Consider the following 45,479-nt stretch of genomic DNA (forward strand, 5'->3'; position numbering starts at 1 on the left):
TGACCTATTCGGCAACGGCCGCCGACGGCACGGCGCTGCCCGGCTGGCTGAGCTTCAATGCCACGACGCGGACCTTCTCCGGCACGCCGACGACATCAGGCACTTACGGCGTCAAGGTGACGGCGACCGACCTTGGCGGCCTCGCCGCCAACGAAACCTTCAACATCGCTGCGTCGGCGGCGGCAACGACCTACAGCCTGTTCTCCGCCTCCAGCACGCCGACCGCTACCAACCTCAACGATGGTCAGCAGCTCGAGCTTGGCGTCAAGTTCCAGTCGAACGTTGCCGGTGACGTTACCGGCATCAAGTTCTACCGCAGCGCCAACGACAACGGCCAGAACGTCGTCGACCTGTGGACCACGACGGGCACCAAGCTCGCCACCGCCACTTTCGCCGGCACCACCGGGAGCGGCTGGCAGACGGTGAACTTTACAACCCCCGTCACCATTGCCGCCAATACCAACTATATCGCCTCTTATCACACCACCGGCGGCTACGTGGCAACTGACGCCTTCTTCGCCAGTGCCGTCACCAACGGTCCGTTAACGGCCCAATCAAGCGCGGTCGCCGGTGGCAACGGTGTCTATGCGTATGGCGGCTCCGCTACCGCAGGGCTCTTCCCGACCAACTCCTACGATTCATCGAATTACTATGCCGACGTGGTCTTCCGGCCGCAGCTCGCCGGATGAAGTAAAGGTTATGGACCAGTTTTCGAATGAGGCTGATACCACCCAAATGCTGGTCGCGGCGAGGGGCGCTCCGACCGCCCACATTCAAGGAATGCCGATGAGCAGGATCGAGCGGCTCCCGGTAACCGTGTTGGCCGGCTTCCTCGGCGCGGGTAAAACCACGCTCCTCAGCCACGTCCTGAATAACCGTCAGGGCCTGCGGGTCGCCGTCATCGTCAACGATATGAGCGAAGTGAACATAGACGCCAGTCTCATTCGAGACGGCGGCTGCAATCTGTCGCATACGACGGAGACACTGATCGAACTCAGCAATGGCTGCATATGCTGCACCCTGCGCAACGACCTGCTGACGGAAGTACGACGGCTGGCCGAAGAGCAACGATACGACTATCTGTTGATAGAAGGGACCGGCATTGCCGAGCCACTCCCGATTGCGGCAACCTTTTCCTTCCGCGATGAGAACGGCGTCTCGCTCGCCGATTTTGCCAGGCTCGATACGATGGTCACCGTGGTCGACGCTGCAAACCTGTTAGCCGACTACAGCAGTGCCGATCTGCTTTCCGACCGCGGCCTGCAGCGGGACGGTGAGGACCGGCGCACACTCATCGATCTTCTCGTGGATCAGATCGAGTTTGCCGATGTCGTCGTGATCAACAAGATCTCGGAGGCGACCGAAGAGATCCGCGCGGAAGTTCGCAAGATCATCTCTGCCCTCAACCCGGACGCGCGCCAGGTGGAGACGGATTTCGGTGAGGTTTTGCTCGCAACCCTCCTCGATACGGGTCTCTTTGATGAAGCAAAGGCGGCAGCACACCCCTTGTGGCACAAGGAACTGTACAGCCCTGACGCGCATGTTCCGGAGACGGAGGAATACGGCGTCTCGAGCTTTGTCTACCGCACGAGGCGTCCCTTCGACCCCAAGCGGTTTCGAGCATTCCTGGACGAGCCATGGCCGGGGGTGATCCGCGCCAAAGGCCATTTCTGGCTTGCCACGCGCCCGCGTCACGTGGGCCTGATGTCGGCCGCCGGCGTGCAGCGGCGCTGCGAGCCCATGGGGCTTTGGTGGGCAGCCGTGCCCCGGCAGGACTGGCCGGGCCATCAGCAGTTTCGTCAGCATCTTGAGAGCCGGTGGGACAGCGCTTGGGGCGACCGCCGGCAGGAATTGGTCTTTATCGGCGTTGATATGGACGAGACAGGTGTACGCACCGCGCTGGACGGATGCCTCGCCAGCGCCGATCCGCGCGACTGGGCCACCCTCGAAGATCCGTTTCCGGCCTGGTAGCACGAGGCGGCGCAGGACAACGCTCGAGTTGATCCCTTCGACCAGCCGGACCGGCAAAATGATACGGAATCAGAATTCCTTTTCAACCAGCGTCGGCCACTTGGCAGAGCCGTAGGCAGCTTTAGGGCCTTCGGCCGGTATGCGGTGAGGGTCATCCTATGGGCGTAGGGGATACCTCCCTCATACCCCGGATTGCTGTCGTACGTTCCCTTAGCAAAGGTGCCAGAATGAACGTCTTGCTATAGCGGTCGAAGGGCCGGCCGCTGCGGAAGGGGATGCCGCTGATGCGGAGAATTCATGTGAGTAATCGTGAGTACCTGAGTACATTTGGTGGAGCGTTGAGTATCTTTCGTGCATCCTCCGCCTGGAGCGCAGTCCTTGCATCCGCGACGGTCGTGTCGTCGAGAAGTACCGATGGTTCTCCAAGCTTTGCCAATCAGGGCAGCGCAACCGTCCAATCCTCCCTCACCGGCACGGTCACATCTTCCCTGATATCATCAGGCGACATGCAATCTTCCCCGGCATCGTCGACGGCGATGCCGCTGCCTGCTGCCGATGGCGGCGTGCAGGATACGTCCACGAAGACGGCGTCGGCTGCGACGGTCTTCCAGACGCCTTCCTCGACATTGCAACGCACTGTGCTTGGCCCGGATCCGGCCGAGGAGGCTGCGACACTGCCTGCCGCCCCCGCGCTGACGGGTGTTACCAGCGATGCCGATACCGGCAGCGCCAAAACGGCGGCGCCGGTCAGTTCTTCCAGCAGTGTCGGCACGGCTTCGTTGCGCCTGCAGGCCTCGATAGCATCCATCTCGGTGGAGCCGAGCCAGGACGTTTCTGCTGAGACGACCGCGGCCCCGACAGCGCTAGTGGCACCGATGCCGGCGGCTTCGGCTGCGGTGACGCCCAACAGGATCGCGCTCGAAAACCTGAAGCAGGGCAACCCGATCAGCGAGTGGGGTCTGGAGGGCGACGGCGGCGGCACCATTCAGGGCTTCGCCACCGAAATCAGCACCAATATCGGCCAGACGGTCGATTTCAAGATCGCCACCGATTCCACCCATTACCGCATCGATATCTACCGCATGGGCTATTATGGCGGCGACGGCGCGCGCAAGGTCGACTCCATCGAGCAATCGCTGACCACGGCGCAGATCCAGCCGCATCCGATCGTCGATATGTCGCTCGGCCTTATCGACTGCGGCAACTGGTCGGTCTCGGCGAGCTGGCAGATTCCGACGGACGCGGTCTCCGGCGTCTATTTCGCCAAGCTGGTGCGCGAGGACGGCACCGCAGATGCCAGCATCATTCCTTTCGTCGTGCGCGACGATGCCTCCACCAGCAATATCGTCTTCCAGACGTCCGACACGACATGGCAGGCCTACAATGCCTGGGGTGGCGCCAGCCTCTATTATGGCGAAGTGCCCGTCGATCCGGCTGCCATGATCGGCTACCTGCCGCCGAACTGCAGCTGCGGCCTGCAGGCCATCGGCCGGGCCTCGGCGGTCAGCTATAACAGGCCGATCATTACCAATACGAGCCCGATCGGCGGCTCGCACGACTACATCTTCGGCGCCGAATCCTCCGCCATCTCGTGGCTGGAGCAGAACGGCTACGACGTATCTTATATTTCGGGCGTCGATGCAGCGCGTAGCGGCAGCCTGCTGCTCAACCACGACGCCTATCTCTCCGTCGGGCATGACGAATACTGGTCTGCCGAACAGCGCGCCAATGTCGAGGCGGCGCGCGATGCCGGCGTCAACCTTGCTTTCTGGAGCGGCAACGAGTGCTACTGGAAGGTCCGTTGGGAAAGCAGCATCGACGGCAGCGGCCAGGCCTACCGCACCATGGTCTGCTACAAGGAAACCTGGGGCACGAGCACGGATCCGAGCAATGTCGGCACCGGCACCTGGCGCGATCCGCGTTATGCCGATGCGGGACAGGAGCCGGAGAATTCGCTGACGGGCACGATGTTCCAGGTGGACAGCTACCGCTCCGATACGATCTCCGTTCCCTACGACTATTCGAACCTGCGCTTCTGGCGCAACACCGATGTCGCGGAGCTGCAGCAGGGCGAGAGCTATAATCTCGTGCAGAACCTGCTCGGCTACGAATGGGATTCCGATGTCGAGAACGGCTTCCGCCCGGATGGGCTGATAAACCTGTCACTCTCTTCGGTCTCGGTGAGCACCTATCTCCGCGACTACGGCACGACGGTCGGCGATGCGGTGGCGACCCACAGCCTGACCATGTACCGGGCGGCAAGCGGCGCGCTGGTCTTCGGCGCCGGCACGGTCTTCTGGTCCTGGGGGCTGAGTGACAACCACCAGGGCGCAGCCACGTCGACCGATCGCAACGTGCAGCAGGCGATGGTCAACATGTTCGCGGATATGGGCATTCAGCCGACGACGCTGGATGCGAGCCTGATCCTTGCGACACAATCGACCGACACGCTGAAGCCCACCTCATCGGTGACGTCACCGATCGTCGGCGCAAGCTTCCTCGAAGGGCAGCATGTGACGATCACGGGCACGGCGCAGGATTTTGGCGGCGGTATCATTGCCGGCGTCGAAGTCTCGACCGATGGCGGCCAGCACTGGTTCAAGGCCACCGGCCGCGAGAGCTGGAGCTATAACTGGGTCGTCCAGGCGAGCGGAACCTACACGATCATGTCGCGGGCGGTCGACGACAGCGTCAATATGGAGGCGGCATCGGCAGGCAAGCAGGTCACCGTCACCCTGCCGGGAACGACAGGCCTCTGGACGCTTGCGGAAAAGCCGGCGGTCGAAGTGGCGATCGATCGCGATTCCGTCGAGCTCGGCCTGCGCTTCCAGACGACGACGGCAGGCTCGGTTGAGGGCATCCGCTTCTACAAGGGCTTCTACAATATCGGCGACCACGTCGTCAGTCTCTGGAGCGCCAACGGAACGCTGCTGGCATCAGGCGTGTCCGTCGACGAACCGCTCTCCGGCTGGCAGACAGTGATGTTCTCCTCGCCGATCCAGATTGCCGCCGGCACGACTTACGTGGCCTCCTATCACAGCGGCGGTTTCTACTCGCTGACAAACAATTATTTCACCGGCGGCACCTATGCCAGCGGCGCGGTGCAGGCCGTCGATGGCGGCGGCGTCTTCGCCTACGGCACCGCTGCCGGCACGTTCCCCGGCCAGAGCCCCGGCACCGGCACCAATTACTGGGTCGACGTAGTCTTCGATGCTGGGCCGAACAGCGCGCCGGTTGCGACCGACGATACGGGGCTGACCATCACCCGCAACGACAGCGTGGTCATCTCGATCGCCTCGCTCATCGGAAACGATACGGATCCGAATGGCGATGCGATGACGATTTCGGCCGTCGGCAATGCCGTCAACGGCACGGTGACGCTCAACAAGCAGAACGGCGCCGTCATCTTCACGCCGACCAACAATTATTCGGGGCCGGCAAGCTTCACCTATACGCTGTCGGACGGGCGCGGCGGCACGGATCAGGGCAACGTCAGCCTCACCGTAAACCAGGGCCCTGCCGGGGAAGCGCTGTTTACCGCAAGCGAAGGGCCGACGGGCGCAAGCTTCAACGACGGTCAGTCGCTGGAACTCGGGATGAGGTTCGTCGCTTCGTCCAGCGGTATGATTTCCGGCATCCGCTACTACAAGGCACCAGGCGATACCGGCGCCCATACCGGCTCCCTCTGGGCAGCCGACGGCACGCTGGTCGCGACCGTCACCTTCGCCGACAGCGGATCGGTGAGCGGCTGGCAGACCGCGACATTCACCAACCCGGTGCATATCGCAGCCGGCACCACCTATGTCGCCTCCTACCACACGACAGGCTCCTATGTGGCGACATCAGACTATTTCACCTCAGCCCATACCAACGGGGCGCTGACGGCGCTCGCCGGCAGTAACGGCGTCTTCGGCATCGGCACGGATTTCCCGACCTCCAGCTACCAGTCGTCGAACTACTGGGTGGATGTCGTCTATAATCAGACAAGCAATGCGGTGCCGGTCGCCGTCAATGACAATGGCTACACGACCTATTCCAATACCGCACTTTCGATTGCCGCAGCCAGCCTGCTTGCCAACGACCATGACGCCGATGGCGATCCGCTCAGCATCACCGGCGCGAATGGTGCGGTCAACGGAACCGTGTCGTTCAACAGCCAGACCAAAACGGTGATCTTCACGCCGAACTCTGGCTATACGGGGTCAGCAAGCTTCTCCTATTCGATCTCGGATGGATATGGCGGCACGTCGTCGGCCACCGTGAGCCTCGCGGTCAATTCGCAGCCTGGCGGCGGCGGCACCGCAAGCCTGTTCACCGGCACCGACACGTCGGCTGTTGCCGCCGCCAATGATGCCAACTCGGTCGAACTCGGCGTCAAGTTCATCGCTTCCGCCAGCGGCCAGATCACCGGGCTCACCTATTACAAGAGCGCCCAGGATACCGGCACGCATGCCGGCTCGCTCTGGACAGCGAGCGGCCAGCTTCTGGCTCAGGCGACCTTCATCAACGAGACGGCGAGCGGCTGGCAGACGGTTTCCTTCACCCAGCCGATCAATGTGACGGCCGGCGCCACCTATGTGTCGAGCTACCATTCGAACGGCTTCTATTCCGCAACGGCAAACTACTTCACGACCGATCATACCAACGGTGCGCTGACGGCGCCGTCGAGTGCGACGAGCGGCGGCAACGGCCTTTATGCCTATGGCTCAGGCAACCTGTTCCCGACCGCTTCCTACAATGCCAGCAATTATTGGGTCGATGTGCTCTATCAGCAGGGCGGCGCGCAGAATGCGGTTCCGGTCGCTGCCAATGACAGCGGCTTTGCGACCAATACCGGCACGCCGATCACTATCCAGGCCTCGGTACTCCTGGCAAACGACACCGATGCCGATGGCGATCCGCTTGTTATCACCGGCGTCAGCGGCGGGGTCAACGGCTCGGTCGCCTACGATGCCCAGGCCCAGACGGTGACCTTCACGCCGACGGCAGGCTATTCGGGACCGGCGAGCTTCAGCTACGCGATTGCAGACGGCAAGGGCGGCACGGCGTCTGCGCAGGTTGCCCTCACCATCAACGGCAGCCAGACGGCAGGGCCGGAGCAGAACCTCTTTGCCGCCGGTGCGACGCCGTCGATCGTCTCCATCAACGACAACCAGCAAATCAATCTCGGCATGAAATTCCAGGCTGATACCTCAGGGTGGATTACCGGCATCCGCTTCTACAAGGGGGCCGACAATACCGGCCCGCATAACGGTTATCTCTGGACCGCCTCGGGCACGCTGCTCGGCAGCGTCACCTTCAACAACGAGACGGCCAGCGGCTGGCAGACTGCGCAGCTTAGCCAGCAGATCGCCATCCAGGCGGATACGAACTACGTCGTTTCCTACTCGAGCAACGGCAATTACTCGGCGACCGGCAACTACTTTGCCAGCGACGTGACGAACGGCGATCTCAAGGCGCCCGGCGGCAGCAACGGCGTCTATGCCTATGGGGCGGGCGGGTTGTTCCCGGCAGCCAGTTATAACAGCACGAACTACTATGTGGATGTGGCGTTCAAACCGCAGCTTGCGGCGTAAAGCCCGCGAGGATGCAAGGCCAAGCATGCTGTAAAGAGTGAGAGTATCGATGATGGGTGCAGACAACAGATTGCCCGTAACTGTTCTCGCCGGGTTTCTCGGCGCCGGCAAGACGACTGTGCTCAATCATGTCCTGAGCAATCGGGAGGGTCGCCGGGTCGCTGTCATCGTCAACGATATGAGTGAGGTCAATATCGATGCGGATCTCGTGCGCGAGGGCGGTGCAGACCTCTCGCGCACCGACGAGACGCTGGTGGAGCTCACCAACGGCTGCATCTGCTGCACCCTGCGCGACGATCTTCTGAGCGAAGTGCGCCGGCTCGCAGCCGCCGGCCGTTTCGACTATCTGCTCATCGAGGGAACCGGCATTGCCGAGCCGCTGCCGGTCGCAGCCACCTTCTCCTTCCGCGACGAGAGCGGGGCGGCCCTTTGCGACGTGGCGCGTCTCGACACGATGGTCTGCGTCGTCGACGCGGTCAATCTTCTCGCCGATTACCAGAGCGCCGATTTCCTTGCCGATCGCGGCGAGAGGCGTGACGGGAACGACGAGCGCAAGCTCGTGGAACTGCTCGTCGAGCAGATCGAATTTTCCGATGTCGTCATCATCAACAAGGCAGGCGACGTGTCGTGCGCCGATCTTGCCGAGGTTCGCCGGGTCGTCGCGGCGCTCAATCCGAGTGCCCAGGTCGTCGAAGCGGTCTTCGGCCAGGTGCCGCTTGGCGCAATCCTGGATACCGGCCTTTTCAGCGAGGCGAAGGCCGCCCGCCATCCGCTCTGGCACAAGGAACTCTTCGGCTGGGGCGATCATGTGCCGGAGACCGAGGAATACGGCATAACAAGCTTCGTCTATCGCAGCCGCCGGCCCTTCCATCCCCTGAGGCTCAAGGATTTCCTCGACCGAAAATGGGCGGGCCTCATCCGTGCAAAGGGCCATTTCTGGCTGGCGACGAGGCCTGATGAGATCGGCCTTCTATCCATTGCCGGCACCCAGTGCCGCATCGAGACCAGGGGCTACTGGTGGGCCTCGGTGCCGCGGGTGCAATGGCCGCGCTTTCCGCAGTTCCGCCAGCTCATCGACCGGCATTGGGACGATGTCTGGGGCGATCGCCGCCAGGAGCTCGTCTTCATCGGTTCTGGCTTCGACGAGGAAGCGATCCGCGCCGCTCTGGCTTATTGCCTGATCGGAGAGGAGACCGGTTTCGATCCGCAGACCGCCGTCGGCATTCGCGATCCGTTTCCAGCCTGGCAGCACGGACATATTCCTGCGCATTCAAATAGTTAGTGTCATAAGGAGCGTAAAGCGCCTTAAATGAAGACGTATTGATTATCAACGGAGGAGAGAACAATGAGCGACGAACTTTATGCAGATGGCATCGGCGAAATCACCATTACCGGAACGATCGTGCGCATCGACCTGATGTCGCTTTCGGCAACCGAACGTGACGCCAACAACAATCCGAAGCCGGTCTTCCGCCAGCGCATCGTCATGCCTGTCGATGCCTTCGCCAATGCGGTCGATCTCATGCAGAAGGCGCTTGGCGGGTTGGTCGAGGCGGGTGCGGTCCGTCGTATCGGCGATATGTCAGCGGCGGCGGCTGCCGATATCCAGTCGGGACAGGCCGGCGCTTCGAACGCTTCGCCGAACTTCAACTGATAAGACAAATAGTGACTGGGTCTCTTATTGTTTCGGGTGGGCCATGAGTGGTTTTCTGCATACCAACCTGCACTGTCTAGCGCTCGTCGCGCGTCATCACGGCGTCGATCTTGCGCCTGAGCGATTGCAGCACGACTATGCCGTCGGCAACGATCCCGTTGCCGTGCGGCAGCTGCTGCGCATGGCCAAGGATGCCGGCCTCAGAGCCCGGCATCTGACGCTCGGCTGGCGATCCCTGTTTCAGCTCGGCGAGGCCTTTCCGGTACTCGCGGAACTGACGAACGGCAACTGGGTGGTCATCGCCGGCGCTGTCGGAAGCGGTGAAGAGGAGAGAATTCGCGTTCTCGACCCGCTGGCGTCACGCGCCGAAGTGATGATGCTCAGCGAAGAGCAATTCGCCAAGGCCTGGCTCGGATCGGTGATCCTGCTGAAGCGCAATTATCGCATGTCCGATGAGGACCGGCCCTTCGGCTTCCGCTGGTTCGTCCCCGAAATCATCAAGCAGCGCAGCTTCTTCCGCGATGTCGCGCTCGCCGCCTTCGTGCTCTACGGGCTGGGGCTGACGACGCCGATCTTCTTTCAGCTCGTCATCGACAAGGTGCTCGTGCATCAGAGCTATGCGACGCTGACGGTTCTGACGGCGGGCATTGCGATCGCGCTGCTCTTCGACGCGACCTTCACCTTCCTGCGGCGCTATCTGCTGCTCTATGCCACCAACAGGATCGATATCCGCGTCGCGACCCGCACCTTCGGCCATCTGCTGAACCTGCCGATCGCGCTCTTCGAGCAGGCTTCTGCCGGCGTTCTCGTCAAGCACATGCAGCAGACGGGGCGCATCCGCGAATTCCTCACCGGCCGGCTGTTCCTCACCCTTCTGGACGGCGTTTCGCTCTTCGTCTTCGTGCCGATCCTGCTTCTCTACAGCGTCAAGCTGACGCTGGTGGTGCTGGGTTTTGCAGCGCTTGTCGGGTTGGTGGTGATGATGCTCGTCGGGCCGTTCCAGCGCCGCCTGCAGGCACTTTACCAAGCCGAAGGCGACCGGCAGGCCTTGCTGGTGGAAACCGTGCACGGCATGCGCACCGTCAAATCGCTGGCGCTGGAGCCGCGCCAGCGCAAGGTCTGGGACGACTATTCGGCCCAATCGATTTCCGTGCGGTTCCGGGTCGACAAGATCTCGACCATCGCCCAGGCGATGACCGGACTGCTGGAGAAGCTGATGAGTGTCGCGATCATCGGCCTCGGTGCGCTCGATGTCTTCAGCGGCTCGATGACCATCGGCGCGCTTGTCGCCTTCAACATGCTCGCCGGCCGGGTCTCCGGACCGCTCGTCCAGATCGTCACCATGGCGCATGAATATCAGGAAGTGGCGCTCTCCGTGCGCATGCTCGGCGAGATCATGAACCAGCGGCCGGAGCAGGCAGGCCGCGGGCGTGGCGTGCGCCCGCATCTGCAGGGCCGCATCGAATTCGATAGGGTCACCTTCCGCTATGCCCCGGATAGCGCACCGGCGCTCGACAATGTCTCCTTCGCCGTTCCGGCGGGCTGCGTCTTCGGCGTGGTCGGCAAGAGCGGCTCCGGCAAGACGACGATCACCAGGCTCATCCAGGGACTTTATCAGAGCCAGGAAGGGCTGGTGCGCATGGACGGCTATGACAGCCGCGAGATCGACCTCGTGCACTTAAGAACCAGCATCGGTGTCGTGCTGCAGGATAATTTCCTGTTTCGCGGCTCGGTTCGCGAGAATATCGCCGCCGCTAAGCCCGATGCCAGCATCGAGGAGATCATGGAAGTCGCCCGCATCGCCGGCGCCGAGGAGTTCATCGAGCGCCTGCCACGCGGCTTCGACACGATGCTGGAGGAAAATGGCTCCAACCTCTCCGGTGGCCAGAAGCAGCGGCTGGCGATTGCCCGCGCGCTGATCACCGATCCGAAGCTGTTGATCTTCGACGAGGCGACGAGTGCGCTCGACCCTGACAGCGAAGCGATCATCCGCGACAACCTCAGCCGCATCGCTGCCGGCCGCACCGTCATCATCGTCTCGCACCGGCTTTCGACGCTCGTCGATGCCGATGCCATTCTCGTCGTCGACCGTGGCAAGGTCGCCGATATCGGCCGGCACGATCAGCTTGTATCGCGCTGCATGACCTATCGCCACCTGTGGGCCCAGCAAATGAGGCAGGTCGCATGAACGCGCACGCCAGAAAATCCAGCGAAAACCTGCCGGTCCCTTCAGACAAAGGCCCCACAGGCCAAGGCCCCTCAGATACGGGAAGGCAACTGACCGCCCGGCCGCCGCTGCCGCCGGCAATTGCGGAATTCCAGTCCGATGCCGTCGAGCTCGAGGAACGCGCGCCGCCGCGGGTGGCGCGCATGACGCTTTATTGCGTGACGGCGCTGCTCGCCTCGGCGATCACCTGGGCCTCGGTCTCCTCCATCGACGAGGTGGTGATTGCGCCCGGCAAGCTCGTCACCACCCAGCCGACCATCGTTGTCCAGCCGCTCGAAACCTCGATCATCCGCACGATCGAGGTGAAGGCCGGCGAGGTGGTGCATGCCGGGCAGACGCTGGCGACCCTCGACGCCACTTTCAGCCAGGCCGATGTCGACCAGCAGCAGGCGAAATTCTCCGCACTCGACGCCCAGGTGAGACGCATCGAGGCCGAGCTTGCCGGCCTCGATTATACGAAGATGGCGGGAAATACGCCCGACCAGATACTGCAGGCGCAGCTCTTCGGCCAGCGACAGGCCTTCTACGCGGCGCAGCTGCAGAATTTCGAGCAGCAGATCGCCGGCCAGTCGGCATCGCTCGCCGCCAGCAAGAACCAGGAAGCGGTGTTGACCCAAAGGCGCGATGGGCTCTCGCAGATCGAGGCAGCGCGGGAGCGGCTCTATAACACACAGAGCGGCTCGCTGATCACGCTGCTCGGTTCCCGCGACGCCCGCCTCGACGTCGAGTCCGACCTGACCGCCGTCCGCGGCCGGGCCGACGAGGCCGCCCACTCCTATGCCAAGCTCCGAGCCGACCGCCAGGCCTTCATTGAGGATTTCCGCCGCGCCGCAATGGAGCAGCTGGTGGAACTGCGCGGGCAGCGCGACATGGCTGACGAGGAACTGAAAAAGATGGAGCTGCGCCGCAACATGGTGGCGCTGACTGCACCTGCCGATGCCGTCGTGCTCGATCTGGCGCAACGGTCGGTCGGCTCCGTCGTGCGCGAGGCCGAACCGGTGGTGACGCTGGTGCCGATCAACGTGCCGCTCGAAGCCGAAGTCTCGATCAACACCCGCGATATCGGCCGCGTCGCCGTCGGCAAGGAAGCGCGTATCAAGCTCGACGCCTATCCCTTCCAGAAATACGGCACCGCCTCGGGCGAGGTGAGAACCATCAGTCAGGATACGTTCCTCACCGGCCAACAGGAACAGAGCGCCAGCCCCGGCCAGCCGGCAGCCCCCTTCTTCAAGGCCCGGATCCTGCTTGCCGATACAAGGCTGAATGCCGCAGATGTGCCGGTGCGGCTGCTTCCCGGCATGACCGTGTCCACGGAAATCAAGGTCGGCAACCGAACGGTGATCTCCTATTTCCTGTATCCGTTGCTGCGTGGCCTCGATAGCGCAATACGCGAACCGTAGGACGCCATGGATCAGTTCGCCCCGAATCAGATCCCGAGCGACTTCAATTTTGGGGGCGTGCGCCGTCCACCGGGGTTGCTGCTTGACGCTCCACACACGCGACCTCACACTCGCGGTGTCGAAGGTGAGTCGGACAGACCGTACCGTTGTTCGCATCCGTTGCTCACCTCAGAAAGAGTCGCCAGCAGGGGCCGATTGGTTCGCGCCGACCGACACGGTCGGTCGCAAACAGGATCGAGGTTGATTGCGTTCGAACCCGCATCCGCTGCCATTTTGCTCGTGAGGTCGCGCCGTGGACAAGGGGTTATCAGCAGTCGATCCGCCTCGCGACATCCCACTTCGGCACCGGAATTTCCTATTGCGGAAAAACCGCCGCTGGCTGCTTTGGCCAGTGCTTTTGATATCCGTTTTGCTTCTTGCAGGCGTTGTTTTTTACCGTGAAATCCACCGCGTCGAAGATCCGGTCGGGCTCTCTGAAAATCGAGCTCTCAATAAGGCTGGCCGATCGGCGCCCATAGCCGCCCGTCCTGATACGGCGGCTCCCTCTGTTCTCCCGCCAATGTCTATATCGCCGCGGCTGATCGAGGTCCCGAAGCCGGAGTTGGCAAGTCAGTTTCTGCGGACGTGGCGCGTCTCCGGGTCAGTTATTTGCGGTGCTCTTCGAGAGGCCGGCATCGAGGTAAGCGAATGGAAAGCTGCATCGATGCGCAATCGCAATTATGAATGTTATTTTCAGCGCATCTACGAACGGGACGAGGTGCGTCCCCTCAGTTCCACCTTCCTCAAGGTTCGTGGCAATGAAATCGGCGATATTCTTGAGATCCGCGCCAGGATCGTTGGACCGACGACAGATGCGAAGGGGCGTCTAGCCCCCGCCGTCCTGCACATTTTCGAAATCATTGTGAAGCAGGCGTGCTGGCGTGATTTCGAGGAAACTCTTGAGGCGATCCAAAACCTTCGAAATGTCGAATACGAACGATTCGGCGCTTATCTCAGCTTCACGCGCGAAGCCGGCAGCGGAAATAATTTTGATTTTGTTCTTGGCCTTAAGGCGACTTCAGCTTCGCAGGTGAGGACCAAGGCGTATTTTTCGACAGACCGCTGGCTGGCCACAAACCCGCGCAACGTTTCTGCGAATTTCATCCTGATGGACCCCTTGGGTACGCCCATATCAGCCAATTGCGCTCAATGACGGCGGGTGGGCCTTTGGATCGGCGCCCTCGATCCTCCTGTCTTCGACCATCCCTGCAGAACGGCTGCGTTCTCGGGCAAGTTGGCATGGCGCCTTCTGCGTCGATCGCCTGCCGTTGCCCCAACCCGCCGACATTCAGATTTTAGGCCGATCCGGCCTAAAATCATCCTGCTGTAGAAGCAGCAACTACCGAGGCTTTAAGAACAAGGGAGACGTCCAAATGCGGGATTGGTCCCGCTGGCGCGCCGTAATGAACAATGGATGTTCGCGTTCCGGATCGAGTTCCAGTTCCTGCAGCGAGATCCCACCCGCAAGATCTCTCGGCAGCAGTTGGTCTGTCACCCTTTCCACGATGAGACGCAGCTCGACGCCCGGCAGATCGAGTGTGATCGAGCCCTTCGCAAGGAGATCCTTCCCATTTAACTCGAGCCTTGCTTCCGGAGCATGCACATGCGGTGGCGGCTGCAGCGGGTCGCCGATCTTGCTGTGGCCGTGGAGTTTGGCGTCGACGGTGATGTGAGCATCGCGCAGATCGGAAAGCTTCAGCTCAATTCCGTCGACATCGCCGTGTGTTGCCGTTCTAAAGCCGAGTTTGCCGAGGCCGGTACGCCATACGCTTTGTTCAGGGTGGTCAAAGCCAACTCCGTGCGCATCAAGAAGCGCCGCGCCGATCACAGCAATCTCGCCGCTCCAATAGGCGGCCCGATAGCGATCCTTGATCCGCGCGCCGCCGAAACGGACCCGCACGCTGCGTTGGCTGAGGCCGGTCTCCGCATGCAGATCGCGGCTCCACACGAGGCGATCGCCGTCATAAAGCTGAACCTCTTCCCAGCCGACCTGGCCGAGCAGACGGTAGGCCAGCGGCTTTTCAGGTTCGGCATCGAACACCTCGCCCATGAAATGCTGTCCTTGCGACAGAACAGCAAAACTGCGTTCACCGGTCGTGGCGAAGGTGCGCCGTGCCCTGAGTGCTTTGCCGACGCCGGCACGGTCGAAGCGGTCGGCGACGACGCCGGTCAGCCCGCCGCGCGACCCGAAGGTTCCGGTTGCCGGTGCGCCGCCGCCGCATCGGCCCTGGTGCTCGTCGCTCGCCGCCGATGCGCCGACCCTGTATCCGCGTGCGAGCGCCTCGGTGTAGAGCCAATGGAATTGTCCCCAGGCGGACCCAATCTCGATCAGCCGCTCCAGTTCCGGATGGTTCCAATCCAGAATGCAGCGCCGACCGCCGACATGTGGGATCAGCAAATGGCCCTCTGGATCGTCCTCATAGGCGGCATGGAGCCGGTCCACAGGCCAGATGCCGGGTCGGATTGTTCCGGCCGTCGTCTCATTCCATTCGAAAGAGCGAAGGGACCGCCCCTCTTCATCGAAGGGAAAGCGGGGTTTGCCATCACGAAGGAAGACGACGTTGCGGTCGCCGCCGGCTGCCGAGTTGCCGCACCATTCGGTGCCCGGATAACAGACGAAGCGGCCGGGCTCGTTGAGGCTATGGATAGTCTCCACGGCTGCGTCCCAGTTGGCTTCGGTGATGTTGAAGTCGTTGACCGTATAGCCCACCACATCAAGGCCTGCGATATCACGTCCATAGGTGAGGTTATAGGTCGCGTCGTTGGTGCCGACGGTGTCGTCGGAATGAACGTGCAGATCCGCATAAAGAGGACGTGAGGTGCCTTCTTCGCTCTGCACATAGGCGACGGCCGGCGCGACCGAGGGCTCGCCGTTCAGCGATGCTTCCAGTTTCCACTCGCCGGCTTCAGCAAAGGAAAGGTCGGAAATCCGCGCGAATGTCCAGTCTTCCGCTGCGAGCGCGATTGGCTCCGTGCGTTGCGTCGCGTCCGGCGCGGAGATCACGAGCGTGCCCTGCAAGCCGCGGTCGCGGCAGGTGTTTCCCCATATGTCGTCGACACGCACGATCGCATCGAAGGTTTCGCCGAGACCAACAAGGCGCGGCGCAATGACCTGAAGAGCGTGCGGCGGGCCAGCTAGGATTTCGAGCCTGCAGTCGCCCGGTACTTCAGCAAATTTCGAACTGCCCAGCGGATCTACGAACAGCCGGAAACGAAAAGCCTTTTCGACGAACGTCTGCACGCGCGTGCCGGCGCCGCCCTGGCGCCGATCGCCGAGGCGGATGACGATCCTGTCGCCGGGATTGATATAGCCATCGACGACATCGACAATGACGGCCTTCTGGAAGGGACGCTCATGTCCCTTCTGGTCGAAACGCACCTTCAGCGCCTGCACCGTTCCGGGGCTTTGGCCGGGGATTAGCTCTCCGGCGTGATATTCGGCGGAAACATAGTTGGCACCGGTTGGATCCGTTGTCTGGAACAGTGCCCAGTCGGAATAGAATTTGAAGGCGAGCTTCAACCATGCGCCGTCGGCAAGGCCGACTGCGCCGACCTCATAGACGAGTTCCAATTCGGTCCACTCGCCCGCCGTCAGCGTCTGTCTCTGACAGGTGAGACGGCCGAGGAAGGGAAGCGTGTCGAAATAGGTGGCAAGGCCCTTTGGCGAATGTGCGGCGGTTTGGGGCGTCTTGTGCGGCAAAGTCTCTGTCATGGGAGGAGATCCATTATTGTCCGCGCCAGCCTTCGTAGCGGCGCTCTATCCGTCGAAATACGAGGCTCTCCGTGAGCCACGCCGTCAGTCCGATCAGCGTGATGCCGAGAAGCACCTGTGCCGAATTGCCGACCTGTCCGCCCATGGCGACCATCCAGCCGATCCCTTGGGAGGCGCCGATCATCTCGGCCGCCACCAGCGCACGCCAGGCCTGGGCAAAGCCGATGCGCAATGCGGCGGTCAGGAAGGGGAGGGAGGCAGGAAGATACACATGGACCAGCAGTTGAAGCCGTTTGGCACCCAGAATGCGGGCTGCGCGTACCTCCCCGGCGCCGATCGAAAGCACGCCTTCCTGGATTGTCACGGCCATCGGAAAGGCCGATGCGATGAATATGACCACGGCGATCGACAGATATCCGAGGCCGAAGAAGATCAGCGAGAGCGGCGCCCAGGCAATCGGGGGGATCGCCATGAACAGGCCGAGCAGAGGCTGGACGAACTCACGGAATGGCCGCCAAAGTCCGGCAGACACGCCGATGAGCGCGGCCGCCAGGATCGCCGCGCCGAAGCCGCCGAATTCACGCAACAAGCTGGCCAGAAACTGGCGGCCGAGCTCGCCGGATTTGATCCAGCGCAGTCCCTCGACGGCCACCTCCCAGGGCTGTGGCAGCACGTAAGATGGGACCCTGCTGGCTGCAAGGCACCATACGGCAAGCAGGAAGGGAAGCGCTGCCCAGCGCCAGGACGGCTGCGGAAAACGCCGCCGCGCTGTCAATTTCTTCATCGATCGGATCTCACCGCTGGGCGGCCGCCTTCGCGGCAAAACTGTCGTCAATGATATCGTCGACATTCAATGGCTTGTTGAGGATGCCGAGATCGACGGAGTAATTGATGAGCCGCTGGATGAAGGCACGGTCGGACGGCTCGATTTCTGCGGACCAGCCGAGGCGTTTCCTGGCCTCGGCGACAATCGCCTCCGGCGGAACGACGCTTCCGTCCGCGGCCTTCACTGGCTCCAGCTTAAAGCTCCGTGCGATGATCCGATTGGCCTCCTCGGGATGCTCCCGCAGAAAGGCGACGGCTTTGGCATTGGCCCGCAGCAGCTTGACGAGATCGTCCGGCCGCTCCTTCAGCGTCTTTGAAGGTGCTGCCACGACATACCATGGATAGCCCGGAAGGGCGCCGTTCACGTCGAATACGACACGGCCTGTGCCGCGGAGCACCGACTGGCTGATGAAGGGCTCCCATGAAAAGGCTGCATCGACCACGCCTGTATCAAGCGCGGCATTCATGTTGCCCACCGGCATCTGCGACAATTGAAGGTCGGCGTCCGGATTTAGGCCGGCAGTCTCCTTCAGAACGAAGCCGCGCAGCAGCACGTCCATGCCGCTTCCTCTGTTGACGCCAGCAAGTTTCTTGCCTTTGAGCTCGGAGAGCGATTGAACCGCGCCATCGGCCCTCGCGATCAAGGCTGCCTGACCGTAATTGACTTTGGCGATGATCTTCGCCTCAAGCCCGCGCGCGGCCCATTGATAGACGGGCGGGGCGCCGATATAGGCCACGTCGATTTCTCCTCCCGCCACAGCTTGCTGAATGACGGGGCCGTCGCCAAAACCCGTGAGCTCGACGTTCAAGCCCTCCTCCCGAAAGTAGCCTTCCTCTTCAGCGATCAGGACCGGCGCGTTTGCCATGGCCTGGACCCAGCCGATGCGAAGCGGCCGGGATTCCTGCGCACCGGCGGGCCAGGCGGCAGCAAGCGCCAGAAGAGCTGCAGGTAGAATGCGTTTCATCGGAGGTCCCCTTCAGGTGACGGTTGATTGCTGGTCATGACCGCGGCGATTTGCTCGGCGAGGCGTTCGCGCAGTTCTGTAAACAAAGGATTGGCACGTGTGCCTCGTTGGTCGCGAGGACGCGGCAAATCAATTGTCACTTCGGCCGTGATGCCGGCTGGAGGCAGACCGAGAACCAGGACCCGGTCAGCCAGATAGATCGCTTCGTCGATGTCGTGGGTGATGAACAGCACGGTCTTGCCCAAGCTCGACCAGATGCGGAGCAGTTCGTCGTTGAGGGCCGAGCGCGTCATGGCGTCGAGTGCTGCGAACGGCTCATCCATGAGCAGAAGGCGTGGCTCAAGCGCCAGGGAGCGCGCCAGTGCGACGCGCTGACGCTGACCGCCCGACAATCGGTGGGGCGGTTCGTCCGCCTGTTCTTCCAGGCCGACAAGCCGCAGAAAATGCAGCGCGATCGCCTTTTGCTCTTGCGGTGATCCCCTGCGATTCATACGAAGGCCAAAACGGACATTTTCCAGCACGCTCAGCCAGGGAAAAAGGTTGGGCGACTGGAAGACATAGCCGAGTGCGGAATGTTCCGGCGCAACCGGCGCGCCATCTATGGTGATATGTCCCGATTGAGGGCGCAGGAAGCCGGACAATAGATTGAGCAATGTCGACTTGCCGCAGCCGGAAGGACCGAGGATCGCTACGAATTCTCCAGGACTGGCTTCCAGTGAAAACCGTTCGAATATGCCGCGTCGGCTTTCGGGATAGGCGAAGCCCATGCCATCCACCGAAAAGGAGGCGCCGGGTGAATGCCGAATTGTGGAAACAGCTGCCATATTGCGTCGAACGATCCGGGGTTGGAATTGCCCCAGTTTTAATACATTATAATACAGGCTATCAACGTGCAGCCTTCCCTTTGTCCGGCGGCAACGGAGAACGCTAGTCCAAAGCGGCAAGGGTCCGTGGTCTTTTTAACCCCGATGGAAAATAGATGAGCCTGATACGCAACAACCCGGTGGCGATGTATCTCCAGATCGCCGATCGTCTTCGTGGTGAGATCGCTGAAGGGACGTATGAGCCTTCCGGACGGCTGCCGTCGGAAGCGCAGATCATGGCGCGCTTCGACGTCAGCCGCGTCACTGTCCGCTTGGCGCTCGAACAGCTTGATAAGGACGGGCTGATCGAGCGCCGGAAAGGCAAGGGCACCTTCTTGGCCGGCAAGCAGGTCCGCCATCGGATCGATACTTTGCGCAGCTTTCACGAGTCGCTGAAAGTGCAGGGTTTCGATGCCAGGATGCGGATCGTCGAACTGACTGCGATTGAAACGCCGTCGGCGTTTGTCTCGTTGTTCGGAGCAAAATGCGCGCTGTTGGAGCGTCTTCACATGGTGGATGACGAGCCCATCGCCTTGGGTCGGAGCCTCCTTCCCGCCGTCATGTCCGAGCTGGATCTGGAAACGGCGGAACAACAGCCGACCTATGCCCTCCTTAAAGAGAAAGCAGGCGCCGATATTGCCTCCGCCGAGATCGCGATCGGCGCACGCGCCGTCCCGCCGCGAATATCGTCCTTGATCGGTACTGCTGCAAATGCGGTCTTACTCGTCCTTGAACGAACCTCATATTTCGATCATGGCGCTTGCGCCGAGTGGTCGGAATTCTTCATCCGACCCGAGCGATACAAATTTGTCCTCGGTAATCGAATGTCCGTCTAAGTCGACTACCTCAAGAAAAGAAGATCGCATGCGAGCGCGGATCGGGGGGCAGGCGTTCTAAGTGCGCCTCCGGCGCCGTGGGCCGGTTCGGGCCCAAGATCGCCGGCGCCGTCGCGTCTGCAATCAAAGCTCTTCTGGAAGCCTTGAGATCCAGTTATGCCGCGCTCAGAAGTTCAGCGCTAACCGGCATTCCCATATGAAAGCCCTGGACGCGGTCAATGCGAAGATCCTTGAGAAGCGACAGTTGTGCTGCAGTTTCGACGCCTTCCACCAGAATCGTATTCCCACGATTGCGAATGAGAGAAACCATGTCCTGAAGCATCGTCAACCCGCGTGGGTTGGAGCAGTCGTGCAGGAAGGTTCGATCGACCTTGACCGTCTGAAACTCGATCGCCCTCAGCCAAGACAGGCCCGCGAAGCCGGAGCCGAAGTCGTCAAGCCAGATCTCGACGCCGAGAGCCCGCAGATCTGCAATGCATTTGAGCACCTCCGACTGCATATCCATATCCAGGCCCTCGGTGACTTCCAAGGCCAGTCGCGACCCGCAGACCCCGCACCGGGCAAGAATATCAGCGACGCTCGCAGCAAAGCCGGGGGAACGTAGTTGAATGGGCGACACGTTGACGCTGACGGTCGCCATGCGATCGGTCATCAGTATGTCGCGGCATGACGTCTCGATCGCCCACTTACCCAATTCGAGGATAGCGCCCGTTCGTTCTGCAACCGGAATGAAAGTCTTCGGCGAAACGGCGGTGCCGTCCGGCATCCTAAGGCGCATCAAGGCCTCGACAGCTCTTGCTTTCTCGTTGGTCACGTCGAAGATCGGTTGGTAAACGAGCGAGACCAGTTTGCGATCAATGGCGGCCGTCAGCAGCGGGACGAGTTTACCAGCATTGTCGTCGGGGCGAGGCAACATCGGATCAAACCTTCGACTGCAATTTCGGCCACTTGCTTTGGCATTGTAGAGAGCAAGATCGGCCTCACGCACTATTCGTTCAACTTTCTCTCCAACTTTGTCGCGGGTGAAGGCGACGCCAATGCTCACGGTTACGATCGGGCTGTCATCCGGTCGCCCGTCGTGAGCAATCGCGAGAAACTCGACTTCCCTTCTGATCTTTTCGGCCAGGCTCATCGCGATCTTGGGCGTTTCAACCGGCATGACCACGATAAACTCCTCGCCACCATACCTGCCAATCATGCCATCGGACGACTCGACAACGGCCTTCAGCGCATTGGCGATGACAGTCAGGCACCGGTCTCCTTCCTGATGCCCGTAACGATCATTGAAGCGTTTGAAAAAATCGACGTCGATGAGGAACACGACGAAGTCGCGGCGTTCGTCTTTCCAAGCGGCCCAGCATTCATCGAGTCGCCGATCCAGCGCGCGTCGGTTGCTTATGCCTGTGAGGTAATCGGTATTTGAAAGCTCGAGCAGTGACCTTCCACGCTCGGACGCTTCCCAGTGCTGATAGCGAGCCTCCGCCGCGTTCAGCAACACGTTTCGACGCTCGACGTTCAATCGCCAATTGACGAACGACGTGAAGACGAAGCACGAAATGTAGAACATCCCAAAGGCAAGCTTATAGGTTTTGCCTGAAGGAAAAAATTCCTCGATCGTAACGAAAAATGCGAAGAGAACGAAGCTGGAGGTAATCACCGAAAGCCGAAACGGGAAACTGAAAAATAGGTTGGCGCCCATCATGAAGATGGCGCCAAATATCATGTAGTATGACATGGCAGTGACGTCGCTGGTGCCAATTGCCGGGTAAAGCCAGCCCACATAGCCCAAAAGCAATGCAGAGGCGCATGTAATGTCCAGCCAGACGGTTTTCGCTTTTGCCAGTCGTAAGGCTTCGAAAGCCAGCAGCGCGATCGTTGCAACAACGAATCGCGCGACGATCGTCACAGGCGCAACATCGGGGATGAGCCATCGGTCGGGAAGTGCGAAGGCCACATAAACGGCGACCGCGATCCAAAGGCCATGCCGTGAGCTTCGCCTTCGGACAGTATCATTCTCAATTTCCAGAGACTTACGAGCCTCGGCGAATGAAAAGCTGGCGGTTGATTCGTTGCGCTGAACATTAGGGTAAGCCGCGATCATTCAACCACACCAGCCCGACAACGACCTAAAGAACGTAAAAAGTAAGCCATGCTTGGGCGCCCTCCAAAATTACGTTCGGCAACCTGCAACCGGTTTGTCTTATTACTTAACATTCGTAGAGGAGCAGGTTCCCACCCGCAACAGTAGAAATACCCTTATCCCGTGCAGATTCTAGTCGCATCTAATTTCGAGGGTGATTATGCTTAACGCTAGGTCAAGGGAGTCTCGAAATGGCACGAAGTCTTGTCTTGGATGGTGAAAGTCTTGTTGCGCCGGGTGAAATTCGGCGGGCGACAGGGAGGTTTGCTGCGCCAAATCCCGGCGACCTTACCGTTGCCAAAGCCGAGCTTGCTATCAGCCTTGACGTGTCGATCCGTCAGTTCAAATCCGGCGTCGAGGCAAGTGCGATAATCGAGCGTCTTACCGACGCGTTGCATCGGTTACGGCGTCGCGCTCATCCGGAGGTGTGGGATGTCATCGTTCCTATCGCGCAATCTCATCCAGTTGCTCACTATCTAAATCAAGATCCATTGACCCGCTGGTCGTTTGAAAAACCCCGTGGCTATTCTGGCGACGCACGTCTTCTCGACTTCATCTACGGCAGGCCCGAGATCGAGGACGCCGTCGCATCATCGAGCACCTTGGGACGTTCAATCTATGCCTACACTCGAAATGCTTCGTCATCCGTCGCGGTAAGGGAGCGCCGGGACATTCTGGCGCGCCGTGTGGACGAAATCGCTTCGGCTCGGCCCGGCTCCGCCGAAGTCCTGGCCATCGCGTCGGGCCATCTTCGTGAGGGGCCTTTGTCGCGCGCGCTCGGCGCCGGCGCGATCAAACGCTGGGTGGCTTTGGACCAGGACCCGATGAGCGTTGGAACCGTAGCCCGCGATTTCGCCGGCACGTCCGTCGAGTCAATCAACGGGTCGGTCAAATCCCTGCTCGGTGGAAGGCATGCGCTGGGAATGTTCGATTTCGTCTATGCCGCGGGGCTCTATGACTATTTACCGGATGGCGTAGCCGTTAAGCTGACCAAGAAGTGCGTCAGCATGCTCAAGCCTGGCGGCACATTCCTGTTCGCCAACTTCTCCCCGGAGACGGACGTCGACGGCTATATGGAGACATTTATGAACTGGGAGCTGCTGTTGCGGTCAGAACGCGAGATGGGCTTGATCGCCAGTGAAAGCGCGGCTGGGGCGGATCTGAAGGTGTCTGTTTGGTCCGGCTCGAATCGGAACGTTGTCTATTGTGAAATTGAAAAGCAGCCCTAAGCCGCACGCATGTTCACCGCCCTGACGGGAGAGGTGCATGAGCCTCGATGACGAGCGAGACAAACTCCCGGAGTTTTACGCCCTCCTCGGCAGTGCGCTCGATTGAGCTGCATGAGCGATTATCTCCTCTTCTGGCGGCGCAATCCGAACTGTCGGGTGGCCCTTGAGGTCGCACAATCATGGATCGTAGCATTCATCCGCGCGAGAACGGCGTCGAATGAATTTCCTTCGGGCTTGACGAGAAATCAAAGTTACTTAATCTAACGGGCTCGGAACTCTTGGAGGAGCGGGACCGAGTTTTCGCGATGTCTGTCGCACCATCTTCATCGCCCTAAGCCATGATTCCGGATCGTTCGCCGTCGATTTTCAACAGGATAAGCCATGTCTCTGACCATTACCCAACGCCTTAATGGGCTCAAAGTCCGCATTGCCGAACTGGCGCATTGGCGGGACCGACAAAGTGCGGCGATCGAGGGTTGGACATTTGAGGGCGAGCCGATCGGCCATCAGCAGGATTGGCCGCATCGTCGGGGCGTTGTGCATTTTGCGGCGAGCGCTGAAGCCCCGGCCGACTGGCCTCTCCAAGATATCCGCTTGCAGCTCGATCTCGGCGGCGAGAGCCTGATCACGCTGAGCTATCCCGATGGCCAGAGCGAGACATTCGGCCTCGATCCCTACCATCAGGAATTTCCGGTCAAGGGGCGCCGCTTCCAGATTGCGACGGAAAGTGTCGCCCGTTTTCCGTTCGGGGAGCCGAACCGGGCGCCGAGGCTGAACAAGGCCCGGTTCATCTGGCTCGACGGTCCGGCGCACCGCCTGCATCTTCTGTTGAAGCAGGTTACCGAAGCGATCGACGTGTTGGGCGAGCATGACGTCGTGCCGCATCTGGTGGAGGCGACCGAGCATGCGCTTCGCAGCCTCGACTGGCCCTCGGATACGGCGGCTTATGTCTCTCGCACGGCGGACGCCGTGATGCAGCAGAAGATCTGGGAACTGCCGGAGCTTGAGGCAAATCCTGCAGGACTGACCGACGAGCAGAGCGCTTCGGCGGCCTCTGCCTTCGAGGCTTTGACAGCAAGATTGAAGGCGCTGCAGAAGCGTTTTCCGCCGAATGGCGAATTGCTGCTGACCGGCCACGCGCATATCGATCTCGCCTGGCTTTGGCCCTATCGCGAGACGCGGCGCAAAATGCGGCGCACCTTCAACACGGCGCTGTCGCTGATGGAGCGTTCCGACGATTTCCGTTTCAACCAATCGACCGCCCATTATTACGCGCAGATGGAAGAGGAAGACCCGGAGCTTCTCGAACGCATCAAACAGAAGGTCGTGGAAGGAAAGTGGGAAACCGTCGGCGGCATGTGGGTGGAGCCCGACACCAATATGCCCACAGGCGAAAGCCTCGTCCGTCAGGTCCTCTACGGCCAGCGTTATTTCGAAAAGACCTTCGGCACGCGCCATACGGTCTGCTGGCTGCCGGATTGTTTCGGTTTCTCCGGCGCTCTGCCGCAGATCCTCAGACAGGGTGGCATCGACAGCTTCTTCACCATCAAGGTCAATTGGAGCGAGACCAACCATATTCCCTCCGATCTCTTCTGGTGGAAGGGGCTCGACGGCAGCCGGGTGCTGACCCACACCTTCGACAATCCGATGCAGGGTTATAACGGCTTCGTGCAGGCCGATTGCTACGTGCCGACATGGAAGAATTTCCGCGGCAAGACGCAGCACGAGACGTCGCTTCTGGCTGTCGGCTATGGCGACGGCGGTGGCGGCGTGACGCCTGAAATGGTCGAGCGCGAAGTGCAACTGCGCGATTTCCCGGCGATCCCGCAGGCGCGCTGGGGCACGGTCAAAAGCTTCTATGAGCAGGCGCACCGCACCGCGGGGGAAAAGAGCCTTCCCGTCTGGGATGGCGAAATATATCTCGAATTGCACCGCGCGACGTTGACGAGCCAAAGCGGCGTCAAGCGCAAGCATCGCCAGGCGGAGCGGGCGTTGATCACCGCTGAAACTCTGGCGTCGCTGGCGCATTTGCTGGGGGCCGACAAGCCGAAAAGCCTCGAAGCGGATTGGCGCGTGGTGCTGAAAAATGAGTTCCACGACATTCTGCCGGGCTCCAGCATCCGTGAAGTCTATCAGGACGCGGAGCAGGAGCTCGGCGGCGTCATCGACAATGCCAGGAACGAGCAGGCAAAGGCCTTGCAGGCGCTGTCGGCCAATCTGCCGAAGGGCGGGATTGCCGATGCGCTCGTTGTCGTCAATCCGTCGCTCGCGCCGCGGGCGCTCAGCGCCACGCTTGCCGACGGCACCGTCGTCTCTGCCGCGGATATCGTCGCCCCCTTATCCGTCGCGGTCTTCGACAGGCACACACTCCAGCCGGTGGGTGGGCTGAAGGCCGGCCCCGACCACCTCGAAAACGACCATCTCGCCGTCATCATCGGCAAGGATGGCGCGGTTGCGAGCCTGATCCACAAGGCGACGGGTCGTGAATCGGTCGATGGCTCGGCCAACCAGCTCTGGGTCTATCCGGCCGACAAGCCGCGCAATTGGGACGCCTGGGATATCGATGCCGATTATGCCGAAAAGGCCGTCCGTCTCGAGGCGCCGGAGAGCATCTCCCTCGTCGAAAGCGGCCCGCACCGCGCGGCGATCCGCGTCGTCCACCGATACCGAAATTCGAGCGTTACCCAGATCTATGTGCTGACAGCCAACGCCAAAAGGCTCGACATCGAAACGACGATCGACTGGCATGACCGCCGCACCCTGCTGCGCACATTGAACCCGGTCGACGTAACGGCCCGGAAGGCAACGTTCGAATGCGCCTTTGGCTTCGTCGAGCGGGCAACGCACACGAACACCTCCTGGGAGCAGGCAATGTTCGAGGCCGTCGCCCATCGTTTCGTCGATATCAGCGAACCAGGTTTCGGCGTCGCATTGCTGAACAATGCCAAATACGGCCATAGCGCCCGTGGCAACGTGATCGGCATGAGCCTGGTGCGCGGGCCGATCTATCCCGATCCGCTGGCAGACGAAGGCGAACAGAGCTTTACCTATGCGCTGATGCCGCATGAAGGCGCCTGGCATGAAGGCGGCGTTCTCGACGAGGCGATCGATCTCAACCAGCCGCTCGTCGCGACTGAAGCCAAGGGGCTCTCCGCCGGCAATTTCGCGCCACTCACCATCGCCGGCACCCCCGTCGCCTTCTCCGGTCTGAAACCGGCAGAAGAGGGCAACGGCCTAATCCTGCGCCTCTACGAACCCGCCGGCCGGCGCGGCCGGCTCGCCCTTGTCCTGCCTTCCGGATGGTCGGCGTCGCAACCGCTCAACATTCTGGAAGAGCCGATGGAGCGGAGAGGACCCGCCGACATCATGCCGTTCGAAATCAGGACCTGGAGACTGCAAAGGGCTTAAGACTACTCTTGGGGGATGACGCTCCGCCGCCTGGAGGCTGCGGAGCGTTCATCGGTCTCGATCCGCGCTTTCACGCGAACCATCCGATAGGGCTTGTGGTCAGCCATATCCATTTTGCAGTGCTTGATATCCCAATTGCGCATCGAAGTTCCCAGTTCGGCGAAAGCGGAACTTTTTATTATATGTTTATCGACTGTTAGTGGGCCGAGGCCATGGCGAAAGTGATCCCTTCGAAGCGGAGGTGATCTCGGAAAGCCGGACCATAGATGGCGGTCGAATGAAGTCGATCACCCATTCCATAGCGGGCAGGGGAAATGAGGACTCCTGTTTGCGCTCAGCAGGAACCGATACATGCCCGCAAGCATCTTTTCGCGCATCAGCACCAAACTGGCCACGCTTTCCGCCATCGGAATTTTTCTGGTGGCGGTTATGCTTCTCACCGTTTGGCAGGGAGGCCAGTATGTCTACGAACGCGCGAGATATCAGGAGAGCCAGTTGGTCGTTTCCCGCGATCTGGTCGATGCCAAGGCATCATGGCGCGGCATGCAGGTGGGCGTGCGCGATCTGCGTCTTGCTACCTCCGCGGACGAGGTTGCCAAGGCGGCCGATTACCTCGCGGCCCGCCATCACTCGGTGATCAAATATCTGGACGATGCCATGGGTGGACTGCGACTTCAGGCCAACAGGGACCGGATCGTGAAACTCGAAACTCTGGCTGAGAACCTTTTCAACGCCACCGGCGAGATGGTCGAAATCGCCAAGGCAAAGGTCGCCCTCAAAGCCGGCGATACCTCACTCGACGCAAAGGAGAGGGATACTCAGGCAAAGCTTCTGGCCGCTTCGGATGAGGCAGCCAAGCTGATCGATGAGGGAGTGGATTCGGCAAAGGCAATGGCCACGAAGGCGGGGGAAGAGGCGAATGCCGCCGCCGTTCTCGTTCTCTTTCTCAACCTCGGTATCGCTCTGCTGACCATCTCCACGCTGATCGGTTCTGCCGTTTTTGGCGCACGGGTGATCGCCAAGCCGATCGGCCGGATTACTGCAAGCATGAACGATCTTGCCGGGGGCAATCTCGATATCGACATTCCCTTCGCCAACCGGCGCGATGAAATCGGCCAGATGGCCCGTGCCGTCGAGATCTTCAAGGAGAACGGCGCCAAAGTGCGCGATCTGGATGCCGCCGGCGCGGACAAGCGGGCGAAGGTCATCGAAATGCAGAAGAGCATCGACGCGGCCATTACGGCGGCGGCGGCGGGCGATTTTACCCATCGCGCGCCTGAGGAATTCGGTTATCCCGATCTCAACTGCATTGTCATCGGCCTCAATCAGCTCATCGCCTCGGTCGACCACGGCGTTGCGGAAACCCGCCGGGTCGTTTCGGCCCTGGCGAATGGCGACCTGACCGAGAATATGCGCGGCGAGTTTCAGGGTTCCTTCTCGGAGCTGCAAAACAATGTCAACGCAACCATGACCAACCTGCGCTCCGTCCTCGGCGAGGTGCGCGCCGCCGTCGATATCATCAATGGCGGCGCCGGCGAGATGCGGATCGCCTCAGGAAATCTGTCGCAACGCACCGAGCAGCAAGCGGCATCGCTGGAGGAAACCTCTTCTGCGTTGGAGGAGATCACCGTCGCCGTGAAGCACTCGACCGAGCGCGCATCGGAAGCAAGCCACATGGTCGACGAGGCGAAGACAAGCACCGGCCAATCGAGCGCCGTCGTCAGCCAGGCCGTTTCGGCCATGGGACGGATCGAGCAGGCTTCCGGCGAAATCAGCAAGATCATCAGCGTCATCGACGAGATTGCCTTCCAGACCAATCTTCTGGCGCTCAATGCCGGTGTCGAAGCGGCGCGCGCCGGCGAGGCCGGCAAGGGCTTTGCCGTCGTGGCGCAGGAGGTGCGGGAACTGGCGCAGCGTTCGGCCAATGCTGCCAAGGACATCAAGGTGCTGATCAACCGCTCCAGCGGGGAAGTCCAATCCGGGGTGAAGCTGGTGACTGCGACGGGCGAGGCGCTCGGCCACATCCAGGACCATGTGGTCAAGATCGACGAGCATGTGCGCTCGATCGCAACAGCCGCACGCGAACAGTCGACCGGCCTTTCCGAAGTCTCGACCGCGGTCAATCAGATGGATCAGGTGACGCAGCAGAACGCGGCCATGGTCGAGGAATCCACAGCCGCGACCAACCGGCTTGCGGAAGAAGCGGCCAACCTTGCCCGACTGATCGCCCGCTTCAAGCTGGATGCCGCTCAACCGGCCACACGTTCCGTCACCCCCCAAAACAGGCCGGTCGCCTCGCCGGCGCGTGCGCTCGGCCGGAAGCTCGCCGGTGCCTTTGGTGGAAAGGCCGCGACGGCGACTGCCGCCGCTGCGTCATGGGAAGAATTCTGATGCGAGGGCCAGCCGACGCCCGTTGAAACTTTCCAACTCCAATAAATCTTCCGGCCTACTGGAGGATTTATTGGAGCGGTGACTGCGGGCGAAATGTTGGAGGCTACGCAGCGGCGATTGCAAACGATCGGCTCACATAGCCCCGATCATCAAAGCCGCATGATGGTTTGGCTGGCACGCTTTGCAGATAGCTCCAGTCAGCCTTCCAAACTGAGACTTGCCAGCAGCCGGCCGACATAGGCTTCCAAGCCGGCGACCATGTCGAAGCGGGTGGGGTCGCGCAGCCAGAGCATCTGAAGGCCGTCCATCACTGAGATCAGCTCGGCGGCCATTGCCCTGCTGTCGATCCTGGCGTCGATCGTGCCGTCGGCAATGGCTCGGTGGAAGGTCGCGGCGATGTCGTTCTGCATCTGGGTGGCGCGCGCGAGAAACCAGGGCTTGGCGGGGTGGTCCTTCATCAGGCTCTCGGCATTCAGGATGGCGAAGGCCCTGACGACCTCGATCATTTCGGCGTTGCGGCGGAAGATGGCGACCATGCCGTTGAGCAGGGCGCTGAGATCGGAGCGATAATGCTCGATAAAATCAGCACTTTCGAGATCGCGTTGTGCGAGGATTGCGAGCAGCAGATCGACCTTGGTGGGAAAGTGGTGCAGCAAGCCCGGCAACGACAGGCCGACGTCCCGGGCGATGTCGCCGATGGCGGCATTCTGGTAGCCGTCCTCAGCAAAGCGCCGCATCGCCGCCGTCATAATTTCCACGCGGCGTGTCTCTCCCTTGCTGGATCGGCGCCGTCGTTTTTCCTCTCCGGTCTTCTGTTCCGACAATTCCGCCATCGTCTCTCGTCTGCCTCTTGGAGCGGGAATCGGCCGGCCTTCGGCCGATTTCTTCCATGCTCCCCATTCATACATCAGGCTTGCAGGATTGACATCTTAAAAATACCGAGTAATCGGTAGGTTTAAGGATTTCCTTGGGAGGTTTGCATGATCGATTCCATTCTCGACCAAATCACACTCGAGGAGCAGGTCTCCTTGCTATCCGGCGCCGATTTCTGGACGACCGTTCCGGTCGAGCGTCTCGGCGTGCCGAAGATCAAGGTGACGGATGGGCCGAACGGCGCCCGCGGCGCCGGCTCGTTGGTCGCCGGTGTCAAGGCGACCTGCTTCCCCGTCGGCATCGCGCTCGGCGCCACCTGGAATCCCGATCTCGTCCGGCAGATGGGTGTGGCGCTGGCGCGCCAGGCAAAGAGCAAGGGTGCTGCGGTGCTGCTGGCGCCGACGGTGAATATCCATCGCTCCGGCCTCAACGGCCGCAATTTCGAATGTTATTCCGAAGATCCGATGCTGACCGCCGAACTCGCCGTCGCCTATATCGACGGCGTCCAGGGTGAGGGCATCGCGGCGACGATCAAGCATTTCGCCGGCAATGAATCCGAGATCGAGCGGCAAACCATGTCTTCCGATATCGACGAGCGGACGCTGCGCGAAATCTATCTGCCGCCCTTCGAACAGGCCGTCCGCCGCGCCGGCGTGATGGCGGTCATGTCTTCCTATAACCGCCTCAACGGCACCTATACGAGCGAGCATCACTGGCTGCTGACCAAGGTGCTGCGTGAGGAATGGGGATTTGACGGTATCGTCATGTCCGACTGGTTCGGATCGCATTCGACCGAAGAGACGATCAACGCCGGTCTCGATCTTGAAATGCCGGGTCCGGCGCGCGATCGCGGCGAGAAGCTGGTTGCGGCCGTGCGCGAGGGCAAGGTTGAGGCCGCCACTGTGCGGGCGGCAGCGCGGCGCATGCTGCTCCTGCTCGAGCGGGTCGGCGCCTTCAAGAGCAAGCCCGATCTCACCGAGCGGGCGATCGACCTGCCTGAGGATCGGGCGCTGATCCGGCGCCTCGGCGCGGAAGGCGCAGTCCTCCTGAAGAATGATGGCATCCTGCCGCTTGCCAAGACCTCGCTCGACCGCATCGCCGTCATCGGACCCAATGCAGCAAGCGCGCGCGTCATGGGCGGCGGCAGTGCGCAGATCGCGGCGCATTATACCGTCAGTCCGCTCGAAGGCATTCGGGCCGCGCTTTCCAATGCCAACAGCATCAGCCATGCGGTCGGCTGCCGTCACAACCGTCTGATCGACGTGTTCAAGGGAAAGATCACCGTCGAATATTTCAAGGGGCGCGGCTGCAAGGGCAATCCGCTGCATTTGGAGATCGTCGACAAGGGCGAGTTCTTCTGGTTCGAACTGCCGTCGGGCGATCTCGACCCCGCCGATTTCTCGGCCCGGATGAAGATGCAATTCGTGCCGGAGGAGAGCGGTGATCATGTCTTCGGCATGACCAATGCCGGCCTGGCGCGGCTCTTCGTCGATGGTGCGCTGACGGTGGACGGCCATGATGGCTGGACGCGCGGCGAGAACTATTTCGGCACCGCCAATGACGAACAGCACGCCACCGTGGCGCTCGAAGCCGGCCGCGCCTATGAGATCACCGTCGAGTATGAGCCGTCAATGGCGAGCGGGGAGGGCATCAACCTGATCGCCATTCGTTTCGGTGTGGAAAAGCCGCTCGGCGAGGCCGATATCGGGGCAGCCGTCCAGACGGCTCGCAATGCCGATCTGGCGCTTCTCTTCGTCGGCCGCGACGGCGAATGGGATACCGAGGGTCTGGATCTGCCCGACATGCGGCTTCCCGGCCGGCAGGCGGAGCTGATCGAGCGGGTGGCGGCTGTCAACGCCAACACCGTTGTCGTGCTGCAGACCGGCGGCCCGGTAGAAATGCCCTGGCTCGGCAAGGTTCGCGCCGTGCTGCAGATCTGGTATCCTGGGCAGGAACTGGGCAATGCCGTCGCCGATGTGCTGTTCGGCGACGCCGAGCCCGGCGGCCGCCTGCCGCAGAGCTTCCCGAAGGCGTTGGCCGACAATTCCGCCATCACAAGCGATCCCGCCGTCTATCCCGGCAAAGACGGGCATGTACGCTATGCCGAAGGCGTCTTCGTCGGCTACCGTCACCACGACACACGCGCCGTCGAGCCGCTCTTTCCGTTCGGTTTCGGCCTTGGTTATACGCGCTTCAACTGGGGTGCGCCGCGGCTGTCAGCCGGTGAAATGGGTGCCGAAGGCGTGACTGTCAGTGTCGATCTGACCAATATCGGCGATCGGGCGGGATCCGAACTGGTGCAGCTTTATGTTCGTTCGCCGAAGACCAAAGTGGAGCGGCCGGACAAGGAGTTGCGCGCTTTCGCAAAGCTATCGCTGCAGCCCGGTGAGACCGGTACGGCCACAATGAAGATCCTGCCGCGCGATCTCGCTTATTTCGACGTCGAGGCCGGCGCCTTCCGGGCCGAACCGGGCGACTATCAGCTGGTCGTGGCGGCGAATGCCGCAGATATCAGGTTCGTCATCGATCTGCCGTCCCCATCCAGCTACGTGCTGCCGCCTTCGTACTAGCGGCCGGCTGGCGAGAGCCCGTATGTTCAAGCCGTGTGCACTGAGCGTCGGCCTTGCAAGGTGCAGTCGATAACGGTCGGTTGAATTGTTCGACCACTCTCAGACTGCGTCGGGCTGAGTGCGGAGATTGGTAACGACGCGCCTGTTCTGCACCTTGCAGGAGCGATCCGTGCAGTCGCGAACTTCGCGATCGTTGCCGTAGCCCCTGGCCCACATACGCTTGGCATCCACGCCCTTCGAGGTGAGGTAGGCCATCGCCGCATCGGCGCGCTTCTGCGACAGAGTTTCCATTTTGGATGCAGAACCGGAATCGTCGGCAAATCCCTGCAGTTTGAGCAGCCAGGTCGGGTTTCTGTTGAGCCAGGCTGCCTGGTTATCCAACGTTGCCATGGCGACGGAATCGAGCGCGGCGGAGTCCTGCTTGAAGTAAATCCGCCGGCCGACATTGAGGATAAAATCCTCTTCGCTGCCGGCCGCCACTCTTTCGAAACCGGGCGCGGGATCGTTGGTTTGGCCGGTCATCGGCGCTGCAGTGGGCTCTTCCAGGGAAGCGATCTCCGTGGTGGAGCAGGCCGCAAGCGCCAGCAGCATGGCCGAGGCGAGAAGGCGCCCCGTGTATCCGGTCGTGATAGACATCAGGGTGATATTCCTTATTCGACCGGGGTTGTTTGGCTGACCTGAGTGGCTCTTTCAGCCTGGTCGGCGATATGCGGCAGAACCTGTACGGCCGTGCCGATGGGGCAGCGTTGGTAAAGGTCGATGGCATCTTCGTTGAACATGCGGATACAGCCGCTGGAGGCATCCTTGCCGATGCTCCAGGGTTCAAGCGTGCCATGGAAGCGGTAGCCGGTATCGACGCCGTCGCGATGGAGGTACATGGCGCGGGGGCCGAGTGGGTTCTTCGGTGAGCCTCCCGCCACGAATTCCGGCAGTTCGGGATGGCGCTTGCGCATCTCCGGCGGCGGCGTCCAGCGCGGCCAAAGCGATTTGGCGTCGATCGTGGCGCGGCCAAACCACTTGAAGCCCTCGCGGCCGACGCCGACGCCGTAGCGAATGGCGGTCTTGTTCTCCATGATCACGTAGAGGAAATGGTGCCTGGTATCGACGACAACGGTGCCGATCGGCTCGCTGCTGAAGTATTTGACGACCTGGCGGTGCCACTGTTTGTCGATCTTGGCGAAGTTGGTCCCTCGGAACGTCACGCCATTATCGACGATCGTGCCATCAAAATAGGCAGCCGCCGCGGCGAACGCCGGTCTCCCGACTGCGCCGGCGCCAAGTAACGCCAAACCACCAAGCAAAATATCCCTGCGGGTCCCCACCATCGGCAATATCCCCCTTAAAGCCAAAGCAGCGAAAATCAGTAAAACAGATTTTTCATTTGCGACAACAGAAAATTCTTGTCTTCCCTTAAGGTCGGGGTCGAGTTGCCGGTCCTATGGGTCTGTATTGTTCGGGGCATTACTCCAAGAGGGCGAGGATGCGCGCGGCAACCAAGGGTCATTTTGCGGGAATGAACCGTAGGGCGGGCACAGATCTGTGGATTCGCCGGTATGCCCAGCACTCCGCTCAACCCGAGAAAATTCAGGGGAAAAGATCGGGGAGTTCGGACCGTGCGATGCGTCGCAACCTGACCGCTTCTGCCGCGTCTATCGAACGATAAGGAGAGCGTAAACGCGTTCCCACGGGTCCCCAATTGCCTATGACACTCAAGAGTTTGTCGAGAGCGGCGTTCGAATAGCCGAGTTGCTGACGAAAAGGGACGATATGGGTTTCCATAAACGCGCAGATACGTCCTTCCAGCTCGAGTGCGCCGTCGAGATCGCTTCGCGTCGAGAGCGTCCAGAGCTGAGCACCGCGCGGACTAAGGCAGGCCACATTGGAAAAGGAGCCCGCGGCGACGCCTTCCTTAATGCCGGTTGCGAGATGATGGCCGGGGACGAAGAGCGAAAGCCCCGACAGATGCCGGCGTGTTTCGGCATACCAGGAAGCGTCGCCATCGGCGAGCTTGATGCCGATCACCGCAGGCGCTGCCGCGCAGGCCATGCCCAGTTCCTTGGGCGCCAGCACCCGTTTGGCATGCGGTGGGTTATAGAGGATGAGCGGAATTCCCTCGGCGGCCTCGGCCGCCCGTTTCAGGAAGTCGACCGCTTCGGCATCGGTGAGCGGCCACCAGTCCGGCAATATGACCTGAATGGCGCGGGGATTGAGCGCGGCGGCGCGGCGGGCGCGATTGAGCATGATCAGCGGGTCGGGCTGGCAGGCGCCGATCACGAAGGGCATGGAGGAAGCCTTGCAGCGTTCGGCCAGCATCTCCTGGATCCTGTCGAATTCCTCCTCGGTCTGATTGTGGAATTCGCCGGCGGTGCCGTTCGAATAGATGCCGTCGACGCCGGCATCGATGAGGATGTCGATCTCTTCTCCGAGCTTATCGAATTCAATACTGTCATCGGCTGCGATCGGCAGAAGCAGGCTCGCCCAGTTTCCGCCGATGGCCGGATGCGGCGTCTTGACGTTCATCTGTTTTCTCCGGTGGATGGCGGATCAGTCGAGGTCGTCGCGAATGCAAGCCTTGAAATGGCTGGGCGCAATCTCCCGCAATTGCGGAACAGCGCGGGCGCAGGCTTCGAGCGCACTCGGACAGCGCGTGCGAAAAACGCATCCGCTCGGCGGATTGGCCGGGCTTGGAATATCGCCTTTCAGGATCTGCCTGTCACGGTGGGCATCCGGATCGGGCGACGGAATGGCCGAGAGAAGGGCGCGCGTATAGGGATGCTGCGGTCGCGCGTAGAGATCGGCACTCGCAGCGATCTCCATGATGCGGCCGAGATAAAGCACGATCACCCGGTCGCAGATATATTCGACGACGGCGAGGTCATGCGAAATGAAAAGCATGGTAAGGCCAAGCCGCTGCTGCAACTCGCGCAGCAGGTTGATCACCTGCGCCTGGATCGACACGTCGAGTGCTGAGACGGGCTCGTCGGCAACGATGAATTCCGGCGACAACGTCAATGCCCGGGCGATGCCGATGCGCTGGCGCTGACCGCCGGAAAATTCGTGCGCGTAGCGATTGATCGCCTCAGTGGGCAAATCGACCTGGGCCAACGCGGTTTTCGCTCGTTCAAGCCTGTCGCGCGCCGATCCGATCCCCTGGATCTTCAGGCCCTCCGTCAGGATTTCACCGATCGTCATGCGCGGCGACAGACTGGCGAAAGGATCCTGGAAAATATACTGCATGCGTGGCCGTTGCCGTCGGAGCGCCGAGGCGGAAAGTCCGGTGAGTTCCTGTCCGTCGAAACGGACACTGCCTGTGGAGGGTTCGACGAGCCGGAGGACGGAACGCCCGATCGTGGTCTTTCCGCTGCCAGATTCGCCGACCAGCCCGACGACTTCCCCCTTGCCGATGTCGAAGGAGATACCCTCAAGAATGTTCAGCCGCGTGCCGCGGGACGTATAATGTTTCGAAAGGTCGCGGACGGAGAGCAGTGGTGCGTTCATCTAGATCTCCTGCCATCTGATGCAGCGGCTGGCGTGCTGCGGATTGACCTGTTCGAGCGCGGGGATCGCGGTGTGACAGGCATCGATCGCGAATTTGCAGCGCGGGGAAAAGGCGCAGCCACTTGGCATGTTCATCAGGCTCGGGACCATGCCGGGAATGGCAGAGAGTTTTTCACCCGCTTGTTTCATCCGCGATGCGTCGCCGAGGCGCGGCATGGAGGCAAGAAGACCCATCGTGTAGGGATGCTTCGGATTGCGAAAAACCTCGCCGACCGGCCCTTCTTCGACAATCCTTCCGGCATACATCACCGCGACGCGATGGGCGATTTCGGCGACCACGCCGAGATTGTGGGTGACGAACAGCATGGCCATGCCGCGTTCGCGCTGCAGCTTGAGCAGCAGATCGAGGATCTGCGCCTGGATCGTCACGTCGAGCGCCGTGGTCGGCTCATCGGCGATCAGCAGCGCTGGATCGCAGGCGAGCGCCATGGCGATCGTGGCGCGCTGCCGCATGCCGCCCGACAGTTCGTGCGGGTATTGGCCGGCGCGGCGCCGGGCGTCCGGTATGCCGACGCTTTCAAGCAGCGTGACGGCTGCGTCCATCGCCACCTTCCGGTTTGCACCGCGATGGATGCGGATCGGCTCGGCGATCTGGTCGCCGATCGTGAAAACGGGATTGAGGCTCGACATCGGCTCCTGGAACACCATGCCGATGTCGTCGCCCCGGATCCTGCGCATGCTCTCTTCATCAAGGGAAACAAGATCCCGGACCGCGCCGCTTCTCGTCGTCAGGCGGATGCTGCCGGCAGCGATCACACCGATGTTGCGGGTGAGCAGCCGCATGACCGACAGGCTGGTGACCGACTTGCCGGAGCCGGATTCGCCGACGAGCGCCAGCGTCTCGCCGGCGGCAACCGTCAGGTCGATATCGTCGACCGCCGTGATCTCGCCGCCGCGGATGCGGAAGATCGTTCGCAATCCCCTGATGTCGAGTATCGGTTCGGCCGCCTGTTCCATCGGCTCGCTCAGTTCAGCAGGCCGGTTGCGCGCAGGATCTCGTCGATCCGTGCCGTTTCCGCATCATTCAGCGAGGCGCGCGGCCGCGGCATGACGGCAGTGTCGATAATGCCGAGACGCTGCATGGCTGTCTTGAACGCGCCGATGCCTGATGCGCCGCCGCTGACCCGGCTCTGGGCGACCCAAACGATTTCGAAGAGGCGGCAGAGGCGCTCCTGCTCTTTCTTCGCTGCGGCCCAGTCACCGCGCTGGGCGGCATCCCAGAGCCTGACATAACCGTGCGGATCGACATTGGCGATGCCGGGAACAACGCCGTGAGCGCCCATCAGCAGGGCATTGTCGACGACGATCTCGGAGCCGGTCATCAGGAAGACGTCCTTGTGTTCGGCAAGGTCGAGAAGCGCATAACGGAAGTTGCCGTCGTCGCCGCTGGAATCCTTGAGGCCGATAATGCTGCCTTCCTTGGCAAGCGTGACCACGGTCTGGCGCTGCAGCTTGACGTGAACGCAGACAGGGATGTCGTAGGCGACCAGCGGTACGTCCACTGCGTCTCTGACATAACGGAAATGATCGAGGATCTCGGACTGGCTGGTGACGGTGTAAAAGGGTGCCGTGACCACCACGGCGTCGGCGCCGGCGGCCTTTGCGACCTTCGAATGGGCGATGACCCGATCCGTGGTCGGATCGATGACGCCGACGATCAACGGCACACGGCCGTTCACCACCTTGGCGGAATGCTCGATGATTTCGCGGCGGGTTTTTTCGTCATGGAAGATCACTTCGCTCGTCGAGCCGAGCACGAATACGCCGTGGCAGCCGGCATCGATCAGATGATCGAGCACGCGGGTATAGGAGGGGTAGTCGACGGTGAGATCCGGATTGAGCGGTGTTACGACGGGGGGGACGACACCCTTGAATTTGGTCATTTTCGCTTCTTTCGATCAGTTCAGTTCGGCACGCGGGTCGAAGGCATCCCTGAGGCCATCGCCGATGAAATTGATAGCAAGCACGGCAAGGATCAGCGCGCCGCCGGGGAAGAGCCATTGCCACGGATATTGTTCGAGCACGGCGGTTGAGCGGGCCGCGTTTAGCATGTTGCCCCAGCTTGCCGCCGGCGGCGCGATGCCGAGACCGAGGAAAGACAGACCCGCCTCGAGCAGGATGGCATTGGCGATCTGCAGCGTCGCGTAGACCACGAGAATATCGATCGAGTTCGGCAGGCCATGGCGGAAGAGCAGATGCCCGATGCCGGCGCCCATGCCGCGGGCAGCCATGACGAAGTCGCGCTCACGCAATTCCAGCAGCCGGGAGCGGATCATGCGGGCAAGCAGCGGCCAGGAGAGCAGCGAGATGACCAGCACGGTCGGCCAGATGCCGGTGCCAGCGATCGAGGCGAGCACAAGCAGGAAGATGACGGGCGGCAGGGTCATCACCAGATCGACGAAGCGCATCGAGACCGCGTCCGTCCAACGTCCCGCAAGTGCCGAGATCGCCCCGAGGAGAAAGCCGATGACCGCCGAAAGCGCAGTCGATGCGACGGCGACTAGCAGCGAAATCCGGCCGCCTTCGAACACGCGCGCGAAGACATCGCGGCCGACGCCGTCGGTTCCGAACCAGTGGGTTGCCGTCGGGCCGCTATTCATCGCCAGAAGATCGATGTCGTTCGGCTGGAAAGCCCACCAAAAAGGATAGGAGAGGATCAGCAGCAACATCGGAACGGCGATGCAGACGCCGGCAACGGCTGCGCGGTTGAGCAGGAAACGGCTGAAGGCGCGGGCCAGCGGCCCCGGGCTGCGGGTTTGGGGTGAGCGTGCCAGCATGGTCAGCCCACCTTGATGCGCGGGTCGACGACCGCATAGGTGATGTCGGTCAGAAGATTGACGACGATAACGCAGGTGCCGATGACGAGCGTCGCGCCCATGATGACGGGGTAGTCGCGGGTCTGCACGGCATCGACGAGCAAGAGACCCATGCCCGGCCAGTTGAAGACGCTCTCGATGAAGATGGCGCCGCCGATGGCAAGCCCGATGGTGGAGCCGATCAGGGTGACGATCGGAAGAAGCGCATTGCGCAACGCATGTTTGCTGATGACCCAGAACTCGATGACGCCCTTGGCACGGGCCGTGCGGACGTAATCCTGGTTCAGCACTTCAAGCAGCGAAGCGCGCATGTAGCGCATGATCAATGCGGCTTGAGCGACCGATAGAAGGGCGGACGGCAGGATCAGATGATGAAGGAGATCGCCCAGCGAGAATTCTTCGCCGGGGGTCAGCATGCCGCCCGATGGCATCCAGTGCAGGCGAACGGAGAAGATATAGAGGCCGATCAGCGCGCTGAGGAATGCCGGGCTCGAAATGCCGGCAAGGGCAACCACCGACAAGGAGAGGTCGGCAAGCGAATTGCGGCGAACGGCGCCGATCACCCCGCAGGCGATGCCGATGACGATGGCGAAGGCAAGTGCCGTGCCCATCAACAGCACCGTCGGCCCAATCCGCGACAGCACCAGGCTGAGAACCGGCTGGTCGAGACGCTTGATCGAATAGCCAAGATTGCCCGTCAACGCCTGCTGCAGCCAGCCCATATACTGGACGGGCAGCGGCTGATCGAGCCCGAGGTTTCTGCGCAGATCGGCAAGATCTGCCGGCGACATCGGCAGGTTCGGATCGATATAGGCATCGATCGGATCGCCGGGTGTCAGGCGCAGCAGCAGGAAGATCAGCATGCTCAGGGCAACGAGCATGCCTACCCCTATGATCAGGCGTCTGAGACTGTATCGGAGCATCGTCAATCCGTTTTGTCAGGCCGTCCTGTCAGGGTGGTCGAGGCCACCCTCAAGGCCTTGCGGAAACGCCTATTCGGCGAGCGACCATTTCTGCGGGGCGGCCTGGTAAGGGCCGCCACCCGGCGCCGGCGTCCAGACGAAATCCTTCGCCTTGGTCGAGACGATGCCGTAACGATTTGCCACCCAAAGCGTCGCCCAGGGCAGGTTCGTGTTCATCACCTTGCAGACATCCTGGTAGGCCGCATCCCGCTTAGCGCTGTCGGGCTCGGCAAGCGCGCTGTCGAGTGCTTTGGTGAGATCTGGCATACGAACTCTGGCGACGTTCGGTCCGGCCGGAGGGATCTGCTTCTCGTTGAGGCCGACATTGATGCTGCCGGCATCCGGCCCGTTCTGCAGTCCGGCGTAGACCATCTGGAACTGGGCAATATCCGGCGTCGCATTGAGCACGATGCTGTTATAGGTCGGCGCATCGACAGCTCGCGGAACGACGTTGATGCCGACCTCCGCAAGCATCGCCTGGACGGCGGCAAGGACGTTGGTGGCCAGCGGCGTGGTGTAATAGGTCAAAAGCGTGATCGGCTTGCCGCCGTTGATCTCATCCCAGCCGGCGTCCTTCAGCAACTTCTTGGCCTTCTCGGGATCGTAGGCATAGGTGTCGATTCCTGGCGGTATCAGCTGTTCGGCGACATAGGCGCAGTTGGCCGGCTTGGCCGCGCCGCCATAGAGGCTTTGGATGATGGCATCGCGATTGATCGCATACATCACCGCCTGGCGGATGCGCAGATCCTTCCAGATCGGGGAATCGTGGTTGAAGCCCAGATAGTTGACGACGAAAGAGTTGCCTTCGATAACCTTGAAGTCCTTGTTGTCCTTGAAGGTCGGCACGTCGTTGGAATCGACATAGGTGAACTGGATCTCGCCGGATCTCAGCGCCGCAATCGCCGCGGCCGGATTGGCGAAATAGCGGTTGATGACGCGTTTCAGTGCCGGTTTGCCACCGCGATAATCGGTGTTTGCGGCAAGCTCGACATATTGATCGGAGACGTATTTGGTGAATTTGAACGGGCCGGTGCCGATCGGCGCGGTGGACCACCACGTGTTCTTTGCCAACTGGTCGGCCGGTATCGAGGCGAGCGCATGCTCGGGCAGCATCATCACCTTGGTCATCGTGTCGAGGAAACTGCTGCTGGGTGCGCTGAGCTTGATGACGACCGTGTGATCGTCCGGCGTCTCGACGGATGATATGCCCTTCAGCCGGGCAGCGAGCACCGAGCCGGTCTTCGCATCCATCGCAAGGCCTATAGTGAATTTCGCATCCTTGGCGGTGAAGGGCTTGCCGTCATGCCATTTGGCGTCCGCCAGCTTGAACGTGTAGGCCAGCTGATCCGGGCTGACTTCGTAGGAATTCGCCAGTGCGCCGACGACCTTCTGCAGCTTCTCGTCATAGGTGATCAGCGGTTCGTAGTAGATGCTGAGCCAGGTGAAACCAGCGGTCGCGGCAAGCGGATTGAAGTTGCCCTGGAAGCCTCCGGGGCCGACATCGAAGCCGCCGGACAGCGTGGCTGCCTGAACCTCAGCTGCGGCGTCCGAAACGACAATAGCCGGAACTGCAGCCGTCGACAGCAGGGCGCCAAGCGCAATAGCGGATAATCTAGACAGTCTTTTCATGTGTTCCTCCCATGTTTGAACTTGTCTTGTTGTTGGCAATCACTCGGGCAATACCCTCGTAGTGACGATCCAGGCGTCTGCGCGCCTCCTCCAGATCCTTTGCCTCGATCGCATCGACGATCGCGGCATGATCGCGCCACGTCGCCATTGGATCGGTATTTTCAAGATTGACGAAATCCGACGCCTTGTAGAAGGCGAGCCAGAAGACATCGATCAGCCGTACGAGCGTTTCATTGTCCTGGCAGCGAAACAGCAGCCGGTGGAACAGCTGGTCGTCTGCCGCAAAGGTTTCACCCCGCTCGGCATGGGTGCGCATTCGACCGACGGTGTCGCGCAGTTCGGCGATATCCTCCTCGCCGATCGCTTCGATCGTCTTGCCGATCAATCCGACCTCCAGCGTGCGCCGGATTTCGAGAACCTCCTCGATCTGGCGCAGGGCGCCGCCGAGGCCGTAAGCAAGGTTGTCGAGGAGCGGCTCGAAGGAAAATGCCTTCACGAAGATGCCGACGCCGCGCCGCGTTTCCAGCACGCCGAGCGATTCCAACGCCTTGATGCCTTCCCTCAGCGAATTGCGGCTGACGCCGAGCTGGGTGGCAAGCTCTCCTTCCGCCGGCAGCAGGGTTCCGGGCGCAAGGCCGTTGTCGTCGATATAGGCGCGCAGACTTTCCTGCACGGAGACATGCAGCAGCGGCGCGCGCGTCAGCGGCTTCATCGATTTCAGTGTCATGCCGGGTCGCTCTTTCGCATCGCCGATAAGGATGCCTGATAGATATATACTTGTAGGATATCTGTCAAATGGTCAGGCTGGTGATGGCTCATCTGCAACATCGTTGCAGCAACATCGCTCGCGAAAAACAGCGCCCCCGGCGAGCGCCCTTCCCACGTCGATATCCCGATTGTCCAGTTAAAACACAAGGCGGGGCGCCGCACTGAGCCTCGGTGATGCGTGCAACCTCTTGGGGAGTAAGCTGGCTGTGGATTTCATCGAATTAAAGATGACTAAAATAATCATCTTATGTTGACAATGCCCCGTTCGCTTCCTAGGTTCCGCCCGCATCCGTGAGGTAGGGACCAAGAATGGCGCGTGTTTTTTTGAATGTTTCTAATGTTGTATCGAGAATTTACAGGAATAGCCTGTTTGCTACCACAGCTTTGGTCGTGATCGGCAGTGCAGCCTCGCCGGCTGCCGCCCAGAGTGCGTCCACAGGTGACACCGCGACGGCGCTGGAACCGATCGTCATTCAAGGTACAGCCTCTGATAGCAAGACCGACCGCACGTCCGTGACTGCCAAGAACAGCTCGGGCGCGACCAAGATCAGCAGGCCGCTCGTCGAGACGCCGCGTTCGATCTCCGTCACCACCGAGAAGGAGATCGAGCAGCGCGGCGCCCAAAGTATCATCGAGGCGGTGCGTTATTCGGCCGGCGTGACGACCGGGCCGAACGGCTTCGACCCGCGCTTCGATCAGATCTTCATTCGCGGCTTCAACGTCACGACGGTCGGCGACTATCGTGACAGCTTGCGCCAGCCCTATATCAACTACGGCATGTTCCGCACCGATCCTTATCAGTTGCAACGCGTCGAGGTGATCAAGGGACCGGTTTCCGTTCTCTACGGCTCGGGTTCGCCGGGTGGTCTCGTTAATAAAATATCGAAGCTTCCGACGGAGGAACCGATCCGCGAAGTCGGCATTACCTACGGCACCAAGGATCGGGTGCAGGGGATGTTCGATTTCGGCGGACCGATCAGCGAAGATAGCGACGATTTCCTCTATCGCATCGTCGGTCTCGCCCGCCGCGGCGACACCAATTTCGACATTGCCGACGACCGCTATTTCCTAGCGCCGTCGTTTACCTGGAAGCCTGATGAGGGCACGTCGTTCACGGTGTACGGTCTGGCGCAGTCCGACGAGACCGACTCCAATGTCGGCGCGATCACCACCGCGGGCGGCAAGATTCTTGACATCAGACAGAGCGATCCCGACTACGACTACCAGAAGGTCAAGCAGCAACAGGTCGGCTATCAGTTCGAGCACGAGTTCGACAACGGCCTGACCTTCCGGCAGAACCTGCGTTATTCTCATCTTGATCTTCGCGCTCGCTATCTCGGCGTTTCCAGCTGGACCGGGACCGTCGCACACCGCAATGCAAGTTCGATCCGCGACGAGCTGAACGTCTTCCAGGTCGACAACCAGCTCGAGGCGAAGTTCGATACAGGCCCGCTCGCTCACACGATGCTGTTCGGGCTCGACTATACCAATCTCCAGTCAAACTGGGGCTACGGCATCGGCGCCGTCAACTCGGCATTTGATTTTGATATCGCCAATCCGACCTATGGCGTCTCGGGCGCCACACCGGCCTATAACTTCATCGTTGCCGATGCCGACATGCGGCAGGTCGGTGTTTACGCCATGGACCAGATCGAGGCCGGCAATTGGCGCTTCAATCTCGGCGGCCGCCAGACCTGGGTGAACCAGACGCGTGATACGACCTATCCGTCTTTTGGGCTGAGCCAATCGGAAGATGTCAACAAGAATGCCTTCTCCTGGCAGACCGGCGCGCTCTACCTCTTCGACAACGGCATTGCGCCATTCGTTTCCTATGCGACTTCGTTCGATCCGGTGACCAACCGGTCGACATCCGGCAAAATCCTTGAGCCGACAGAGGGAGAACAATATGAGCTCGGCGTGAAGTACCAGCCGCCCGGCACCGATATCCTGCTGTCGGCAGTCGCCTATCACATCGTCGAAAAGAACAAGCCGGTGCTGGTCAATCCGTTGACCCTTGCCTATGACTCCCTTGGTGAAGTGACGGGAAGGGGCATCGAGCTTGAAGCCCGTGCGGCAGTGGCCGATGGTCTCGATATCATTGCGGCCTACACCTACAACCACTCCGAGGTGACGGAGGGCGACAACGAGGGTAATACCCCTGCCGTCACGCCCTCACATGTCGCAAGCCTCTGGGCCAACTATACGTTCCAGGAAACCATCCCCTTCAACGGCCTGTCGGTCGGTGCGGGTGTCCGCTACGTCAGCGAAAATTGGACGGATACCGCCAATACCTCGAAGAACCCTTCGGGCTTCTACATCGATGCATCCGCCGCCTATGATTTCGGCGCGATCGATAAGAAATATGAGGGCCTGACGGCGGCCTTCAATATCCGCAACATCGCCGACGAGCGCGACACCGTCTGCAACGAAGGCTTCTGCTATCTCGGTCAGGGCCGCAACATGACCGGGACGCTGAAGTATCGCTGGTAGGGGATGGCTGCAGACGAATAGGCGTCTCGGCGCCCGACTTCGATTGTCGATTATCCTGTCGCCCACCAGGCCGTCCACCTTGACGGCCTGGTGGGCGAGGCCTTTTCTCCTATTGCCAAGGCAAGCTGATCGGTTCCCGTCGAAGGCGGCCTGACGCTGCCTGACGACGCTGCATGGCCGTGCGGCTGGCGCAATCTGATGTTCAGCATGATCCGCACGGCGCGGCAGCAATACGGCCTCGAATTCGCCCGACGGAAGCCTACTGCCTGCGCTATAACCTGCCCGACGGGCGCCATTAAACTTCCCGACCTTGGTCAGCCCTTCATCCGGCTGCCGCCACCTTCTCCCCGTTCTGACAGGGCGAAGGGGATATGCCGCGGCCTCTCCGTCCCTCGCCAACGTCTCGCAAGGCAGGTCTCCTCGCGCCGTTTACGGCAGGGCTGTCCGGGGAAATTCTGGGTGAATCGAAATGTCGCAGGCGCATGCCCCGTAAGACAGAGGTTTTCCGTCTATTTTCTGGTTGTCGAGACTCAGAAAAGGAACGGAGCATGCGCTTTACGCCTAGCATTTTCGGGCA

Annotated in this window: 30 protein-coding genes and 1 pseudogene; 15 read left to right on the plus strand and 16 right to left on the minus strand. The window is 61.1% G+C overall.

The features are described from left to right. The 8 genes from GR197_RS29495 to GR197_RS29530 form a co-directional block, all read left to right on the plus strand. Nucleotides 1-689, plus strand: a 689-nt coding sequence (locus tag GR197_RS29495) for a DUF4082 domain-containing protein (RefSeq protein ID WP_164016050.1), incomplete at its 5' end; no start/stop codon positions are given. Between the two features lie 97 nt (nucleotides 690-786). Next, complete coding sequence (locus GR197_RS29500) at nucleotides 787-1,971, plus strand: GTP-binding protein (protein WP_164016052.1); 1,185 nt, start codon at nucleotides 787-789, stop codon at nucleotides 1,969-1,971. Nucleotides 1,972-2,246: 275 nt separating this feature from the next. Beyond that, nucleotides 2,247-7,547 carry a DUF4082 domain-containing protein gene (locus GR197_RS29505; protein WP_164016054.1) on the plus strand — a complete coding sequence of 1,767 codons (5,301 nt, stop codon included), beginning with the start codon at nucleotides 2,247-2,249 and terminating at the stop codon, nucleotides 7,545-7,547. 49 nt (nucleotides 7,548-7,596) lie between these two features. Then, nucleotides 7,597-8,829 carry a GTP-binding protein gene (locus GR197_RS29510; protein WP_164016056.1) on the plus strand — a complete coding sequence of 411 codons (1,233 nt, stop codon included), beginning with the start codon at nucleotides 7,597-7,599 and terminating at the stop codon, nucleotides 8,827-8,829. 63 nt (nucleotides 8,830-8,892) lie between these two features. Then, entirely contained in the window at nucleotides 8,893-9,201 is a 309-nt protein-coding gene (locus GR197_RS29515; RefSeq protein WP_164016058.1) for a hypothetical protein, read from the plus strand. Between the two features lie 43 nt (nucleotides 9,202-9,244). Further along, on the plus strand, nucleotides 9,245-11,389 hold the full coding sequence (locus GR197_RS29520; protein ID WP_164016060.1) for a peptidase domain-containing ABC transporter: 2,145 nt from the start codon (nucleotides 9,245-9,247) through the stop codon (nucleotides 11,387-11,389). Next, complete coding sequence (locus tag GR197_RS29525) at nucleotides 11,386-12,828, plus strand: HlyD family type I secretion periplasmic adaptor subunit (RefSeq protein WP_164016062.1); 1,443 nt, start codon at nucleotides 11,386-11,388, stop codon at nucleotides 12,826-12,828. Before GR197_RS29520 ends, GR197_RS29525 begins: the two co-directional genes overlap by 4 nt. Before the next feature lie 391 nt (nucleotides 12,829-13,219). Further along, a complete protein-coding gene (locus GR197_RS29530; RefSeq protein ID WP_432444209.1) occupies nucleotides 13,220-14,020 on the plus strand; it encodes a DUF6030 family protein in 801 nt (266 codons plus the stop codon). A gap of 186 nt (nucleotides 14,021-14,206) precedes the next feature. On the opposite strand, the gene GR197_RS29535 is transcribed toward GR197_RS29530, so the two are convergent. From GR197_RS29535 to GR197_RS29550, 4 genes are read right to left on the minus strand one after another with little or no spacing between them, the layout of a single operon-like run. Beyond that, nucleotides 14,207-16,579 carry a hypothetical protein gene (locus GR197_RS29535; protein ID WP_164016065.1) on the minus strand — a complete coding sequence of 791 codons (2,373 nt, stop codon included), beginning with the start codon at nucleotides 16,577-16,579 and terminating at the stop codon, nucleotides 14,207-14,209. 13 nt (nucleotides 16,580-16,592) lie between these two features. Beyond that, nucleotides 16,593-17,363: an ABC transporter permease gene (locus GR197_RS29540; RefSeq protein WP_164016067.1), complete on the minus strand. Its 771-nt coding sequence runs from the start codon at nucleotides 17,361-17,363 to the stop codon at nucleotides 16,593-16,595. A gap of 10 nt (nucleotides 17,364-17,373) precedes the next feature. Then, a complete protein-coding gene (locus tag GR197_RS29545; protein ID WP_164016070.1) occupies nucleotides 17,374-18,369 on the minus strand; it encodes an ABC transporter substrate-binding protein in 996 nt (331 codons plus the stop codon). Beyond that, the gene (locus tag GR197_RS29550) at nucleotides 18,366-19,136 is read right to left on the minus strand and encodes an ABC transporter ATP-binding protein (RefSeq protein WP_204330459.1); all 771 of its coding nucleotides are present in this window, start codon (nucleotides 19,134-19,136) and stop codon (nucleotides 18,366-18,368) included. The genes GR197_RS29545 and GR197_RS29550 overlap by 4 nt, the downstream gene beginning before the upstream one ends. Nucleotides 19,137-19,348: 212 nt before the next feature. On the opposite strand from GR197_RS29550, the gene GR197_RS29555 reads away from it, so the two are divergent. After that, nucleotides 19,349-20,068, plus strand: coding sequence for a GntR family transcriptional regulator (locus GR197_RS29555; protein WP_164016075.1), 720 nt, complete (start codon nucleotides 19,349-19,351; stop codon nucleotides 20,066-20,068). Nucleotides 20,069-20,222: 154 nt separating this feature from the next. Here the strand turns inward: GR197_RS29555 and GR197_RS29560 are convergent, their stop codons facing one another. Then, nucleotides 20,223-22,169, minus strand: a complete 1,947-nt coding sequence (locus tag GR197_RS29560; RefSeq protein WP_164016077.1) for a putative bifunctional diguanylate cyclase/phosphodiesterase — start codon at nucleotides 22,167-22,169, stop codon at nucleotides 20,223-20,225. Nucleotides 22,170-22,399: 230 nt separating this feature from the next. On the opposite strand from GR197_RS29560, the gene GR197_RS29565 reads away from it, so the two are divergent. From GR197_RS29565 to GR197_RS29575, 3 genes are all read left to right on the plus strand, one after another. Then, nucleotides 22,400-23,437: a class I SAM-dependent methyltransferase gene (locus tag GR197_RS29565; RefSeq protein ID WP_164016079.1), complete on the plus strand. Its 1,038-nt coding sequence runs from the start codon at nucleotides 22,400-22,402 to the stop codon at nucleotides 23,435-23,437. A 381-nt stretch (nucleotides 23,438-23,818) separates the two neighbouring features. Beyond that, complete coding sequence (locus GR197_RS29570) at nucleotides 23,819-26,845, plus strand: alpha-mannosidase (RefSeq protein ID WP_164016081.1); 3,027 nt, start codon at nucleotides 23,819-23,821, stop codon at nucleotides 26,843-26,845. Nucleotides 26,846-27,196: 351 nt separating this feature from the next. Next, nucleotides 27,197-29,236, plus strand: coding sequence for a methyl-accepting chemotaxis protein (locus GR197_RS29575; protein WP_164016083.1), 2,040 nt, complete (start codon nucleotides 27,197-27,199; stop codon nucleotides 29,234-29,236). 197 nt (nucleotides 29,237-29,433) lie between these two features. On the opposite strand, the gene GR197_RS29580 is transcribed toward GR197_RS29575, so the two are convergent. Further along, nucleotides 29,434-30,069, minus strand: a complete 636-nt coding sequence (locus tag GR197_RS29580; RefSeq protein ID WP_164016085.1) for a TetR/AcrR family transcriptional regulator — start codon at nucleotides 30,067-30,069, stop codon at nucleotides 29,434-29,436. 147 nt (nucleotides 30,070-30,216) lie between these two features. Here GR197_RS29580 and GR197_RS29585 point away from each other — a divergent pair, with 147 nt between their 5' ends. Beyond that, the gene (locus GR197_RS29585; RefSeq protein WP_164016087.1) at nucleotides 30,217-32,679 is read left to right on the plus strand and encodes a beta-glucosidase; all 2,463 of its coding nucleotides are present in this window, start codon (nucleotides 30,217-30,219) and stop codon (nucleotides 32,677-32,679) included. A 99-nt stretch (nucleotides 32,680-32,778) separates the two neighbouring features. On the opposite strand, the gene GR197_RS29590 is transcribed toward GR197_RS29585, so the two are convergent. The 10 genes from GR197_RS29590 to GR197_RS29635 form a co-directional block, all read right to left on the minus strand. Next, nucleotides 32,779-33,315: an OmpA family protein gene (locus tag GR197_RS29590; protein WP_164016089.1), complete on the minus strand. Its 537-nt coding sequence runs from the start codon at nucleotides 33,313-33,315 to the stop codon at nucleotides 32,779-32,781. A 14-nt stretch (nucleotides 33,316-33,329) separates the two neighbouring features. Further along, nucleotides 33,330-34,004 carry a L,D-transpeptidase gene (locus tag GR197_RS29595; RefSeq protein ID WP_164016090.1) on the minus strand — a complete coding sequence of 225 codons (675 nt, stop codon included), beginning with the start codon at nucleotides 34,002-34,004 and terminating at the stop codon, nucleotides 33,330-33,332. A 259-nt stretch (nucleotides 34,005-34,263) separates the two neighbouring features. Continuing rightward, nucleotides 34,264-35,199, minus strand: coding sequence for a dihydrodipicolinate synthase family protein (locus GR197_RS29600; protein WP_164016093.1), 936 nt, complete (start codon nucleotides 35,197-35,199; stop codon nucleotides 34,264-34,266). A 24-nt stretch (nucleotides 35,200-35,223) separates the two neighbouring features. After that, a complete protein-coding gene (locus GR197_RS29605; RefSeq protein ID WP_164016095.1) occupies nucleotides 35,224-36,177 on the minus strand; it encodes an ABC transporter ATP-binding protein in 954 nt (317 codons plus the stop codon). Beyond that, on the minus strand, nucleotides 36,178-37,194 hold the full coding sequence (locus tag GR197_RS29610) for an ABC transporter ATP-binding protein (RefSeq protein WP_164016097.1): 1,017 nt from the start codon (nucleotides 37,192-37,194) through the stop codon (nucleotides 36,178-36,180). 8 nt (nucleotides 37,195-37,202) lie between these two features. Next, nucleotides 37,203-38,120, minus strand: coding sequence for a dihydrodipicolinate synthase family protein (locus tag GR197_RS29615; RefSeq protein WP_164016099.1), 918 nt, complete (start codon nucleotides 38,118-38,120; stop codon nucleotides 37,203-37,205). Between the two features lie 15 nt (nucleotides 38,121-38,135). Further along, the gene (locus GR197_RS29620; protein WP_164016101.1) at nucleotides 38,136-39,014 is read right to left on the minus strand and encodes an ABC transporter permease; all 879 of its coding nucleotides are present in this window, start codon (nucleotides 39,012-39,014) and stop codon (nucleotides 38,136-38,138) included. 2 nt (nucleotides 39,015-39,016) lie between these two features. Beyond that, a complete protein-coding gene (locus GR197_RS29625) occupies nucleotides 39,017-39,976 on the minus strand; it encodes an ABC transporter permease (RefSeq protein ID WP_164016103.1) in 960 nt (319 codons plus the stop codon). Between the two features lie 69 nt (nucleotides 39,977-40,045). Beyond that, nucleotides 40,046-41,644 carry an ABC transporter substrate-binding protein gene (locus GR197_RS29630; protein WP_164016105.1) on the minus strand — a complete coding sequence of 533 codons (1,599 nt, stop codon included), beginning with the start codon at nucleotides 41,642-41,644 and terminating at the stop codon, nucleotides 40,046-40,048. After that, nucleotides 41,628-42,371 (minus strand): FadR/GntR family transcriptional regulator, encoded by a 744-nt coding sequence (locus tag GR197_RS29635; protein ID WP_164016107.1) that lies wholly within the window; start codon nucleotides 42,369-42,371, stop codon nucleotides 41,628-41,630. The genes GR197_RS29630 and GR197_RS29635 overlap by 17 nt, the downstream gene beginning before the upstream one ends. Before the next feature lie 350 nt (nucleotides 42,372-42,721). On the opposite strand from GR197_RS29635, the gene GR197_RS29640 reads away from it, so the two are divergent. Both GR197_RS29640 and GR197_RS32570 read left to right on the plus strand, forming a co-directional pair. Beyond that, on the plus strand, nucleotides 42,722-44,902 hold the full coding sequence (locus GR197_RS29640) for a TonB-dependent siderophore receptor (RefSeq protein ID WP_164016109.1): 2,181 nt from the start codon (nucleotides 42,722-42,724) through the stop codon (nucleotides 44,900-44,902). 138 nt (nucleotides 44,903-45,040) lie between these two features. Next, nucleotides 45,041-45,201, plus strand: a pseudogene (locus tag GR197_RS32570) (siderophore-iron reductase FhuF); the annotation flags it as partial. Between the last annotated feature and the right edge of the window lie 278 nt (nucleotides 45,202-45,479).

The sequence above is a fragment of the Rhizobium phaseoli genome (genome assembly GCF_010668805.1).
Taxonomy (GTDB): Bacteria; Pseudomonadota; Alphaproteobacteria; order Rhizobiales; family Rhizobiaceae; genus Rhizobium; species Rhizobium phaseoli_A.

Bases quoted from the DNA above. Each gene is read 5' to 3' on its own strand.
- GR197_RS29640 (WP_164016109.1), top strand. From the start codon at position 42,722: ATGGCGCGTGTTTTTTTGAATGTTTCTAATGTTGTATCGAGAATTTAC.
- GR197_RS29520 (WP_164016060.1), top strand. From the start codon at position 9,245: ATGAGTGGTTTTCTGCATACCAACCTGCACTGTCTAGCGCTCGTCGCG.
- GR197_RS29535 (WP_164016065.1), bottom strand. From the start codon at position 16,579: ATGACAGAGACTTTGCCGCACAAGACGCCCCAAACCGCCGCACATTCG.
- GR197_RS29570 (WP_164016081.1), top strand. From the start codon at position 23,819: ATGTCTCTGACCATTACCCAACGCCTTAATGGGCTCAAAGTCCGCATT.
- GR197_RS29630 (WP_164016105.1), bottom strand. From the start codon at position 41,644: ATGAAAAGACTGTCTAGATTATCCGCTATTGCGCTTGGCGCCCTGCTG.
- GR197_RS29540 (WP_164016067.1), bottom strand. From the start codon at position 17,363: ATGAAGAAATTGACAGCGCGGCGGCGTTTTCCGCAGCCGTCCTGGCGC.
- GR197_RS29510 (WP_164016056.1), top strand. From the start codon at position 7,597: ATGATGGGTGCAGACAACAGATTGCCCGTAACTGTTCTCGCCGGGTTT.
- GR197_RS29575 (WP_164016083.1), top strand. From the start codon at position 27,197: ATGCCCGCAAGCATCTTTTCGCGCATCAGCACCAAACTGGCCACGCTT.
- GR197_RS29590 (WP_164016089.1), bottom strand. From the start codon at position 33,315: ATGTCTATCACGACCGGATACACGGGGCGCCTTCTCGCCTCGGCCATG.
- GR197_RS29500 (WP_164016052.1), top strand. From the start codon at position 787: ATGAGCAGGATCGAGCGGCTCCCGGTAACCGTGTTGGCCGGCTTCCTC.
- GR197_RS29615 (WP_164016099.1), bottom strand. From the start codon at position 38,120: ATGACCAAATTCAAGGGTGTCGTCCCCCCCGTCGTAACACCGCTCAAT.
- GR197_RS29600 (WP_164016093.1), bottom strand. From the start codon at position 35,199: ATGAACGTCAAGACGCCGCATCCGGCCATCGGCGGAAACTGGGCGAGC.
- GR197_RS29560 (WP_164016077.1), bottom strand. From the start codon at position 22,169: ATGATCGCGGCTTACCCTAATGTTCAGCGCAACGAATCAACCGCCAGC.
- GR197_RS29515 (WP_164016058.1), top strand. From the start codon at position 8,893: ATGAGCGACGAACTTTATGCAGATGGCATCGGCGAAATCACCATTACC.
- GR197_RS29505 (WP_164016054.1), top strand. From the start codon at position 2,247: ATGCCGCTGATGCGGAGAATTCATGTGAGTAATCGTGAGTACCTGAGT.
- GR197_RS29555 (WP_164016075.1), top strand. From the start codon at position 19,349: ATGAGCCTGATACGCAACAACCCGGTGGCGATGTATCTCCAGATCGCC.
- GR197_RS29595 (WP_164016090.1), bottom strand. From the start codon at position 34,004: ATGGTGGGGACCCGCAGGGATATTTTGCTTGGTGGTTTGGCGTTACTT.
- GR197_RS29580 (WP_164016085.1), bottom strand. From the start codon at position 30,069: ATGGCGGAATTGTCGGAACAGAAGACCGGAGAGGAAAAACGACGGCGC.
- GR197_RS29550 (WP_204330459.1), bottom strand. From the start codon at position 19,136: ATGGGCTTCGCCTATCCCGAAAGCCGACGCGGCATATTCGAACGGTTT.
- GR197_RS29525 (WP_164016062.1), top strand. From the start codon at position 11,386: ATGAACGCGCACGCCAGAAAATCCAGCGAAAACCTGCCGGTCCCTTCA.
- GR197_RS29545 (WP_164016070.1), bottom strand. From the start codon at position 18,369: ATGAAACGCATTCTACCTGCAGCTCTTCTGGCGCTTGCTGCCGCCTGG.
- GR197_RS29625 (WP_164016103.1), bottom strand. From the start codon at position 39,976: ATGCTCCGATACAGTCTCAGACGCCTGATCATAGGGGTAGGCATGCTC.
- GR197_RS29605 (WP_164016095.1), bottom strand. From the start codon at position 36,177: ATGAACGCACCACTGCTCTCCGTCCGCGACCTTTCGAAACATTATACG.
- GR197_RS29565 (WP_164016079.1), top strand. From the start codon at position 22,400: ATGGCACGAAGTCTTGTCTTGGATGGTGAAAGTCTTGTTGCGCCGGGT.
- GR197_RS29635 (WP_164016107.1), bottom strand. From the start codon at position 42,371: ATGACACTGAAATCGATGAAGCCGCTGACGCGCGCGCCGCTGCTGCAT.
- GR197_RS29620 (WP_164016101.1), bottom strand. From the start codon at position 39,014: ATGCTGGCACGCTCACCCCAAACCCGCAGCCCGGGGCCGCTGGCCCGC.
- GR197_RS29610 (WP_164016097.1), bottom strand. From the start codon at position 37,194: ATGGAACAGGCGGCCGAACCGATACTCGACATCAGGGGATTGCGAACG.
- GR197_RS29585 (WP_164016087.1), top strand. From the start codon at position 30,217: ATGATCGATTCCATTCTCGACCAAATCACACTCGAGGAGCAGGTCTCC.